At 73.0% G+C, this 57,671-nt stretch carries 22 protein-coding genes (1 of these 22 running past the window's edge); 16 read left to right on the top strand and 6 right to left on the bottom strand.

Annotated features, from left to right (window positions below; all coding sequences use genetic code 11):
* Positions 1–520, bottom strand: partial view of a cytochrome P450 gene (locus AB0G04_RS41180; RefSeq protein WP_360995183.1) — the beginning only. 698 nt of this gene lie to the left of the window's left edge; the window shows 520 of its 1,218 coding nt (coding positions 1–520); its start codon is at positions 518–520; its stop codon lies beyond the left edge, outside the window.
* A gap of 239 nt (positions 521–759) precedes the next feature.
* Between AB0G04_RS41180 and AB0G04_RS41175 the strand changes: the two genes are divergently transcribed.
* The 4 genes from AB0G04_RS41175 to AB0G04_RS41160 are packed head-to-tail and all read left to right on the top strand — an operon-like array spanning position 760 to position 34,234.
* Positions 760–17,058, top strand: coding sequence for a type I polyketide synthase (locus AB0G04_RS41175; protein ID WP_360995180.1), 16,299 nt, complete (start codon positions 760–762; stop codon positions 17,056–17,058).
* 21 nt (positions 17,059–17,079) lie between these two features.
* The gene (locus tag AB0G04_RS41170; protein WP_360995178.1) at positions 17,080–21,822 is read left to right on the top strand and encodes a type I polyketide synthase; all 4,743 of its coding nucleotides are present in this window, start codon (positions 17,080–17,082) and stop codon (positions 21,820–21,822) included.
* Positions 21,823–21,857: 35 nt separating this feature from the next.
* Positions 21,858–32,591 (top strand): SDR family NAD(P)-dependent oxidoreductase, encoded by a 10,734-nt coding sequence (locus tag AB0G04_RS41165; RefSeq protein WP_360995175.1) that lies wholly within the window; start codon positions 21,858–21,860, stop codon positions 32,589–32,591.
* A 29-nt stretch (positions 32,592–32,620) separates the two neighbouring features.
* On the top strand, positions 32,621–34,234 hold the full coding sequence (locus AB0G04_RS41160; RefSeq protein WP_360995172.1) for an acyl-CoA carboxylase subunit beta: 1,614 nt from the start codon (positions 32,621–32,623) through the stop codon (positions 34,232–34,234).
* Between the two features lie 76 nt (positions 34,235–34,310).
* Here AB0G04_RS41160 and AB0G04_RS41155 read toward each other — a convergent pair whose 3' ends face one another.
* Positions 34,311–35,066, bottom strand: a complete 756-nt coding sequence (locus AB0G04_RS41155; RefSeq protein WP_360995169.1) for an ABC transporter permease — start codon at positions 35,064–35,066, stop codon at positions 34,311–34,313.
* A 15-nt stretch (positions 35,067–35,081) separates the two neighbouring features.
* Positions 35,082–36,035: an ATP-binding cassette domain-containing protein gene (locus AB0G04_RS41150; protein ID WP_360995166.1), complete on the bottom strand. Its 954-nt coding sequence runs from the start codon at positions 36,033–36,035 to the stop codon at positions 35,082–35,084.
* A gap of 228 nt (positions 36,036–36,263) precedes the next feature.
* Here AB0G04_RS41150 and AB0G04_RS41145 point away from each other — a divergent pair, with 228 nt between their 5' ends.
* The 5 genes from AB0G04_RS41145 (at position 36,264) to AB0G04_RS41125 (ending at position 45,220) form a co-directional block, all read left to right on the top strand.
* Positions 36,264–37,043: an alpha/beta fold hydrolase gene (locus AB0G04_RS41145; RefSeq protein WP_360995163.1), complete on the top strand. Its 780-nt coding sequence runs from the start codon at positions 36,264–36,266 to the stop codon at positions 37,041–37,043.
* Between the two features lie 34 nt (positions 37,044–37,077).
* The gene (locus tag AB0G04_RS41140; RefSeq protein ID WP_360995160.1) at positions 37,078–38,847 is read left to right on the top strand and encodes a fatty acyl-AMP ligase; all 1,770 of its coding nucleotides are present in this window, start codon (positions 37,078–37,080) and stop codon (positions 38,845–38,847) included.
* Complete coding sequence (locus AB0G04_RS41135) at positions 38,844–39,815, top strand: beta-ketoacyl-ACP synthase III (protein WP_360995157.1); 972 nt, start codon at positions 38,844–38,846, stop codon at positions 39,813–39,815. The genes AB0G04_RS41140 and AB0G04_RS41135 overlap by 4 nt, the downstream gene beginning before the upstream one ends.
* A gap of 141 nt (positions 39,816–39,956) precedes the next feature.
* Positions 39,957–41,723 carry a biotin carboxylase N-terminal domain-containing protein gene (locus AB0G04_RS41130; RefSeq protein ID WP_360995193.1) on the top strand — a complete coding sequence of 589 codons (1,767 nt, stop codon included), beginning with the start codon at positions 39,957–39,959 and terminating at the stop codon, positions 41,721–41,723.
* A gap of 449 nt (positions 41,724–42,172) precedes the next feature.
* A complete protein-coding gene (locus AB0G04_RS41125) occupies positions 42,173–45,220 on the top strand; it encodes a BTAD domain-containing putative transcriptional regulator (RefSeq protein ID WP_360995154.1) in 3,048 nt (1,015 codons plus the stop codon).
* 98 nt (positions 45,221–45,318) lie between these two features.
* Here the strand turns inward: AB0G04_RS41125 and AB0G04_RS41120 are convergent, their stop codons facing one another.
* The gene (locus tag AB0G04_RS41120; protein WP_360995151.1) at positions 45,319–45,507 is read right to left on the bottom strand and encodes a hypothetical protein; all 189 of its coding nucleotides are present in this window, start codon (positions 45,505–45,507) and stop codon (positions 45,319–45,321) included.
* A gap of 222 nt (positions 45,508–45,729) precedes the next feature.
* On the opposite strand from AB0G04_RS41120, the gene AB0G04_RS41115 reads away from it, so the two are divergent.
* From AB0G04_RS41115 to AB0G04_RS41105, 3 genes are all read left to right on the top strand, one after another.
* Positions 45,730–46,092 (top strand): hydroxyisourate hydrolase, encoded by a 363-nt coding sequence (locus AB0G04_RS41115; RefSeq protein ID WP_360995148.1) that lies wholly within the window; start codon positions 45,730–45,732, stop codon positions 46,090–46,092.
* A 29-nt stretch (positions 46,093–46,121) separates the two neighbouring features.
* Positions 46,122–47,801, top strand: coding sequence for a 2-isopropylmalate synthase (locus tag AB0G04_RS41110; protein WP_360995145.1), 1,680 nt, complete (start codon positions 46,122–46,124; stop codon positions 47,799–47,801).
* 125 nt (positions 47,802–47,926) lie between these two features.
* Positions 47,927–50,701, top strand: coding sequence for an AAA family ATPase (locus AB0G04_RS41105; RefSeq protein WP_360995142.1), 2,775 nt, complete (start codon positions 47,927–47,929; stop codon positions 50,699–50,701).
* Between the two features lie 59 nt (positions 50,702–50,760).
* On the opposite strand, the gene AB0G04_RS41100 is transcribed toward AB0G04_RS41105, so the two are convergent.
* Both AB0G04_RS41100 and AB0G04_RS41095 read right to left on the bottom strand, forming a co-directional pair.
* Entirely contained in the window at positions 50,761–51,477 is a 717-nt protein-coding gene (locus tag AB0G04_RS41100; protein ID WP_360995139.1) for a 4'-phosphopantetheinyl transferase superfamily protein, read from the bottom strand.
* Positions 51,478–51,700: 223 nt separating this feature from the next.
* Entirely contained in the window at positions 51,701–51,943 is a 243-nt protein-coding gene (locus tag AB0G04_RS41095; RefSeq protein WP_360995136.1) for a DUF5988 family protein, read from the bottom strand.
* 262 nt (positions 51,944–52,205) lie between these two features.
* Between AB0G04_RS41095 and AB0G04_RS41090 the strand changes: the two genes are divergently transcribed.
* From AB0G04_RS41090 to meaB, 4 genes are read left to right on the top strand one after another with little or no spacing between them, the layout of a single operon-like run.
* Positions 52,206–52,607: a hypothetical protein gene (locus tag AB0G04_RS41090; protein WP_360995134.1), complete on the top strand. Its 402-nt coding sequence runs from the start codon at positions 52,206–52,208 to the stop codon at positions 52,605–52,607.
* Positions 52,607–54,391: a methylmalonyl-CoA mutase family protein gene (locus AB0G04_RS41085; protein WP_360995131.1), complete on the top strand. Its 1,785-nt coding sequence runs from the start codon at positions 52,607–52,609 to the stop codon at positions 54,389–54,391. Before AB0G04_RS41090 ends, AB0G04_RS41085 begins: the two co-directional genes overlap by 1 nt.
* Positions 54,388–56,541 (top strand): methylmalonyl-CoA mutase, encoded by a 2,154-nt coding sequence (scpA, locus tag AB0G04_RS41080; RefSeq protein ID WP_360995128.1) that lies wholly within the window; start codon positions 54,388–54,390, stop codon positions 56,539–56,541. Before AB0G04_RS41085 ends, scpA begins: the two co-directional genes overlap by 4 nt.
* Positions 56,538–57,566, top strand: a complete 1,029-nt coding sequence (gene meaB, locus AB0G04_RS41075) for a methylmalonyl Co-A mutase-associated GTPase MeaB (RefSeq protein ID WP_360995125.1) — start codon at positions 56,538–56,540, stop codon at positions 57,564–57,566. Before scpA ends, meaB begins: the two co-directional genes overlap by 4 nt.
* Positions 57,567–57,671 lie beyond the last annotated feature (105 nt).

The raw sequence follows: 57,671 nt of genomic DNA, 5'->3' as shown, positions 1-57,671 counted from the left end.
CCACGTCCGCGATGGTGTTCGTCCACTTCCGGCACCGGTCGGCGTCCTCCGGCGGGATGCCGACCAGCTCGCACACGACGACGACCGGGAGGGGCAGCGCGAGACCCGAGATCAGGTCTGCCTCACCTTCACCCATCGCGTCGATCATCTCGTTGACGAGCGTACGGATCCTGGGCCGCAGCCGTGCCATGGCGGCCGGCGTGAGGGCCCGGGACACCATCCGGCGCAGCCGCCGGTGGTCGGCACCCGCGCGGGTGAGCATCCAGCGGCGCGCGCTGCGCACGACGGGGCTGTCGGGGCCGCCGCGTACGCGTGCCCAGTGCGGATTGTCGGTGTAGTCGGTACTGACCCCGGGTGCCCGGAGCAGCGTGTCGCAATCCTCGTAGCGGGTGATCACCCAGTAGCCCAGGGGCGACTGGTGCACCGGCTCGATGTCACGGACCCGCTTGTAGTACCCGTAGCGGTCCTCGTGGAGTTCGGGATCGCGCAGGTCGAAGAGCAGCCTCGTCCCAGACGTCATGGTGGTCGCCGATCTATCGGGTTTGCCTGCCACTCTCCGAGCGCCCCGGAGGGGGGTCAACCCCTACCCGGCGTCCTGGACTCGGACTGTCCCGGCCTGTCCGCGCTGGTTGAAGGGTCAGTGAAGGCCCTGCTAGGGGTGTCCGGGCGTGGAGAGCCGCCATTACCGTCATCGATGGCCGATCCGGCCTGGTCGCGGCCCCGCCAGGCGCACTCCGTCGCAAAATGAGGTCCTCACTGATGGCTGACAACGACACGCTTCGCGACTATCTGAAGCTGGTCACCACCGACCTTCAGCGCGCGCGTCAGCGCCTGCGCGAAATCGAGGACGGCGGCCGGGAACCCATCGCCATCATCGGGATGAGTTGCCGTTACCCCGGTGGCGCCGGCTCTCCCGACGAACTCTGGAACCTGGTCGCCGAGGGACGGGACGGCATCGGGCCGTTCCCCGCCGACCGCGGCTGGGACCTGTCCCGGCTCTTCGACGCCGACCCCGACCGCCCCGCCAGCAGCTACGTGCGCGAGGGCGGCTTCATCGACGGCGCCGCGGACTTCGATCCCGCCTTCTTCGGGATCTCCCCGCGTGAGGCCCTCGCCATGGACCCGCAGCAGCGCCTGCTGCTCCAGTCGACGTGGGAGGCGATCGAGCGGGCCGGCATCGACCCGTCGGCGCTGCGCGGCAGCCGGACCGGGGTGTTCGCCGGCACCAACGATCAGAACTACCTCGCCCTGTTCGGCAACGGCGGCTCGGACAGCGAGGGCTATCTGCTCACCGGTGGCGCCACCGCGGTCGTGTCCGGCCGTATCTCCTACGTGCTGGGCCTGGAGGGTCCCGCGCTGACCGTCGACACCGCGTGCTCGTCGTCGCTCGTCGCGTTGCACCTGGCATGTCAGTCGCTGCGGCAGAACGAGTGCTCGATGGCGATCGCCGGTGGTGTCACGGTGATGGCCACCCCCGGCGTCTTCACCGAGTTCAGCCGCCAGCGTGGCCTGGCCGGCGACGGGCGCTGCAAGTCGTTCGCCGAGGCGGCGGACGGCACCGGCTGGTCGGAGGGTGTCGGCGTGCTGCTCGTCGAGCGGCTGTCCGACGCCCGCCGCAACGGCCATCCGGTCCTCGCGGTGATCCGTGGCAGCGCGGTCAACCAGGACGGTGCCTCCAACGGGCTCACCGCCCCGAACGGCCCCGCACAGCAGCGGGTGATCCTCGAGGCGCTGACCAACGCGGGTCTCACCCCGGCCGACGTCGACGCGGTCGAGGGACATGGCACCGGCACGACCCTGGGCGACCCGATCGAGGCGCAGGCCCTGCTCGCCACCTACGGCCAGGACCGCCCCGGGGAGCCCCTCTACCTGGGATCGATCAAGTCGAACATCGGGCATCCGCAGGCCGCCGCCGGCGTCGCCGGTGTGATCAAGACGGTGATGGCGCTGCACCACGGCGTGCTGCCCGGCACCCTGCACTTCGACGAGCCGACCTCACACGTCGACTGGGACGCCGGCCGGGTCAGCGTGCTCGGCGCCAACCGGGACTGGCCGGAGACCGGCCGCCCGCGCCGGGCCGGTGTCTCGTCGTTCGGCGTGAGCGGCACCAACGCGCACATCATCCTGGAGCAGGCCCCGGCCGGCACCGGCGACGGATCACCCGGGGAACAGCCGCCGGCCGGCCGGGCCGTCACGGTGCCGGTCTCGGCGCGTACCCCGGAGGCCCTGCGCCGGCAGGCCGCCCGCCTGCGCGCCGCCGTGGCCGCCGACCCCGCGATCCGGCCCGCCGACGTCGCCCGCACCCTGGCTACCGCCCGGTCCGCCATGGCGCACCGGGCACTGGTCCGGGCCGGCAGCCGTGACGAGCTGCTCGCCGGACTGTCGGCGGTGGAGTCCGGCATCGACCACGAGACGGTGGTCCGCGGCACCGCCCGGGACGGCAAGGTGGCGTTCCTGTTCACCGGGCAGGGCTCGCAGCGTGCCGGCATGGGCCGTGAGCTGCACGCGGCGTACCCGGTCTTCGCCTCGGCCTTCGACGAGGTGTGCGAGCACCTCGACCGGCACCTGGACCGTCCGCTGCGCGACGTCGCCTGGAACGACGCCGAGCTGCTGGACCAGACCGTCTGGACCCAGAGCGCGTTGTTCGCCTTCGAGGTCGCGCTCGCCCGGCAGCTGGAACACTGGGGCGTCGTCCCGGACCGGGTACTCGGCCACTCGGTCGGTGAGATCGCCGCCGCGCACGTGGCCGGGGTGCTCACCCTCGGCGACGCGTGCACGCTGGTCGCCGCCCGCGGCCGGCTCATGCAGGCGCTCCCGGCCGGCGGCGCGATGCTCGCCGTCCGCGCGAGCGAGGCCGACGTCCGCGCCGACCTCACCGGCCTGGCCGGACGGGTCGACGTCGCCGCCGTGAACGGGCCGGCCGCCGTCGTCGTCTCCGGTGACGCCGATGCTGTCGACGCCCTGGACGCCCGGTGGCGCGAGCGCGGCTGGAAGACCAGACGACTGCGGGTGTCGCACGCCTTCCACTCGCCGCGCATGGACGCCATGCTCGACGAGTTCGGTGCCGTCGCCGCGACCCTCACCTACGCCGCCCCGCGCATCCCGGTCGTGTCCGACCTGACCGGTGAACCGGCCGAGCGGATGGACGCCGCCTACTGGGTCCGGCACGTGCGCCACGCCGTCCGCTTCGCCGACGGCCTGGCCTGGCTGCACAGCCGGGAGACCGGTACCTACCTGGAGGTCGGCCCGGACGGGGCACTCACCGCGCTGGTGGCCGAGAACCTGGACGGCGTCGCCGCCGTGGCGGCTCAGCGCAAGGACCGAGCCGAGGACGCGGCCCTGTGGTCGGCGGTCGCCGCGGTCCATGCCAACGGCGTACCGGTCGACTGGAACGCCGCCAACGATCCGGACGGCCGGATCGTGGCGCTGCCCACCTACCCGTTCGAGCGGCAGCGGTACTGGCCGAAGCCGGCGCCCGGGTGGGGCGACGTCGCGGCCGCCGGTCTCGGCATCACCGACCATCCGCTGCTCGGCGCCGGTGTCACGCTCGCCGGCGGCGACGAGGTGCTGTTCACCGGACGACTGTCGGCGGCCAGCCACCCGGCACTCACCGAGCACGTGGTCCTCGACCGGATCGTGGTGCCCGGCACCGCGCTGGTCGAGGCGGCCGTACGCGCCGGCGACCAGGTCGGCTGCGGGATCGTGGCCGAACTCGTGCTGGAGACGCCGCTCGTCGTACCGGCCGATGCCGCCGTGCAGGTCCAGGTGCTGGTGGGTGCGGCCGACCGGGACGGCAGGCGGGACATCACCTTCCACTCGCGGGTGGCGGACGCCGCCACCGGTGGCTGGCCGGAGGAACCGTGGACACGCCACGCGACCGGTGTGCTCGCCCCCACCGCGCCGCTGCCGCCCGCGCCGCCGGCCCCGCAGTGGCCGCCGTCCGGTGCCGAGCCGATCGACGTGCCGGCACTCTACGACAGCCTCGAATCCACCGGCCTGCGTTACGGCCCGGTCTTCCGGGGCATCGACCGCGCCTGGCGGCACGACGGCGAGATCCTGGCCGAGCTGCGCCTGCCGGAGAGCGAGGAGGCCGACGCCCGCCGGTACGGCCTGCACCCGGCCCTGTTCGACGCGGGGCTGCAGGCGCTGGCCGGCCGCCCGGCGGTCGAGGGCGCGTTCGCCGGACTGCCGTTCTCCTTCATCGGCGTCACCCTCCGCGCGGCCGGAGCAGCGTCGCTGCGGGTCCGGCTCACCCCGGACGGTGCGGACGCCGTACGCCTGGACGCCTACGACGACGCCGGCGCGCCGGTGATCACGGTCGATCGGGTGCTCCTGCGACCGATCTCGGCAGCGCGGCTGACCGACCGCGCCACCGGTGCGGCGGCACTGCTGCACCTGTCCTGGTCGGCCTTCGACGGGACCGCCGGCACCGTACCCGCATGGGCACAGGTCGGCGGCGGCGAACCGATCGGTGCGGGCATCCCCGTGGTCGGCGACCCGGCAGACCTGCCCGCCGAGCGGCTCGACGTGGTGCTCGCACCGGTACTCGGCCACGCGCCGACCGCCGAGGGCGTCCGTGCCGCCACCGCCGCCGTTCTCGACCTGCTGCGCCGGTGGCGGGAGTCGTCGCATGCGGACTCCGCACGTCTGGTCGTCGTCACCCGCGGGGCGGTCGCCGCCGAACCCGGCGAGACGGTCACCGACCTGGCCGGTGCGGCCGTCTGGGGCCTGATCCGCTCGGCACAGGCCGAGGACCCGGGCAGCCTCGTGCTGGCCGACCTGTCCCCGGGGCCGCTGGCCGTACCGGACCCGTCGTCCGCCCTCGCCGCGGGCCTGGCCTCCGGTGAACCGCAGCTGGCGATCCGCGCGTCCGGCCCGTACCGGGCCCGGCTGCGCCGCACCGACCCGGCCCACGACCTCGTCCCGCCCGCCGGCACCGCGCCGTGGCGGCTGACGCTCCCCGACAACGGGACCCTGGACCAGCTCGCGCTGGTGCCTGCCGCCGAGGCGGCCGCACCGCTCGCGCCCGGCCAGGTCCGGCTCTCCGTCCGGGCCGCCGGGCTGAACTTCCGCGACGTGCTCGCCGCACTCGGGATGTACCCCGGCCGGGTCGAGCTCGGCGCCGAGGTCGCCGGCGTCGTCATCGAGGTGGCTCCGGACGTCGTCTCGCTGCGCCCCGGTGACCGTGTCTTCGGCCTGTGCCCCGGCTCGTTCGGCCCGGTGGCGGTCGCCGACCACCGGGTTCTCGCGCCGATGCCCGGCGGTTGGACGTTCGCCGAGGCGGCGTCGGTGCCGATCGTCTACGGCACCGCCATGTTCGGACTGCGCGACCTCGGCGGGCTCACCGCCGGGGCATCCGTGCTCATCCACGCCGCGACCGGTGGCGTCGGCCTCGCCGCCGTGCAGATCGCCCGCCACCTGGGCGCCGAGGTTTTCGCCACGGCGAGCCCGGCCAAGTGGGGGGTGCTGCGCGAGCTGGGCCTGCCGGACGACCACATCGCCTCCTCCCGCGACCTCGGCTTCGAGGAGACGTTCCGGGCGGCGACCGCGGGCGCCGGCGTGGACGTCGTCCTGAACAGCCTGGCCGGGGAGTTCACCGACGCCTCGCTGCGGCTGCTGCCGCGCGGTGGCGCGTTCGTCGAGATGGGCAAGAGCGACATCCGGGACGCGGCCGCGATCGCGGCCGCCCATCCCGGAGTCGGCTACCACGCCTTCGACCTCATCGACGCCGGGCCGGAGCGCATCCGGGACATTCTCGGCCGGCTGCTGGAGCTGTTCGGGGAAGGCACCCTGCGGCTGCCTCCGGTGCATGCCTGGGACGTACGCCGTGCGCCGGAGGCCTTCCGCCACGTCAGTCAGGCCCGGCACATCGGCAAGGTCGTGCTCACCGTGCCCCGGCCGCTGGACCCCGACGGCACGGTCCTCGTCACCGGTGGCACCGGACGCCTCGGTGCGCTGGTGGCCCGGCACCTCATCGCCGAGCACGGCGTCCGGCACCTGCTGCTCGCCGCCCGCCGTGGCGCCGAGGGACCCGGTGCGGAGCTCGCCGCCGAACTGACCGCGGCGGTCGCCGGCCGCGGCGGGACCGTCGAGGTGGTGGCCTGCGACGTCAGTGGCCGCTCCGCCCTGGCCGCGTTGCTCGGGACGATCCCGGCCGACCGGCCCCTGACCGGTGTCTTCCACACCGCCGGAGTGCTCGACGACGGTGTCGTCACGGCTCTGACCCCGGACCGGCTCGACACCGTGCTGCGTCCCAAGGCCGACGCCGCGCTGCACCTCGACGAGCTGACCCGAGGGCTCGACCTGGCCGCCTTCGTCGTGTTCTCGGCGCTCGCCGGCACGGTCGGCAGCGCCGGGCAGGGCGGCTACGCGGCCGCCAACACGCTGCTCGACGCGCTGGCGACCCGCCGCCGTGCCGCCGGGTTGCCGGCACAGTCGCTGGCCTGGGGACCCTGGTCCGGCGGCGGCATGGTGGGCCGGATGTCCGACGGTGACCGCGCCCGCCTGGCCGCCTCCGGATTCCCGCCGCTGGCCGAGAACGACGGACTCGCGCTGCTGGACGCCGCTGCCGGGCTGGGCGCTGCCGCGCTGGTCCCGGTCGGCCTCGATCCGGCTTCGCTGTCCGCCCGCGCCGCCGACCTGCCCGCCGTGCTGTCCGACCTGGTGCGGGTTCCGCAGCGCCGGGCGGCGGCCGAGACCGGCCGTACCGCCGGCACGTTCGCCGGGCGGCTGGCCGGTCTGGACCGCGCCGAACGGCACCGGACCCTGCTGGAGCAGGTCCGCGCGGACGCCGCCACGGTGCTCGGCCTGCCCGGCCCGCACGTGGTGGACCCCGACCGGCCGTTCAAGGAGATCGGATTCGACTCGCTCACCGCGATCGAGCTGCGTAACCGGCTGCGCGCCGCGGTGGGGATCCGGCTTCCGGCGACCCTCGTCTTCGATCACCCGAGCCCCGCGGCGGTCACCGCCTTCCTGCTCGCCGAGCTGGGCGGCCCGGAGGAGGCGCCCGCTGCCGTGGCCCGCCCGGAGAGCCGGGCACCCGCCGACGACCCGATCGCGATCGTCGGGATGGGCTGCCGCTTCCCCGGCGGCGCCGGCACCCCGGAGGAGCTGTGGCGCATCGTCGCCGACGCGGTCGACGCGGTGGGCGCGTTCCCCGGCGACCGGGGCTGGAACGTCGAGGACCTCTTCGAGCCGGGTACGTCCTACGCGTTCGAGGGCGGGTTCGTCGACGCGGTGGCCGACTTCGACGCCGGCTTCTTCTCGATCAGCCCGCGTGAGGCGATCACCATGGACCCCCAGCAGCGGCTGCTGCTGGAGACGTCGTGGGAGGCGTTCGAACGGGCCGGCATCGACCCGGAGACCCTGAAGGGCAGCCGTACGGGCGTCTACATCGGCGCCGCCACGACCGGCTACGGCATCGGCGCCCTGGAACTGCCCGAAGGCTCCGAGCCGCACCTGCTGACCGGAACCGCGACCAGCGTCGTCTCCGGCCGGCTCGCGTACTCGTTCGGGCTCGAGGGCCCGGCGGTCACGGTGGACACGGCCTGCTCGTCCTCGCTGGTGGCACTGCATCTCGCGGCCGAGGCGCTGCGGCACGGCGAGTGCGACCTGGCGATCGCCGGCGGCGCCACGGTGATGACCACCCCCGGAATGTTCGTCGACAGCAGCCGTGGCGGCGCACTCGCCCCCGACGGCCGGTGCAAGGCGTTCGCCGACGGGGCCGACGGCACCGGCTGGGGCGAGGGCGCCGGGGTCGTGCTGATCGAGCGGCTCAGCGACGCACGCCGGCACGGCCATCCGGTGCTCGCCCTGGTCGCGGGTTCGGCGGTGAATCACGACGGGGCCAGCAACGGGCTGACCGCACCCAACGGGCCGTCGCAGCAGCGGGTGATCACCGCGGCGCTGCACCACGCCGGGCTCACCACCACCGACGTCGACGTGGTCGAGGCGCACGGCACCGGCACCGCCCTCGGTGACCCGATCGAGGCGCAGGCGCTGCTCGCGACGTACGGCCGGGACCGCCCCGGCGACGCCCCGCTGTGGCTGGGTTCCGTCAAGTCGAACATCGGGCACACCCAGTCCGCGGCCGGCGTAGCCGGGATCATCAAGATGGTGATGGCGCTGCGCCACCAGGTGCTGCCCGCCACCCTGCACGTCGACCGGCCGTCCGATCATGTCGACTGGACCGACGGGACCGTACGACTGCTCACCGAGCCGGTCTCGTGGCCCGCCGGCGAGCGGATCCGCCGGGCGGGTGTGTCCTCGTTCGGCATGAGCGGCACCAACGCCCACGTCATCCTCGAGCAGGCCCCGGCATTCGAGACCGGCACCACCGCCACCTCCGCCGGGACCGGTCCGTGGCTGTTGTCGGCCCGCAGCGCCAAGGCTCTGCGGGCGCAGGCCCGGCGTCTGCGCGACCATCTCGACGCGGACCCCGGATGGCAGCCGGAGGAGGTGGCCTACGCCCTGAGCACCGCCCGGGGCCGCCTGCCGCACCGTGCGCTGCTGCTCGCCGGCACCCGCGACGACTACCCCGGCCTGCTCGACGCGCTCGCCGGGGACACCGGCGCGCCCGGACTGGTCCGGGGCGTCGCCGGAGCCGCCGGCAAGGTCGCCTTCGTCTTCCCCGGCCAGGGCCCGCAGTGGCTCGGCATGGCCGAGGAGCTGCTCGCCACCGCACCGGTGTTCCGGGAGTCCGTGTCGGCCTGCGACGCCGCCCTGCTGCCGTACCTGGGGTGGTCGGTGGAACGGGTGTTGCGCGGCGAGGACCCCGACCGGTCGTTCGACGACGTCGCGGTGATCCAGCCCGCCCTCTTCGCGACCATGGTCTCGCTCGCCGAGCTCTGGCGTCACCAGGGTCTGGAACCGTCCGCCGTGGTGGGTCACTCACAGGGCGAGATCGCCGCCGCCTATCTGGCCGGCGGCCTCACCCTGGACGACGCCGCCCGGGTGATCGCGGTCCGCAGCCGTCTGCTGGCCGAGCGGGCGTCCCAGATCTCCGGCGCGATGGTCGCCGTCTCGCTGCCGCTCGCCGATGTCGAGACCCGTCTGGCCGACTATCCCGGCCTCGACGTGGTCGCCGTCAACGGCCCGCGTGCCGTGTCGGTGGCCGGCGATCCGGAGACCGCCGACCGCTACTTCACCGACCTCTCGGCCGAGGGCGTACGGGTCCGCAAGATCCGGATCCCCGGTGCGGCCCACTCGTGGCACATGGACGTGCTGCGCGACGCGGTCCTGGCCGAGCTGGACGGGGTCAGCCCGCGAGCCGGTTCCGGCCCGGTGTTCTACTCGACGGTCACCGGTGGCCCGCTGGACACCACCGAACTCGACGCGGGGTACTGGTACCGCAACATCCGCCAGACCGTGCGTTTCGCTCCGGCCGTCCAGCAGCTCATCCGCGACGGCCACACCGTCTTCGTCGAGGCGAGCACCCATCCGGTGCTGGTCTCGCCGGTGCAGGACGCCGCCGAGGAGGAGGGCATCGAGGCGGTCGCCGTCGGCTCGCTGCGACGAGGCGAGGGCGGACTCGACCGCTTCCGGTCCTCGGTGGCCGAGGCGTACGCCCGTGGCGCCCGGTTCGACTGGACGGCCCTGCCGTACCGGGCCGACGGTGCCGCACCGCCGGTGCCGCTGCCCACCTACGCCTTCCAGCGCCAGCGGTTCTGGCTCGAGCCGTCGCCCGCGACCGCCGTGCCCGAGGCCGGCCACAGTGCCGCCGAGGCCGGGTTCTGGGACGCGGTGGACCGCTCCGACCTCGCACCGCTGATCGAGGCCTTCGGAGCCGACGACGCGGGCCGGCTCGCCCCGGTGCTGCCCGTACTGGCCTCATGGCGTTCGCGGGAGCAGCGCCGCAGGACCGTCGACTCGTGGCGTTACCGCATCGAGTGGCGCCCGGCCCCGGCCTCCGCCCCGGCCTCGCTGTCCGGTACCTGGCTGCTGGTGACCCCGGAGGACGACACCACCGGTCTCGCCGACCAATACACCCGCCTGCTCACCGGCCACGGCGCCGACGTGGTGGCGGTCGCCGGTGCGGCTGGTCTGAACGCCGCCGCCACGGCGGATCCGCCCGCCGGCATCCTGTCCCTGCTGGCGCTGGACGAGACCGCGCACCCGGACTTCCCCGACGTCGCCCGCGGTACCGTCGGCAACCTCACCCTGATCCAGGAACTCGCCCGCACCGAGGCCGGCGCCCCGCTGTGGCTGGCCACCAGCGGCGCGGTGAGCGTCTCCCCGGCCGATCGGATCACCGGCGCCGTCCAGGCACAGACCTGGGGCCTCGGCCTGGTGGCGGGGCTGGAACTGCCCGGCCGCCTGGGTGGTCTGATCGACCTGCCGCCGGTCGTCGACGCCCGCGCCGAGGGCCGGATCGCGGCGGTGCTGGCCGGGATCGGCGACGAGGACCAGGTGGCCGTACGCGCCTCCGGCGTGCTGGCCCGGCGGATGGTCCGGAGCGCACCCAGCCCGGTCCGCCGGCCGGCACCGAGCCTGAGCGGCACCGTGCTGATCACCGGTGGCACCGGCACGATCGGCGCCTGCCTCGCCCGCAAGCTGGTCGCCGACGGTGCCCGCAGGTTGATCCTGACCAGCCGGCGGGGCCCGGACGCACCGGGCGCGCCGCAGCTGCTGACCGAACTGACCGAGGCGGGTGCCGACGTGCGGATCGTCGCCTGCGACGTCGCTAACCGCGCCGCGCTGAGCGCGCTGCTCGCCACCGTCGACGACACGGCGCCACTGACCGCGGTGTTCCACGCGGCCGGTGTCGCGCAGTCCACCCCGGTGACCGGCATCGACCCGGCCGAGCTGGCCGAGACCGTGCGCGGCAAGGCGACCGGTGCCCGCAACCTCGACGAACTCGCCGGTGACGACCTCGAGGCGTTCGTGGTCTTCTCCTCCGGCGCCAGCGTGTGGGGTGGCACCGGTCAGGCCGCCTACGCCGCCGGCAACGCCTACCTGGACGCCCTCTGCCGTCAGCGGTACGAGCGTGGGCAGGCCGCCCTGGCGGTCGCCTGGGGCGGCTGGGAGGGCAGCGGCATGGCCACCGCCGAGGCGGTCGCCCAACTGAGCCGGCGCGGTCTGCGCCCGATGCCACCGCAACTGGCACTGAACGCCCTCGATCAGGCGATGGGGGAGCCGGACCCGCATCTGACCGTCGCGGACATCGACTGGGAACGGTTCGCACCCAGCTACACGGCGGCCCGCCCCCGGCCGCTGCTCGACGAGATCCCCGAGGCGCGTGCCGGACTCGACGCGGACCGCACGCCCGCGGTCGCCGACGGTGAGGCCAACGAGCTCGTCACCCGGCTGGCCTCCCTGCCGCCCGGTGAGCACAAGCGTCACCTGCAGGAACTCGTCCGCAATCTGGCCGCCGAGGCGCTCGGGCACACCGGGGTGGAGGAGATCGAACCCACCCGCGCGTTCCGTGAACTGGGCTTCGACTCGGTCAGCGCGGTCGACGTCCGCAACCGGCTGCGCACCGCGACCGGGCTGCAGCTGCCGACCACGCTCATCTTCGACTACCCGACCCCGGCGCTGCTCGCCGAGTACCTGCGCTCCGAACTGCTCGGTGAGGCGCCGGCCGAGACGGTCGCGGTGGCCGCGCACGGCGCCGACGAGCCGATCGCGATCGTCGGCATGAGCTGCCGGTACGCCGGTGGCGTGCGCACCCCGGAGGAGCTCTGGGAACTGGTGCTCAACGGCAAGGACGCGGTCGACGGGTTCCCCGACGACCGTGGCTGGGACCTGGACGCGCTCTACGACCCGGACCCGGACGCCATGGGCGCCTCCTACGTACGTGAGGGCGCCTTCATCTACGACGCCGGTGACTTCGACGCCGGATTCTTCAGCATCAGCCCGCGTGAGGCCCTCGCCATGGACCCCCAGCAGCGGATGCTCCTGGAGACTTCCTGGGAGGCGATCGAGCGGGGCGGGATCAATCCGCAGAACCTGGCCGGGAGCCGCTGCGGCGTCTTCGTCGGCACCTCCTTCCAGGGCTACGGCATGGGCGCCCACCTCGGCCTGAGTGCCACCGAGGGCTTCTTCCTGGCCGGCACCGGCACCGCCGCGGTGTCCGGGCGGGTCGCCTACGCGCTCGGGCTGGAGGGCCCGGCCGTCACCGTGGACACCGCGTGCTCGTCCTCGCTCGTGGCACTGCACCTCGGCGCGCAGGCGCTGCGTCAGGGCGACTGCGATCTGGCGCTGACCGGTGGCGTGGCGATCCTGCCCACCCCGACCTCGTTCACCGAGTTCAGCCGGCAGCGGGGACTCGCCCCGGACGGCCGGTGCAAGGCGTTCGCGGCGGCCGCGGACGGCACCGCCTGGGGCGAGGGTGCGGGCGTCGTGCTGCTGGAGCGGCTCTCCGACGCGGTGCGCAACGGGCATCCGGTGCTCGCGGTGCTGTCCGCCACGGCGACCAACCAGGACGGCGCCTCCAACGGGCTCACCGCCCCGAACGGTCCGTCCCAGCAGCGGGTGATCGCGCAGGCACTGGCGAACGCCGGTCTGGAGCCGGCCGACGTCGACATGGTCGAGGCGCACGGCACCGGCACGACGCTCGGTGACCCGATCGAGGCACAGGCGATCATCGCGACGTATGGCCGGAACCGACCCCACGACCGGCCGCTGTGGCTGGGATCGGTCAAGTCGAACATCGGGCACACCCAGTCCGCCGCCGGCGTCGCCGGGGTGATCAAGGCGGTGATGGCCGTCCGGCACGGCGTGCTGCCGCCGACCCTGCACGTCGACGAGCCCACGCCGCACGTCGACTGGGCGGCCGGATCGGTGCGGCTGCTGACCGAGGGCCGGCAGTGGCCGGACGGCGGCCCGCGCCGGGCCGGTGTCTCCTCGTTCGGCGGCACCGGCACGAACGCGCACGCCATCGTCGCGCAGGCGCCGGAGACCGGCGTCCCGGAGGCACAGCCGGCGGATGCGGCGGCGCCGCTCGCCTGGCTGGTCTCCGGCCGCACCGAGGACGCGCTGCACGAGCAGGCGCAACGGCTGCGCCGGCACCTCGACACGATCCCCGCCACCGGCGCGGGCCCGATCGGGTACTCGCTGGCGACGACACGGGCCGCGTTCGAGCACCGGGCGGTACTGCTCGGCGCCGACCGGGACACCCTGACCGGGCGGCTCGACGACCTGATCGCGGCCCGCCCTTCGGCCGACGTCGTGACCGGTGCGGTGACGACCGGCGGGACCGTGTTCGTCTATCCGGGTCAGGGCAGCCAGTGGATCGGCATGGCCGCCAGACTGCTCGACACGTCGCCGGTCTTCGCCGACGCCATCGACGAGTGCTCGCTGGCTCTGGCGCCCTACATCGACTGGACCCCGCAGGACGTGCTGCGCGACCTTCCGGGCAGCGCCTCGCTCGAGCGCGTCGACGTCGTACAACCGGTGCTGTTCGCGGTGATGGTGGCGCTCACCAGGCTGTGGGAGTCGTGGGGAGTGGTGCCCGACGCCGTCGTGGGCCACTCACAGGGCGAGATCGCGGCGGCGTACATCGCCGGCGGTATCAGCCTGGAGGACGCCGCCCGGATCGTCGCGGTCCGCAGCCGGCTGGTCGCCGCGATCGCCGGCACCGGCGGCATGCTCTCGGCCGGGCTGCCCGCCGGCCTGGCCGGCGAGCGCCTGACCGGGTACCCCGAGCTGTCGATCGCCGCGATCAACGGGCCGGACAGCACGGTCGTGGCCGGACCGGCCGACAGCCTGGACGCGTTCGTCGCCGCCTGCGAGGCCGACGGGATCCGCGTCAAGCGCATCGCTGTCGACTACGCCTCGCACAGCCCCCAGATGGAACTGCTGCGCGACGACCTGCTGACCGCGCTCGCCCCGGTCCGCCCCGGCCCCGGCCGCATCCCGATGTGGTCGACCGTCGACGACGCCTGGGCCGACACCTCCGCGATGGACGCCGGCTACTGGTGGCGCAACCTGCGCCGGCCGGTGCTCTTCGAATCCGGTGTGCGCGCCCTGGCCGCCGACGACTACCGGTTCTTCGTCGAGATCAGCGCCCACCCGGTGCTGGCCGTGGCGGTCCGTGGAACCCTGGACGACGCCGAGCCCGGCGTCCGTGCCGCGGTCGTCGGGACCCTGCGCCGCGACGAGGGCGATCTGGCGCGGGTGCTGCGCTCGGCTGCCGAACTGCACGCCCAGGGCGGAACCGTCGACTGGCCGGCCGTGCTGGCCGCACACGCCGCACCGGCGGTACCGCTGCCGACCTACGCCTTCCAGCGCAACCGCTACTGGCTCACCCCGGACCGCACCGCGGCGCCCGGCGACCTGAGCGGTGCCGGCCTGACCGACGCCGGCCATCCGCTGCTCGGCGCGGCCGTCGCGCTGGCCGACGGTGACGGGCTGGTCCTCACCGGGCGGCTCAGCGCCGCCGACCAGCGCTGGCTGCCGGACCACGCCGTGCTCGGCACGGTGCTGCTGCCCGGTACGGCCTTCGTCGAACTGGCACTGCACGCCGGCATGCAGGTCGGCACCCCGGCGCTCGACGAGCTGACCCTGGAGGCGCCGCTGGTGCTGCAGGACCGGCAGGCGATCCGGCTCCAGGTGGTCGTCCGCGCCCCGGACGGCAACGGGCGCCGTACTGTCGCCGTCTACGCCCAGCCCGACCGGGACGCCGCCGACAGTGGCAAGTGGACCAGGTACGCCAGCGCGACCCTCGCGCCCGCCGCGCCGGAACCCGACTTCGACCTGCGGCAGTGGCCGCCCGCCGAGGCGGAGGCGGTCGACATCGACGGCTTCTACGAGGAGCTCACCGAACGCGGCTACGGTTACGGGCCCGCGTTCCAGGGTCTGCAGGCGATGTGGCATCGCGACGGCGAGGTCTTCGCCGAGGTCGCGTTGCCCGCCGCCGACGACGACGATCCGGCGGCCTACGGGATGCATCCCGCGCTGCTGGACGCGGCGCTGCACGGGATCGGCCAGCTGCGGGCCCTGCACCCGGCCGGCGACGGTGCGCCGCGCGGTGCCGAGCTGCCGTTCTCCTGGAGCGGTGTGCACCTGTACGCCACCGGCGCCGACACGCTGCGGGTCCGGCTGACCCTCTCCGGCGCCGGGGACATCGGGGTACGCGTCGCCGACGCCGACGGTGCACCGGTCGTCGCGGTCGACGCACTGGTGGCCCGCCCGCTGCCGGCCTCCTTCGGCGTCGCCGGCCCGGCCCGCCCGGTCACGTTGTACCGGGTGGAGTGGGCGGACATCACCGTCACCGGGCAGGAGCCCGGGCACTGGCTGATCGTCGGGGACGCCCCGCTGGCCGAGCAGGTGATCGCGGCCGGTGGCCGGGTCAGCACCTGCGCCGCCTTCGAGGACGTCACGGAACACTTCGGCGACGGCGACGACCCGTCCGTGGTGGTGATCGCGCTGCCGGTGACACCGGCTGGCGGGGACACCGTCGACGAGGCGGCCGCCTGCGTCAACGAGGCCCTCGTGCTCGCCCAGGGCTGGATCGGCGACGACCGCCTGGAACCGGCACGGCTCGTCGTGGTGACCCGCGGCGCCGTCGCGGGCGCCGACGGCACCGCACCCGCGCTGGCACCGGCCTCCGCCTGGGGACTGTTGCGTTCCGCGCAGTCGGAGCACCCGAACCGGTTCGTCCTGCTCGACATCGGCGACGACGCCGACCTCGGCATGGTGCCCGCGGCGGCCTGCTCGGGCGAACCGCAGCTCGCCGCCGGCGCCGGCCGGATCCGGGCGGCACGCCTGGTGCGTGCCACGCCCGTCGAGAGCGACGCCGCCCCGGCGTTCGGCCCGGACGGCACCGTTCTGGTCACCGGCGGCACCGGCACGCTCGGCAGCGCGCTGGTGCGGCACCTGGCCGGCACGTACGGCGTCCGGAACTTCCTGGTGACCAGCCGCAGCGGTGCGGAGGCGCCGGGAGCCGCGGACCTCGTCGCCGACGTCGCCGGGCTCGGCGCCGAGGTGACGGTGGTGGCCTGTGACGCCGCGGACCGGGACCGCCTGGCCGCGGTGCTCGCCGGCATACCGGAGGACCGGCCGCTCACCGGTGTCGTGCATGCCGTCGGCGTGCTCGACGACGGAGTGATCTCGGCGCTCGACCGTGGCCGGATCGACCACGTGATGAGCGGCAAGGCGCGTGGAGCCGTCAACCTGCACGAGCTGACCCGTCATCTCGACCTGTCCGCGTTCGTGCTGTTCTCCTCTGCCGCCGGCACGTTCGGTGGTGCCGGGCAGGGCAACTACGCGGCGGCCAACGCGTTCCTGGACGCGCTGGCGCAGCAGCGCCACGCCGACGGGCTGGCGGCCAAGTCGTTGCCGTGGGGCCCGTGGGCGCAGCCGACCGGGATGACCGGCGCGCTGACCGAACTCGACGTGCGGCGGGTCGAGCGGACCGGCCTGCGCCCGATGGAGACCTCCTACGGGATGACGCTGTTCGACGCGGCGCTGCACGGACCCGCGCCGGTGCTGGTGCCGCTGCTGTTCGCGAAGGGGGCCCTGAGCGCCTCGAACGGCCCGCTGCTGCACCTGCTCCGCTCGCTGATGCGCACCCCGGTGCGGTCGGCCACCGGTCGCTCGGCCGAGGCCGACGGCCCGCCGCTGCGCGAGCGGCTGCTCGGCCTGCCGGACGAGGAGCGGCACGGGCTGGTGCTCGACTTCGTGCGTACGCATGTCGCGGTCGTGCTCGGCTACCCGTCCAGCGGGGAGGTCCGCAGCGAACGGGGCTTCCTCGACCTCGGTATGGACTCGTTGACCGGGATCGAGCTGCGGAACCGGATCGCCGGCGTCACCGGTCTGCGACTGCCGGCCACTCTCGTCTTCGACCACCCGACCCCGGTGGCGCTGGCTCAGCACCTGCGGATGGCGCTGGTGCCGCCGGCCAAGCCGGCGGCCGAGGTCGCCCTGGAGGAACTGGACCGGCTGGAAGCCGTGCTGGACGCCGTCGACGCGGGCGACGACGGCCGGGAACGAGTCAAGCGGAAGTTGCGTTCGCTGGTCGCCCGCTGGAACGGCGGCACCGGGGACGCGGACGGCGAACAGGACCTCGAGTCGGCGACGGCGGAGGAGCTCTTCGAGTTCCTCGACCGCGCGGTGTGAGCGACGGGAACGGGAGACGCCATGACTGACGAGAACAAACTCCTTGACTATTTGAAACGTGCGACGGTCGACCTGCGGGACACGCGGGAACAGCTGAAAGCCGCCGAGGAGCGGGCCCGCGAGCCGATCGCGATCGTGGCGATGGGTTGCCGGTACCCGGGCGAGGTGTCCAGCGCACAGGACCTGTGGCAGCTGGTGACGGTCGAGGGCGACGCGATCGGCGCGCTGCCGTCCGACCGTGGCTGGGATCTCGAGGCGCTCAACGCTCCCGGTGGCGGGCCGCGGGAGGGCGGGTTCCTCCGCGGGGCCGGCGACTTCGACGCCCAGCTGTTCGGCGTCTCACCGCGTGAGGCACTGGTCATGGACCCGCAGCAGCGCCTGATGCTGCAGATCTCCTGGGAGGCGCTGGAACACGCGGGTATCGATCACACGCTGCTGCGCGGATCCCGTACCGGGGTCTTCGTCGGGGCGATGTATCACGACTACGGCGGCCTGGCCGTCGCGGCGGGCGGCAACGCCGAGAGTTTCATGGCGACCGGTAACGCCGGCAGCGCCATCTCCGGCCGGGTGTCCTACACCTTCGGGTTCGAGGGACCGGCCGTCACGGTGGACACCGCCTGCTCGTCCTCGCTTGTCGCGGTTCATCTCGCCGCACAGGCGCTGCGCCAGGGTGAGTGCACGCTCGCGCTGGCGGGGGGCGTCACGGTGATGGCCACCCCGGCCGTGCTCGCCGGGTTCACCGTCGAGAGCGGTCTGGCCGCCGACGCGCGCTGCAAGTCGTTCGCCGCCGCGGCCGACGGCACCTCATGGTCCGAGGGCGCCGGTGTCCTGGTGCTGGAGCGGCTGAGCGACGCCCAGCGCAACGGGCACCGGATCCTCGCGGTGCTGCGCGGCAGCGCGGTGAACCAGGACGGCGCCTCCAGCGGGCTCACCGCCCCGAACGGGCCGTCTCAGCAGCGCGTCATCGCGCAGGCGCTGGCCGGTGCCGATCTCCAGCCCGCTGACGTGGACGCGGTCGAGGCACACGGCACCGGAACGACCCTCGGCGACCCGATCGAGGCGCAGGCGCTGCTGGCCACGTACGGCCAGAACCGCCGCCCGGACCGTCCCCTGTGGCTGGGATCGGTCAAGTCGAATCTCGGCCACACCCAGGCCGCGGCGGGTGTCGCCGGAATCATCAAGATGGTGATGGCGCTGCGTCACGGGCTGCTGCCGCGCACCCTGCACGTGGACGCCCCGTCACCGCACGTCGACTGGAGCGCCGGGGACGTACGCCTGCTGACCGAGCCGGTGCCCTGGTCGCGTAACGGCCACGCCCGCCGGGCCGGGATCTCCTCGTTCGGCGTCAGCGGCACCAACGCCCACGTCATCGTGGAGGAGGCGCCGGCCGCGCCACCTCGGACACCGTCGCGGACGCCGGTGGCGGTCCCGCTGCTGCTGTCCGCCGGATCGGCGACCGCCGTCGGTGAGCAGGCCCATCGTCTGCGGGCACGACTGGCGGCGGACCCCGGACTGGGGTTGCTCGACGTCGGATATTCACTGGCGACCGGGCGGACCATGCTGGACGAGCGGGCCGTCGTGCTGGCCACCGAACCCGCCCAGGCGGCCGCCGCGCTGGCCGCCGCCGCCCGCGGTACCGCCGACCCGGCCGTGATCAGCGGCTCCGTCCGCGGCGGCGGTCTGGCCGTGCTGTTCACCGGCCAGGGGGCACAGCGCCCCGGGATGGGCGCGGAGTTGCGTGCCGAGTTCCCGGTCTTCGCGGCCGCGTTCGACGAGATCGCCGGCCGTTTCGACACGGTGCTGGAACGCCCGTTGCGGACCGTGATCGACGAGGACGGCGACACCCTGCAGCAGACGGCGTACACCCAGGCCGGGCTGTTCGCCGTCGAGGTGGCGCTGTACCGGCTCGTGGAGAGCTGGGGCGTGACACCGGACGCGCTGCTCGGCCACTCCATCGGGGAGCTGGCCGCCGCGCACGTGGCCGGTGTGCTGTCGCTCGACGACGCCTGTGTTCTGGTGGCCGCGCGGGGACGGCTGATGCAGCGGCTTCCCGCCGGTGGTGCCATGCTCGCCGTCGACGCCACCGAGGACGAGGCCGCCGCTGAACTGCGGCATTTCGCCGGCCGTCTCGATCTGGCCGCGATCAACGGGCCGACCCAGGTGGTGGTGTCCGGCGACGAGGACGCCGTCCTCGAGATCGCCGCGCGCTGGACGGCCCAGGGCCGGCGCAACAACCCGCTGCGCGTCTCGCACGCGTTCCACTCGGGCCGGATGGATCCGATGCTCGAGGAGTTCCGCGCGGTGGCGGCGAGCCTGACCTATGCCACGCCGCGGATCCCGATCGTGTCGAACGTGACCGGCGAGGTCGTCGAGCGGATGGACGCCGAGCACTGGGTCCGGCACGCCCGCCGGGCCGTCCGGTACGCCGACGGCGTGGCCTGCCTGGAAGCGATGGGTGTCTCCCGTTTCCTCGAACTCGGCCCGCACCCGGTGCTCACCGCGCTGACCGGCAACTCGCTTGCCGGCCGTGCCGACCGGCCGCCGGTGATCGTGCCGGCGCTGCGGCAGGGCCAGTCCGAGATCGCGACGCTGCTCACCGCCGTCGCCGAACTGCACGTGGCCGGTCAGCACATCGACTGGGCCGCGATGTACCGGGTGTGGGGCGGCAACACCGTGGACCTGCCCACCTATCCGTTCGCGCGGGACCGGTACTGGCCGGTCGCCGCACCGCCGGCATCGGTGGAGACGGCCGGCGGCAACGCGTTCTGGGCGGCGGTCGACGACGACGTCAGCCGCTTCACCGAGATGCTCGGTGTCACTCCGGACACCAGCGTGACCGATCTGCTTCCCGCGCTGGCCGCCTGGCGCGGGCGTGCGGCTGAGGAAGCGGCCACCGACTCCTGGCGGTACCGCATCGAATGGCGGCCGGTGCACCCGGCGCCCGCACGCCTCTCCGGTACCTGGCTGATCGTGACGCCGGGCGGCGACGACGAGACCGTGGCCGACGTCGCCAAGGCGCTGAAGGCTGACGGGGTGGAGCCACGGGTCGTCATGGTGGGCGGCGATCGGCTGACGGCGGCGGAGGGCCTTCATCCGTACGGTTCCGAGGAGGTGGCCGGCATCGCCTGCCTGCCGGCGTCCGTCGGCGCCGGCTTCCTGCTCGCCGTCGTGCAGGCCCTGCACGACCTGGACTGGAACATCCCGCTGTGGTGCCTGACGCGGGACGCGGTGACCGGCGACGATCCGGCCGGCGACCTCGTGTGGGGTCTGGGCCGGGTCGCGGCCCTGGAGTTCCCGCAGCTGTGGGGTGGTCTGGTCGACCTTCCGCCGGTACTCGACGTGCTCGCCGGCCGCCACCTGGTGGCGGCGCTCGCCGACGGCCGGCAGGATCAGGTCACGGTCCGCTCGTCCGGGGTGAACGCGCGCCGCCTGGTCCGGGCACCCGCCCGCCCGCACACCGGCAACGGATGGCGCCCGGCCGGAACGGTGCTGCTCACCGGCGGTACCGGCGCGCTCGGTGCGCACGTCGCTCGCGCGCTGGCCGAGCAGGGAACCCCGCACCTGCTGCTCACCGGCCGCCGGGGCGTGGACGCCCCGGGGGTGCCGGAGCTGGTCCGTGAGCTGGAGGGCCGGGGCGCGCGGGTGACCGTGGCGGCCTGTGACGTCACCGACCGGGACGCCGTGGCGGCCCTGCTCGCGACGATCCCGGAGGACCGGCCGTTGTCGGCGGTCGTGCACGCGGCCGGCAGCGGTACCGTGCGCCCGATCGTGGACCTCACCCCGGACGATCTGGCCGAGGCGATGCGCGCGAAGGTGGCCGGCGCCGAGATCCTCGACGACCTGCTCGACGGCACGCCCCTGGACGCTTTCGTGGTGTTCGGGTCGATCGCCGGCGTGTGGGGTGCGGGCGGGCAGGGCGCGTACTCCGCCGCCAACGCCTACCTCGACGGGCTGGTCCGCAGGCGTCGCGCCCGGGGACTGCCCGGCACCTCGGTGAGCTGGGGCCCGTGGGCCGGGGCCGGCATGGCCGCCGGTGCGGGCGCCGACGAGTACCTGCAGCGGCGGGGCCTGCCGCCGATGGACCCGGGTCTCGCGGTGGCGGCGCTGATCGGCGCGGTCGGTTCCGACGAGGGGTGTGTCGTCGTCGCCGACGTCGAATGGTCCCGGTTCGCGCCGGCGTTCACCGCCCTGCGGCGGCAGCCGCTGCTGGCCGAGCTGCCCGAGGCGGCCGCCGGCGGGGGAGAGGCCGAACCGCGGCGCGACGGCCGGGACAGCGAACGGGACCGGCTCACCGCGCTGCCGGTCGCCGACCGGCCGGCGGCGGTCCTCGAACTGGTGCAGCGGCATGCCGCAGCCGTCCTGGGCTATTCGCAGCCGGCCACGCTACGCGTCGACCGGGCGCTGCGGGACCTGGGCATGGATTCGGTGACCGCGGTGGAGCTGCGTGACCGGCTCGGCCGTGCGGTGGAGGAACGGCTCGCCGCCACCGTGGCGTTCGACCATCCCAGCGTCCGTTCCCTCGCGAGCCACCTGGAGACGCTGCTCTTCGGCGGTCTCGCGGAGGAGGACGACGACACCCGCATCCGGCAGGTGCTGCAGCTCATCCCGCTGTCGCGGCTGCGCGGTGCCGGGCTGCTGGACACGCTGCTGAGCCTGGCCGAGGAGGCGCCCGGAATCGACCGGCCCGCCGTGACGCCCGACGAGATCGACGACCTGGACGGTGAGGACCTGCTGCGGCTGGCCCTCGGCGGACAGAACCACTGACGACCGACCGCCGCGCCGACCCGCAGGAGTTCATCATGGCCTCGACCGAAGACTATGTGGCCGCGCTGCGGTCGTCGTTGAAGGAAACGGAGCGGTTGCGTACGGCCAACCGCGTACTGACCGAGGCCGCCACCGAGCCGATCGCGATCGTCGGCATGGCCTGCCGGTTTCCCGGCGCCGATTCCCCGGAGGCGCTGTGGCGGCTGATCGACGACGGCGGCGACGCGATAACCGGCTTCCCGGACGACCGTGGCTGGCCGGTCGATCCGGACGGGCCGGAGTACGCGGCCCGCGGCGGCTTCCTGACCGGCGGCGCGGACTTCGACCCGGAGTTCTTCGGCATCTCGCCTCGTGAGGCGCTCGCCATGGACCCGCAGCAGCGGCTGCTGCTGGAGACGTCGTGGGAGGCCGTCGAACGCGCCGGCATCGACGCCGACGTACTGCGCGGCAGCCGGACCGGGGTGTTCGTCGGCGCGGCCACCTCCGGCTACAACTACCTGCTGCACGACGAACCGGCCGCCGAGGGCCACGCTCTCACCGGCAGCGCCACGAGCGTGCTGTCCGGCCGGATCGCCTACACCCTCGGGCTGGAGGGCCCAGCCGTCACCGTCGACACCGCCTGCTCGTCGGCGCTGGTCGCCGTGCACCTGGCCGCGCAGTCACTGCGCCGCGGCGACTGTGTCACGGCACTCGCCGCGGGTGTCACCGTGCTCGTCTCACCGGAGGTGTTCAGCGAGTTCGCCAAGCAGGACGGCCTGGCCTCGGACGGACGGTGCAAGCCGTTCGCGGCCGCGGCCGACGGCACCGGCTGGGCCGAGGGCGTCGGTGTGCTGGTGCTGGAGAGGCTGTCCGAGGCGCAGCGGCTGGGCCGGCGCATCCTCGCGGTGGTCCGTGGAAGTGCCGTCAACCAGGACGGTGCCAGCAACGGCCTGACCGCGCCCAGCGGTCCCGCCCAGCGCCGGGTGATCCGTCAGGCGCTGGCCGGCGCCGACCTGACGCCCGGCGACGTCGACGCGGTCGAGGCCCACGGCACCGGCACGCGGCTCGGTGACCCGATCGAGGCCGAGGCGCTGCTCGCCACCTACGGTCACGGCCGGCCCGCGGACGACCCGCTGTGGATCGGATCGGTCAAGTCGAACATCGGGCACACCCAGGCCGCCGCCGGCGTCGCGGGCGTCATCAAGATGGTGCTGGCGCTGCGCAACGCCCGGCTGCCCCGCACGCTGCACGTGGACGAGCCGACCCCCTATGTCGACTGGGAGGCCGGCGGCGTCGCGGTGCTGCGGGAGCCGGTGGCCTGGCCGGTCCGCGAACGGCCGCGCCGCGCCGGGGTCTCGTCGTTCGGGGTGAGCGGCACCAACGCGCACGTGATCCTGGAGCAGGCGCCGGAGCCACCGGCGGCGGAGCCGGTCGAGGCGGTCGCCGGGCCGGTCCCGTGGATCGTGTCGGGGCGCACCGCCGCGGGACTGCGCGCCCAGGCCGAGCGGCTGCGGTCGCACCTCGCTGACCCGGGCCTCGCGGCATGCGACGCACACGTGATCGGCCGGGCGCTGGCCGGCACACGGACGGCCATGGAGCACCGTGCGGTGCTCCTCACCGAACCGGGCCGGCTCGATGACCTGAGCGCCCTGGCCGCGGTGGGCGACGGACGCACCGGGCCCGGCCTGGTACGCGGCACGGTCAGCGCCGGCAAGCTCGCGTTCCTGTTCACCGGGCAGGGCGGCCAGCGGGCCGGCATGGGACGGGAGCTGCATGCCACGTACCCGGTGTTCGCCAAGGCCTTCGACGACGTGTGTGCCCGTTTCGACCGGCACCTGGACCGTTCACTGCGCGACATCGTCTGGAACGACGCCGAGCTGCTCGACCGGACCGCGTACACCCAGGCCGGACTGTTCGCGTTCGAGGTCGCCCTCTTCCGGCTGGTCGAGTCGTGGGGGATCGTGCCGGACGTCCTGCTCGGCCATTCGATCGGTGAGCTGACCGCGGCGTACGTCGCCGGCGTGCTCAGCCTCGACGACGCGGTCACCCTGGTGGAGGGCCGTGGCCGGCTCATGCAGGGACTCCCGGCCGGCGGCGCGATGCTGTCGGTACGTCTCGGCGAGGCCGCCACCACCGCGATGCTCCGCGAGGCGGGGCTGGCGGGTAGCGGACTGGACGTCGCGGCCGTCAACGGCCCGGAGTCGGTCGTGATCTCCGGCGACGAGGACGCGGTCGCCGCGATCGCCGCGATCTGTGCCGGGGACGGGGTGAAGACACAGCGGCTACGGGTGTCGCACGCGTTCCACTCCGCCCGGATGGACCCGATGCTGGAGGGGTTCCGGGCGCTCGCCGCCGGGCTGACCTACCACCCGCCGCGGATCCCGATCGTGTCGAACCTGACCGGCGCGATCATCGACGGCTACGACGCGGACACCTGGGTGCGGCACGTACGCGACACGGTCCGCTTCCACGACGGCGTCCAGCGGCTCGCCGAGCTCGGTGTCCGCCGCTCCCTGGAGCTCGGCCCGGACGGCGTCCTGACCGGTATGACCCAGCTCGAGCCGGCCGGCGCCGCGGAGCCGGCCGACCTCGCGGCAGCCGTCCAGGTCGCCGCGCTGCGCCGCAACCGTCCTGAGCCCCACACCCTGCTGGAAGCGGTCGGTTCCCTGTTCACGGTCGGTGTCCCGGTCGACTGGTGGGCCGTCCTCGGGCGTGACGCCGGCCTGCCGGTGGAACTGCCGACCTACGCGTTCCAGCGGGACCGTTTCTGGCCGCGGCACCGTCCGGCCGCATCGGCCGGTGCCGGCGGGTGGCGCTACCGGACGGTGTGGACGCCGGTCACGCCGACTCCCGCCGCTGGTGGCGGCCCCCGTCTGGTCCTGGTCCCCGGGGGAGTGGCCGCCGACGAGATCGTCACCGCGCTGGGCGACGACGTCACCGTCCTGCCCCTGTCGCCGGCCGACCTGGACCGGCCGGCGCTTGCCGCCCGCCTGACCGAGGCGGACCGTGGCTTCCGCACCGTCGTCTCGCTCGCCGGACTGACCGGCGAGTCGACGCACGACGGTGTGCTGGCGCTCGGAGCCGCGTACACGGTCACGGTGTTGCAGGCCCTCGGCGACGCCGGGATCAGCGCCCCGCTCTGGACACTCACCCGCGGCGCGGTCGCCGCCGAGGCCGGGGAGGCTCCGGACCAGCCGCTCGCCGCCCAGATCTGGGGCCTCGGCCGGGTCGCCGCGCTCGAGCACCCGGACCGGTGGGGCGGTCTGATCGACCTGCCCGCCGACACCGGCGGGACGGCGCTGCACCACCTGGCCGCGGTACTGGCCGGCGGCGAGGACCAGGTGGCCGTCCGCTCCGCCGGAGTGCTCGCACGACGCCTGGTGCGTGCCGCCGCACCGGCGGCCGGCGCCGCGGGCACCGGCGCCCGCCCGGGAACGGTGCTCGTCACCGGCGGCACCGGCGCGCTCGGTGCCCACATCGCCCGCCTGCTCGCCGACCGCGGCACCGGGCACGTGCTGCTCACCGGCCGGCGCGGCGGGGACGCCCCCGGCGTGGCGGGCCTCGTCGACGAGCTCGCCACCCGGGGAACCACGGTGACCGTCGCCGCGTGCGACGTCGCCGACCGTACGGCCGTCGCCGGCCTGCTCGCCGGCATTCCCGCCGAGCAGCCCCTGGTCGGCGTGGTGCACGCGGCCGGGGCCGGTGAGCCGGGCGCACTGCAGCACACCACCCTCGACACGTTCGCCGCCACGCTGCGGGCCAAGGTCGCCGGGGCTCGGCATCTGGACGAGCTCACCGCCGGGAACGAGCTCGACTTCTTCGTCGTCTTCAGCTCGGTCGCCGGGGTGTGGGGCAGCGGACAGCAGGGCGCCTACGCGGCCGCGAACGCCTTCCTCGACGCCCTGGTCGACCAGCGGCGGGCCGCCGGACGGCCCGGCCTCGCGCTCGCCTGGGGCCCGTGGGCCGGAGCCGGCATGGCCGGCGACGAGAGCACCCGCGAATATCTGCGCCGCCGCGGGCTGCGGGCGATGGACCCGGCCCTGGCTGTCGCCGGTATGGCCGCCGCACTGGACGGCGACGACGGCTGCCTGGCCGTCGCGGACGTCGACTGGCCCACCTTCGCGCCCGCGTTCACCGCGTCCCGTCCGCAGCCGCTGCTGGCCCTGCTGCCCGAGGCGCAGAGCCCGGCCCCGGCGGCGCGGCCGGGCGACGGCACACCGTCGTTCGCGGTCACTCTGCGCAACCTGCCCGCCGCGGACCGGGAGCGTGCCCTGTTCACCCTGGTACGCGAGCAGGTGGCGTCGGTACTCGGGCATCGGGACGTCAGCGGCGTCGACGTGCGGGTGCCGTTCAAGAAGCTGGGCTTCGACTCGCTGACCGCGGTCGAGCTGCGCAACCGGCTCAGCGCCGAAACCGGTCTGACCCTGCCCGCGACCCTCGTCTTCGACCACCCCACGCCGGCGGCGCTCGCAGGCCGGCTGCGGGAACTGCTGACCGGCTCTACCGCGGCGGTCACCACGGTCCGGCAGCCGCTTGCCGAGCCGGACGAACCGATCGCGATCGTGGCGATGGCCTGCCGCTATCCGGGCGACGCCGACAGCCCGGAGACGCTGTGGCGGCTCGTCGACGGCGACGGCGACGGCCTGACGCCGTTCCCCGCCGACCGCGGCTGGGATCCCGCGGCTGACGAACCGGACGCGCTCGGCGGTTTCGTCCGTGACGTGTCCGGCTTCGACGCCGACCTGTTCGCCGTCTCGCCCCGTGAGGCGCTCGCCATGGACCCGCAGCAGCGGATGCTGCTGGAGGTGGTCTGGGAGACGTTCGAGCGGGCCGGGATCGACCCCCGCTCCGCCCACGGCACCTCCACCGGTGTGTTCGTCGGCACCAGTGGTCAGGACTATCTCGGCCTGCTGGCCGCGGCCGCCGAGGAGAACGACGGTCACCAGGGCACCGGCAACGCCGCCGCGGTGCTGTCCGGGCGGGTGGCGTACACGTTCGGCCTCGAAGGCCCGGCCCTGACCGTGGACACCGCATGCTCCTCGTCGCTGGTGGCCCTGCACCTGGCCGTCCAAGCGCTGCGCAACGGCGAGTGCACGACGGCGCTGGCCGGTGGCGTGACGCTGATGGCGACACCGACGGCCTTCGTCGAGTTCCGTCGCCAGCTCGGGCTGGCCGCCGACGGACGCTGCAAGCCGTTCGCGGCCGCCGCCGACGGCACCGGCTGGGGTGAGGGCGCCGGCATGCTGCTGCTCGAACGCCTCTCCGACGCACGTCGCAACGGCCGCCGCGTCCTGGCCGTGGTCCGGGGGAGCGCCGTCAATCAGGACGGCGCCAGCAACGGGCTGACCGCGCCGAACGGTCCGGCGCAGCAGCGCGTGATCCGGCAGGCGCTGGCGGCCGCCGGGCTCGAGGCCGCCGACGTCGACGTCGTCGAGGCGCACGGAACCGGTACCCGGCTGGGCGACCCGATCGAGGCGCAGGCGCTGCTCGCCACCTACGGTGACCGGCCGGCGGACCGGCCGCTGTGGCTCGGTTCGGTGAAGTCGAACATCGGCCACACCCAGGCCGCCGCCGGGGTCGCCGGCATCATCAAGATGGTGCAGGCGTTGCGGCACGAGCGGCTGCCCCGCACGCTGCACGTGGACGCGCCGACCCCGCACGTCGACTGGACGGCCGGGGCGGTCCGGCTGCTGACCGAACCGCGGTCCTGGACCCGGGCCGGGCACCCGCGCCGGGCCGGTGTCTCGTCGTTCGGCATGAGCGGCACCAACGCCCACGTCATCGTCGAGGAGGCGCCCGACGCCGGGGCACCGGCCGCATCCGCTGCCGCTCCGGCCGGCCGGCCGCTGTCGTGGCTGATCTCCGGGCGCACCGGGGCGGCACTACGCGCCCAGGCCGACGCTCTGCGCGACCCGGTACTCCAGGCCGATCCGGCGGCGACGGCCCGGGCCCTGATCACCGCACGCGCCGCGCTGGAACATCGGGCGGTGGTCACCGCCGGCGACGCGGACGGCTTCGCCGCGGGGCTCACCGCCGCCGTCGACGGCGTCACCAACACGCATCTGATCACGGGCGTACGCACCGCCGCCACCGCCGAGGGCGGTGTCATCCTCGTCTTCCCCGGCCAGGGCGGCCAGTGGGCCGGAATGGCAGCCGACCTGCTCGACACCTGCCCGGTGTTCGCCGACCGTTTCGCCCAGTGCGAGGAGGCACTCGCCGAGTATCTGGACTGGTCGATCGGCGACGCGCTGCGCAGCCGCGACGACTCCTGGGTGGACCGCTCCGATCTGCTGCAACCGGCACTGTGGGCGGTCATGGTGTCGCTCGCCGCCGTGTGGGAGTGGCTCGGCGTCGACATCGCCGGCGTGGTCGGGCACTCGCAGGGCGAGCTGGCCGCGGCCGTGGCCGCCGGCGCCCTGAGCCTGCGCGACGGGGCCCGGGTGTCCGTCGAACGGGCCCGGATCCTGCTGCGGCTCTCCGGCCTGGGCGGCATGCTCGCGGTGGGGATCGGCGCGGACCGGGTGGACACGCTGATCGACGGCGTCGACGGTGCCGTGCTGGGCGCGGTCAACGGACCGCACCTGGTGGTGGTGTCGGCGCCGGCCGCCGGTCTGGCCCTCATCGAGAAGCGCTGCGCCGCACAGGGCCTGTGGTCCCGGCGCGTCGCCATCGACTACGCGTCGCATTCGCCGCAGGTGGACGCGGTCCGCGACGATCTGTACACGGCGTTCGGGACGATCACCCCGGTGGCCTCCCGCATCCCGTTCTACTCGACGGTCACCGGCGGTCTGCTCGACACGACCGGGCTCGACGCCGGCTACTGGTTCGGCAACCTGCGCGGCCAGGTCCGCTTCGACGAGGTGATACGGGACCTCATCGCGGCCGGGCACACGACGTTCGTCGAGGTCAGCCCGCATCCGGTGTTGACCGCGGCCCTCCAGGACCGGGTGGACGCCGCCGCCGGCCTGGTCACCGCGACGCTGCGCCGGGATCACGACGACTGGACCCAGCTGCACCGGGCCGCCGCCGAACTGTGGGTGCGCGGGTCGGCCGTGGACTGGGCCGTGCTCACCCCGGCCGGCCCGGCCGCGGACCTGCCGACGTACCGGTTCCAGCACGAACGGTTCTGGCCGAAGGTACGGCCGGTGGCCGGCGACGTGACCGCGGCCGGACTCACCGCCGGCGATCACCCGCTGGTCGGTGCGGCCCTGCCACTGGCCGACGGGGACGGTGTCGTGCTGACCGGCCGGATCTCGGCTCTCACTCATCCGTGGCTGGGCGACCACCGGGTCCACAACCGGATCGTCTTCCCCGGCACCGCCTTCGTGGAACTCGCCGGGCAGGCCGCCCGGCTGGCCGGTGGCGGTACGCTGCGCGAGCTCACCATCGGCGCGCCGCTGATGCTTCCGGCGGCCGGGGACGTACTGCTCCAGGTGCGGGTCGGTGGCCCGGACCCGGACGGCGACCGTGTCGTCCGGATCGCCGCCCGTGCCGGCGACGGTGAACCGTGGGTCGCCCATGCCGACGGCCTGATCGCCGCCGACACCCGCGAACCCGGATTCGACCTGGCCGTCTGGCCGCCGGCCGGCGCGGTTCCGGTCGCCGTCGACGGCCTCTACGACCTCACCGCGCGGGCGGGCCTCGACTACGGCCCGGCCTTCCGCGGCCTGCGGGCGGCCTGGCGGCACGGCGACGACGTGCTGGCCGAGGTCGAGTTGCCCGACACCGGTGACGCGGATGCGTACGCCCTGCACCCGGCCCTGTTCGACGCCGCCCTGCACGCCGCGGCCCTGGCCGGTGGCGCCGGTGGTGACGTGGCGGGCGCCGCCCGGCTGCCGTTCGCCTGGACCGGGGTGACCGTGCACGCCACCGGTGCCCGGATGCTGCGGGTCCGGCTGCGCCCGGCCGGGACCGACGGGCTCCTCGTTCAGGTGGCCGACGCCGCCGGGGTGGCCGTCGCCGGCGTCGATCGGCTGGTGTTCCGCCCGGTCGCCGGGGACGACCTGGCGGCGACCGCCCGCCTCGACGACTCGCTGTTCCGGATCGAATGGGACGAATGCCGTACCGAGGGCGTGCCCGGGGACCGTGTCCACCTCGCCGTCGGCGACGTGGCTGTCACCGGGCTGCCGATGCTCGCCGCGATCTGCCCCGGCGACATGCCGGACGACCCGGCGGAACGGGCCGCCGGACTCGCCCGCGACACCCTCGACGTGGTGCGGCGCTGGCTTACCGGCGACGACCGCGCCGGAACCCGGCTCGTGGTGCTCACCCGGCACGCCACCCCGGCTGCCGAGGCGGTGACCGACCTGGCCGCCGCGACCGTTCTCGGCATGCTCCGGTCGGTGCAGAACGAGCACCCCGGCCGGATCGTCCTGATCGACGTGGACGGCCTTCCGGAGTCGTGGCAGACCGTGGCCGGCCCTCTGCCCGATGACGAGCCCCAGCTCGCGGTCCGTGCCGGCGTGCTGCTCGTTCCGCGGCTCAGCCGTGCGCTGCCGGCCGCGCTGGTCGCGCCGGAAGGACCGTGGCGGCTCGAAGCGGGTGACACCGGGACGATCGACGGCCTGGTGCTGCGCCCCACTCCGGAGGCCGCGGGGCCGCTGGAGCCCGGCCAGATCCGGATCGCGGTACGGGCCGCCGGCGTCAACTTCCGTGACGTCGCCATCTCGCTCGGTATGACGGACCAGAAGGGCATGGGCACCGAGGCCGCCGGCGTGGTCGTCGAGACCGGCCCGGACGTGCACGACCTGGCGCCCGGCGACCGGGTGTTCGGCGCGATCGGCGGCGCGTTCGGCCCGGTGGTGGTCGCCGAGCGCGCACTGGTGGCGCGGATCCCCGACGGCTGGAGTTTCGCCGAGGCGGCGTCCGTGACGACGGTCTACCTGACCGCCTGGTACGGCCTGCGCGACCGGGGCGGCCTGCGAGCGGGGGAGACCCTGCTCGTCCACGCGGCCGCCGGCGGTGTCGGTATGGCCGCCGTCGAGCTGGCCCGCCTGTGGGATGTCGAGGTGTTCGCCACCGCCAGCCCCGCCAAGTGGGACGTTCTCCGCGATCTGGGGGTCGCCGACGATCACATCGCCTCCTCCCGCACCCTGGACTTCGAGGAGTCTTTCCGTGCCGTCACCGGCGGTCGCGGCGTGGACATGGTGCTGCATTCGCTGACCGGCGACTTCACCGACGCGTCGCTGCGGCTGCTTGCCCGCGGCGGCCGGCTGATGGACATGGGCAAGACCGACAAACGCGATCCGCTCGAGGTGGCCGACCGGCATCCCGGGACCCGGTACGACGCGTTCGACCTGTTCGAGGCCGGTGCCGGGCGTATCGGCGAGCTGCTGCGCGAGGTGCTGAGCCTGTTCGACCAGGGCCGGCTGCGGATGCTGCCGATCACCGCGTGGGACGTACGCGACGCGGTGTCCGCCTTCCGCCACATCAGCCGGGCCCGGCACGTGGGCAAGAACGTCCTCACCGTGCCCGCGCCGCTCGACCCGGAGGGTACGGTGCTGGTCACCGGCGGTACCGGGCAGCTCGGCGCCCTGGTCGCCGAGCGGCTGGTGACCCGGCACGGGGCACGCGATCTGCTGCTCCTCAGCCGCCGCGGCCCGGAGGCACCGGGCGCCGGGGCGCTCACCGAACGGCTGCGCGAGGCGGGCGCCACCGTGGAGGTGGTCGCCTGCGACGTGGCCGACCGGGCGGAGCTGGCCGCGGTGCTCGCCGGTCGCCGGCTCACCGGTGTCGTGCACTGTGCCGGGACGCTCGACGACGGCATGTTCACCGCGATGACCGGCGAACGGATCGACGCGGTGTTCCGGCCCAAGGTCACCGCCGCGGTGAACTTGCACGAGCTGACCGCCGACCAGGACCTGGCCATGTTCGTCATGTATTCGTCGGTGGCGGCGACGTTCGGTTCGCCCGGCCAGTCCAACTACGCGGCGGCCAACAGCTTCCTCGACGCGCTGGCCTCGTGCCGGCGCGGGCGCGGACTGCCCGCGGTGTCGCTCGGATGGGGCCTGTGGGCGGAGGCCAGCGGTATGACGGCCCACCTGGACGGCACGAACCTGGACCGGGCCACCCGGGCCGGCCGGGCGCTGTCGTCGGAGACCGGCCTCGCCCTGTTCGACGCGGCGGTCACGCTGCCCGGTGCCCATCTGGTGCTGTCCGCCCTGGGCCGCGCCGGATTCGGTGACGCGGTGCCCCCGCTGCTGCGCCGGCTGGTACGCCCGGCGGTGCGCCGGGCGGCCACGACCGCGGTGACCACCGTGCCGCTCGCCGACCGGCTGACCCCGCTGACCGCGGCCGAACAGGACGCGTTCCTGCTGGACCTGGTCGTCTCGCATGCCGCCGCGGTGCTGGGTCACCCCACCACGGAGGCGGTCGGCGCGGAACGGGCCTTCAAGGATCTGGGATTCGACTCGCTGACCGCGGTCGAACTGCGCAACCGGCTGACCGCGGAGACCGGTGTCCGCCTGCCGGCCACCCTGATCTTCGACCATCCGACGCCGCTGGCGCTCGCCGCCAGGGTCCGCAACGTACTGCTGCCGGACCGGGGGAGCCCGGAGGCGGTGCTGCGGCGCAGCCTCGACGACGTCGAGGCGGCCCTGGGCGGGGCCGGCGAGCTCGACTCGAACGAGCGTTCCCGGGTGCGGATGCGCCTGGAGGTGCTGCTGGACCGCCTGCGTGAGGCCGCGGACGACGCCGCGGGCCCGGCTTCCGGCGGCAGTGACGACGACCTGGAGTCCGCCACCGCGGACGACATCTTCGCGTTGATCGACAGCGAACTCGGTACGTCCTGAGGCGAACGAGACGACAGGGAAGGAATCTCATGATCCGTGAAGAGGAGGCGGTGGGCGCCCCGCCGGCCGTGCCCACGGTGCCGACGACCGCCGAACGTCTCGCCGACCTGGACGCGAGGCACCGGCGGGTGGTGGAGGTCGCCGAGAACCGGGCGCAGCTCAAGCAGCACGCCAAGGGCAAGCTCACCGCCCGGGAACGGCTCGGCCTGCTCTTCGACCCGGGTACGTTCGTCGAGCTCGACGAGTTCGTCCGGCACCGCTGCACCGACTTCGGGATGGCCGGCGACCGGCCGGACGGCGACGGGGTGATCACCGGTTACGGCACCGTCGACGGCCGTCAGGTGTGTGCGTTCTCCCAGGACTTCACGATCCTGGGCGGCAGCATGGGCGAGGCGTGCGGCGGCAAGGTCATGAAGCTCATGGATCTCGCCATGAAGGTCGGCTGCCCGGTCGTCGGCATCAACGACTCCGGTGGCGCCCGGATCCAGGAGGGCGTGCTCTCGCTGGCGCACTACGCCGAGATCGGGCGCCGCAACGTGCTCGCGTCCGGGGTCATCCCGCAGATCTCCCTCGTGATGGGACCGTGTGCCGGCGGTGCGGTGTACTCGCCGGCGCTCACCGACATCACGGTGATGGTCCGCGACACCTCGTACATGTTCGTGACGGGCCCCGAGGTCGTCGCCGCGGTGATGGGTGAACGGACCACGCTCGACGAACTGGGCGGCGCCGGCACCAACAGCGAGGTCTCCGGGAACGTGCACCATGTGGCCGACGACGAGCCGGCCGCCCTGGCCTGGGTTCGTGACCTGCTGGGGTACCTGCCCGGCAGCAACCGCGAGCAGCCGCCCGTCTACGCCAACACGCAGCCCGCCGGCGTCACCGAACGCGACCGGCTGCTCGACGGGATCATCCCGGACGAGAGCAACCGGACGTACGACATGGTCGCCCTGATCGAGGGCATCGTCGACGAGGGTTCGCTGCTGCAGGTGCAGGAGTCCTTCGCCCCGAACATCATCTGCGCGCTCGCGTCGGTGGAGGGCCGTTCGGTCGGCGTGGTGGCCAACCATCCCAGCCATCTGTCCGGTGCCATCGACCTGGACGCGTCGGACAAGGCGGCTCGTTTCGTGCGCCTGTGCGACGCCTTCCGGATCCCCGTGCTCACCGTGGTCGACGTGCCGGGCTATCTCCCCGGCCTGCAGCAGGAGCGGATGGGCATCATCCGGCACGGCGCGAAGCTGCTCTACGCCTATTCCGAGGCGACGGTGCCGATGGTGACCGTCGTGGTGGGCAAGGCCTACGGCGGCGGGTACGCGGTGATGGGTTCCAAACACCTCGGTGCCGACATCAATCTGGCCTGGCCGACCGCCAAGATCGCGGTCATGGGCGCCGGCGGTGCGGTGGTGATGCTGCACCGCAAGGCGCTGGCCGCGGCGGAGGGGGCGGACCGGAACCGGCTGCTGGCCAAGTTCACCGACGAGTACCACCAGCTGTTCGACACGCCGTACATCGCCGCTGAACGCGGCTACATCGACCGGGTGATCCGGCCGTCGGACACCCGGCTCGAGGTCGCGCACGCCCTGCGGGCGCTGCGGCAGAAGCAGGCCGAGCTCCCGCCGAAGCGGCACGGCAACATCCCGTTGTGACCGCCGGGGGCCGGCGGCCCACAGCGAAACGCTCGGCCGGGATCTCCCGGCCGAGCGTTTCGCTGTGTGTGCGGGGTCAGCGAATGGCCCGCGCGAACTGCCGTGACGCCCAGAACACCGACACCACGGTCAGCGTGCCGACGATCAGGAAGCTCTGCCAGACGACCGGATCTCCGGCGTTGCCCTCGAAGAGCGCCCGCATGCCGTCGACGGTCCAGCTGAACGGGTTGGCCTGAGCGACGTTCTGCAGCCAGACCGGTGCGAGGGCCAGCGGCAGCAGGATCCCGGAGAGCATGAGCAGCGGGTGCCCCAGAGTGTTGATCAGAGGACTCAGGATGCCCTCGGTCTTGAGGGCGAGCGCGGCCCCGTTGGACAGCGCCGACATGAAGAGCGCGATCAGACCCACCAGCAGGTACGCGAGAAGCAGCTCACCGAGCCGGACGGTCATCCCGAACAGCATCGCCACCACGGTGACGATCACGGCCTGGAACAGCAGGACCACGACGTCCTTCAGGCAGCGGCCGAGCAGCAGCGCCACGGTGCTCATCGGCGTCACCCGGGCGCGTTCGACCATGCCGGCCCGCAGCTCCACGAGCATGGCGAAGCCGGCGAACATGCCACCGAACAGGGCCAGCAGCACCAGAAGTCCGGGCACGAAGGTGTCGTACGCCGCCCCGGTCGTCGGCGCGTCGAGGGCGCGCCGCAGCAGCGGGGCGAACAGGAACAGGTAGACCAGCGGGTCCAGGATGCTCAGGAAGATCCAGATCGGGCTGCGGACGATCTGGTGCACCTGACGGTGGAACACCAGCCAGGTGCCGCGGACGACGTTCATGGCAAGAGGCCCCTTTCAGGCGGCGGTGAGGGAGCGGCCGGCTTTGGCCAGGAACACGTCGTCGAGCGAGGGGCGGTGCACCTCGATCGTGTCGGGCACGATGCCGGCGTCGTCGAGGTCGTGCAGGATGGTCGGGAGTACGCGGTTGCCGGACTCGACGAACAGGCGCAGCCCGTCATCGGTGGTCTCGAGTTTGGTGACGTACGCCGCTCCGGTCATGATCTTCTCGGCGGCGGGCGTGGAACCGTTGAGTCCCAGGGTGACCACGTCCCCGGCGACCTCGTTCTTCAGCTCGTCCGGCGTGCCCTCGGCGACGACCCGCCCCTGCTCGACGATCGCCACCCGATCGCACAGCGCGTCGGCCTCCTCCAGGTAGTGGGTGGTGATGAGGACGGTCATGCCCTCGGCGCGCAGCCGCTTCACCTCGTTCTGGATGTCGATCCGGCCGGCCGGGTCCAGGCCGGCGGTCGGCTCGTCCAGGAACAGCACCTTCGGCTCGTTGATCAGCCCCATGGCGATGTCGACGCGGCGGCGCTGGCCACCGGAGTAGGTCTTGCACCTCCGGTCGGCGTAGTCGGTGAGGTGGAAGGTCTCCAGGGCCCGCGTCGCCCGCTCCCGGGCCTCGGCCTTGCTGATGCCGAACATGCGGGCCTGCAGGATGAGCTCCTCGCGGGCGGTGGAGTTGTCCTGGGTGCAGCCGCCCTGGGACACGTAGCCGATACGCTGCCGTACCACGGCCGCCTCGGTCGCCAGATCGGCGTCGGCGACGACGGCGCTGCCGCCGTCGGGCCGGATGAGGGTGGTGAGCATCCGGATGGTGGTCGTCTTGCCCGCGCCGTTCGCGCCGAGCAGCCCGAGGACCTCACCCTTCTGAACGTTGAAGGTGGCGCCACGGACGGCGTCGACGTCGAAAGTCTTCCGTCCGAGGCGGACTCGGTACGACTTGCGCAGGTCGCTGACCTCGATCATGTTCTCTCCCCTGCGGTGGCAGGGCACGGATGGGCCCCACCCGCCCATGCTCGGGGTACGCGCTGCTGGGCGGTAACCCGTAGGCCGCCCCCTACCTACCCGAGTTCAGCGTCGATGCGTTCCGGATGTCTTGCGTCCGCTGTCGGCCGGTGACGATCCTGACTCACATCGAAGGGTTCCACTGCGAATCCACGGAACGTCAGCCCGAGCGCTGACGCCGACGTAAAGGTGACGGGGATGACCGACGACGACGCGGGCCTGTGGCTCCGGGAGTATCACCCGGCCACGCCCGGCAGTGTTCAGCTCGTATGCCTGCCGCACGCCGGCGGCTCGGCGAGCTACTACTTCCCGGTGTCGCGGGCTCTCGCGCCCGACGTCGAGGTGCTGGCCGTCCAGTACCCCGGTCGTCAGGACCGCCGGCACGAGCCGCTGGTGCGTGACCTGCCCGAGCTGGCGCGGCGGGTCCACGCGGTGCTGCGCCGCCGGATCGACCGCCCGCTGGCGCTGTTCGGCCACAGCATGGGCGCCAGCCTGGCCTTCGAGGTGGCGCGGCTGCTGGAGCACGAGGACGGGGTGGCACCGGTCCGGCTGTTCGCCTCCGGCCGGCGGGCGCCGTCCCGGGTCCGCGACGAGCGGGTGCATCTGCTCGACGACCGCGGCCTGATCGCCGACGTGCGGCGCCTGAGCGGCACCGAGGGCGGCCTGCTCGGTGACGACGAGGTGCTGCGGATGATCCTGCCGGCCATCCGGGCCGACTACACGGCCGCGGAGACGTACCGGTACGCGCCCGGTCCGCTGCTGTCGTCGCCGATCACCGCCTTCACCGGCGACCGTGATCCGAAGGCGACGGTCGACGAGGTGCGGTCCTGGCAGGACCACACGACCGGGGCGTTCGACCTGCACACGTACTCCGGCGGCCACTTCTTCCTCAACCGGCACCAGGCCGCGGTACTCGACATCATCCAGGCGCAGCTCGTGACCGTGCCGGCCGGTACAAGGACTGCATGACCCGGCGCGGCCGGGCCAGCGGAAGAGGATCACCATGACAGACACGATCACGATGCCCACGTCGCTCGACCTCGACCTGACCACGATGCTGGCCCGGCGCGCGGTTCTGACCCCCGATACGGTCGCGTACGCGATGATCCAGCCGACCGGCCGGCTGCACGACGACGAGCTGACCTACGCCGGCCTCGACACCGCCGCCCGGGCCCGCGCCGCCACCCTGCTCGACCTCGGTCTCGGCGGCCGTTCCGTGGTGATGCTCTACCCGACCGGCCTCGAGTTCCCCCGGGCACTGCTGGGTTGCCAGCTGGCCGGAGTGCGGGGCGCCCCGGTCAAGGTGCCCCATCGCCGCAGCGGGCTGCTGCGGGTCCGTGCCGTCGCCGACGACGCGGGTGCGACCACGATTCTGACCACCACGGACGTACGCCGCCGGCTCGAGGAGCAGTTCGGTGACGCGGAGGAGCTGGCCGGCCTGTCCTGGGTGTGCACCGACGTCATCCCGGACGGGGTGGCGCTGGCGTACTACCCCCAGCCGGTCCGTGCCGACGACATCGCCATGCTGCAGTACACCTCGGGATCCACGGGCTCCCCGAAGGGTGTCGTGGTCACCCACCGCAACTTCTGCCTGAACGCCGACGACCTGGCACAGCGCTGGCCGGTCGGCGACGGGGGCCGGATCGTCTCCTGGCTCCCGCTGTTCCACGACATGGGATTGCTGTTCGGCATCGTGATGCCGCTGTGGACCGGCGCGCCGGCCTACCTGATGTCGCCGGACGACTTCGCCCGGCGGCCGCTGCGCTGGTTCGAGGCGATCTCGCGGCTGCGTGGCACGCACACCGCCGCACCGAACCTGGCGTACGAGTTGTGCTCGCGCGCCGTGGCCGATGCGCCGGCCGACCTGGACCTGTCGAGCCTGCGGGCGGCGATCAGCGGGTCGGAACCGGTGCGCTGGGAGACGGTGGAGCGGCTCGCCGCGGCCTTCGCCCCGTTCGGCCTGGCCCGGCGGGCGATCAGCCCCGGGTACGGCTTGGCCGAGAACACCCTCAAGGTCTCCGGCAGCCGCGAGAGCGACCTGCCGCGCACCCTGTGGCTGTCGGGGCCGGCGCTGGCCGACCGGAAGGTCGTGCCCGTGGACCCGGCCGATCAGGACGCGACCGCCGTGGTCAGCTGCGGTCCGGCCGACGGCCTGACCGAGGTGACGATCGTGGACCCGGTGACCCGGACGCGCGGTTCCGACGAGACCGTCGGAGAGATCTGGCTCTCCGGCCCGTGCGCGGCACAGGGCTACTGGGGCCGCCCGGCGGAGACCGCGGAGACGTTCGGGGCGACCCTGGCCGACGGGGACCCGGGACGGCGCTACCTGCGGACCGGCGACCTCGGTTTCGTGCAGGGCGGCGAGTTGTTCGTCGCCGGCCGGCTCAAGGACGTCATCATCCGGTTCGGCCGCAACTACTATCCCCAGGACATCGAGCAGACCACCGAGCTGTGCGCTCCCGGACTGCAGCCGTCGTGCTCGGCCGCGTTCGCCGTGGAGGGCGACGCGACCGAGGCCCTCGTGATCGTGGTCGAGGTCAACGGCCGGGTGCTGCGCGACACCCCGGTGCGACAGCTCACCGACACCGTCCGCGAGACGGTGAAGGCGCGGCACGGGATCCCGGTGGCCGACGTCGTGCTGATCCGCCGCGGCACACTGCCGCGCACCACGAGCGGCAAGGTGCAACGCCGTGCCTGCCGGGCCGGATACCTCGACGGCACGCTGAGCCGGATCGCCACCGCGGCGGCGGAGCCCGGAGAGGGCGACGCATGACCGGTAGCCAGATCCGGGGCGTCGGGGTCTACCGCCCGGCCCGGATCGTCCACAACGACGAGATCTGCGGCCCGATCGACTCGACCGACGAGTGGATCCGGCAGCGCTGCGGCATCGTGACCCGGCGTTTCGCGGCGCCCGAGGAGACCGTCGTCAGCATGGCCGCCGCGGCGGGCACCGCCGCGCTGCGCCAGGCCGGGCTGACCGCCGACGGCGTCGACGTCGTCATCGTGGCGACCATGTCCTACCTGTACCAGTCACCGGCGGCGGGTCCCCAGGTGGCGGATCTGATCGGGGCGCACCGTGCCGCCGCGTTCGACCTCGGTGCCGCCTGTGCCGGGTTCTGCTCGGCGCTCGCCGTGGCGGACTCGCTGGTGCGCAGCGGGTCGGCGGGCCGTGCGCTGGTGATCGGGTCGGAGCGGATGACCGACATCATCGACCCGAAGGACCGGTCGACGGCGTTCCTGTTCGCCGACGGCGCGGGTGCGGTCGTGGTCGAGGCGTCCGGCACCCGCGGTATCCATCCGGTGGCCTGGGGTGCTGACGGCGCGCGCAGCGGCGTGATCGGCCACGACGGCCCGTGGACGGCGGTGCGGGATCATCCGGGGTCCTGGCCGGTGATGCGGATGGCGGGTCAGGAGGTCTTCCGCTGGGCGATCTCCGAGGTGACCCCGGTGGCCCGGGAAGCGGTACGGGCCGCCGGCCTGACCGTCGGCGACCTGGCCGCGTTCGTACCGCACCAGGCCAACGTCCGGATCATCGACCGGCTCGCCGCGGGCCTGGGACTGCCCGCGAACGTGGTCGTCTCCCGCGATGTCGAGCGGGCCGGCAACACCTCGGCGGCATCGATTCCGCTCGCCCTGGAGTCACTGATGAGCGAGGGCAGGGTGCCGGCCGGTGGCCTGGCGCTGCTGTCGGGGTTCGGCGCCGGTCTGTCCCAGGCCTCGATGGTCGTCCGGCTGCCCTGAGGACGACCGCCGGCCGTCGCGAGCGGACGGCCGGCGGCGGAGTACCGGCTGAGAGCGTCACGTGGTCCCCCGGACGCGGCGCTCTCAGCCGTCTTCCGGTGGGCCGCTCACCCGATGGACGCAGCGAAGGAGTTCGAGGTCGTGCACAAGGTACTCATCGCCAACCGCGGCGAGATAGCGGTCCGGGTGGCCCGGGCCTGCCGGGACGCCGGGTTGCGCAGCGTCGCCGTCTACGCGGACAGCGACCGCGACGCCCCGCACGTGCGGCTGGCCGATGAGGCGTACGCGCTCGGCGGCGACAGTGCCACCGACTCCTATTTGCGGATCGACCGGCTGCTCGGCGTGGCGGAGCGGTCCGGCGCGGACGCGGTGCACCCCGGTTACGGCTTCCTGTCGGAGAACGCGGAGTTCGCCGAGGCCGTCCTCGATGCCGGGCTGATCTGGATCGGACCGTCCCCGCAGGCCATCCGGGTGCTGGGGGACAAGGTGGCGGCGCGGCACATCGCCCAGCGCGCCGGCGCGCCGCTTGTCGAAGGCACCTCCGAACCGGTCGCCGACGCTGACGAGATCGTCGCGTTCGCGCGGCGCGCCGGCCTGCCGGTCGCGATCAAGGCCGCGTTCGGCGGTGGCGGGCGGGGCCTGAAGGTGGCCCGGACGCTTGCGGAGATTCCGGAGCTGTTCGATTCGGCGACCCGGGAGGCGACGGCCGCGTTCGGGCGCGGCGAGTGCTTCGCCGAGCGCTATCTCGACCGGCCGCGGCATGTGGAGGCGCAGGTCCTGGCCGATAAGTACGGCAACGTGGTGGTGGTCGGCACGCGCGACTGCTCCCTGCAGCGCCGGCATCAGAAACTGGTGGAGGAGGCTCCCGCCCCCTTCCTGACCGAGGCCCAGCGCGCCCGGATCCACGAGTCGGCCAAGGCCATCTGCCGCGAGGCCGGTTATCACGGCGCCGGCACGGTGGAGTACCTGGTCTCCGCGGACGGCCTGGTCTCCTTCCTCGAGGTGAACACCCGGCTGCAGGTGGAGCACCCGGTCACCGAGGAGACGGCCGGCATCGACCTGGTCCGCGAGCAGTTCCGGATCGCCGCCGGCGAGCGGCTGCGGTTCGCCGCGGATCCCGTGGCACGCGGGCACGCGATCGAGTTCCGGATCAACGGGGAGGACCCGGGTCGTGGCTTCCTGCCCGCTCCCGGCGTGGTCTCGTCGTTGACCTGGCCCGGTGGTCCGGGCGTACGGGTGGACGCCGGCATCGAGCGGGGCAGTGTCATCGGCGGGAACTTCGACTCGCTGCTGGCCAAGGTCATCGTCACCGGGGAGACCCGGACCGAGGCGCTCGAACGCGCCCGGCGGGTGCTCGACGAGTTGCTGCTCGAGGGCATGGCGACCGCATTGCCGTTCCACCGGGCGGTCGTGCGTGATCCCGCGTTCGCCGGGGAGCCGTTCCGGGTGCACACCCGGTGGATCGAGACGGAGTGGGACAACCCGGTGCCGCCCTTCGCCGGCGCGGCGGCGGTGGGGCCTCCCGCCGAGCGGCAGGTCCTGGTCGTCGAGTTCGACGGCCGGCGCCTCGAGGTCACCCTGCCGGCGGGGACCGTCGGCCCGGCCGCGTCACCGGTCGCGGAGCCGGAGCCGCCGCTGCCCGTCCGGCAGCGCCGCCGGCCCGGTGGTGACCGGGCGCAGCCGGTCGTACCGGGCGGGAATGTGCTCACCAGTCCGATGCAGGGCACGATCGTGAAAGTGGCGGTCGCGGACGGCGACGCGGTCGCGGAGGGTGATCTCATCGCGGTCGTCGAAGCGATGAAAATGGAACAGCCGTTGCACGCGCACAAGCCCGGCGTCGTCACCGGCCTGTCCGTGAAAATCGGTCAGTCGCTGTCATCCGGCGCGGTGATCTGTTCCCTCGTCTGAGTGATTCGCCCTCCATTGGTGGGGCGATTAATGGGAAATGAACTTACCCTTTCCGGCAGGCATTACCTGTCGGTAGCGTGTCCCGGTGCGGTTGCTGCATGTGGCGGCCGGCCACGCCGCGTGATCGCTGTCCACGCATCCGCGCGTTCTCCGCGTAGGGTAGTAAGACAGGGTGAAATGGCACGCCCAGAGGCTCGTACGCATGAGTCGTGCCCTTCATGCAATCGGTGGTTCGTCCAGTCTTCGATGGACGGTCGGTCCCAATTCCGCGACCGGAGGTAGCCACCACTTCGGTGACTTCGTACCCTCGGTTGGACGCATGGGGGACAGAGTTTTGTGGAGACGATGGCATTTGCCGGGGGTCGCCGCCCGGAGTTCTGAGCCACCGATCGACATTGTGGGGATGGCCTGCCGGCCCCCACATACCGGGCGATAAGGTGACGGCGCCTATGGAATTCCGTGTGCTGGGACCGCTGGAAGTACTCGTCGACGGTCAGCGGATAGACATCGGCGGTAACCGTCAACAGATCGTGCTGGCCAGCCTGGTCGTCGACGCCGGCACCGTGGTGTCGATCGATCGCCTGATGAAGGCGGTGTACGGCGAGAACCTCCCGACCAGCGCCCGCGTCCAGGTCCAGATCTGTGTCTCGGCTCTGCGCAGGCTGCTCGGCTCGCACGGGCATCCCGACCTGATCCTCACCCGTAATCAGGGATACGTGCTCGTGCCCGACGGGATCACCCTCGACATCCGGCGTTACGAGCACCTCATCCGGGAGGCTCGTGCCGCCGGGGACCTCGGCCGCAAGGAGGAGTCGACGGCTCGATACCGCGAGGCGCTCAACCTGTGGCGCGGTCCGGCTCTCGACGGTCTGGACAGTGAGCCGCTCCGGATGGTCGCCGACCGGCTGGCCGAACGCCGGCTCACGGTCAACGAGGACTGCATCGAGTACGAACTGGACCTGGGCCGGCATCGCGAGGTGATCGCCGAGCTGGGCGGTCTCGTGGCGGGGCATCCGCTGCGGGAACGGCTGCGCGGGCAGCTCATGCTGGCGTTCTACCGGTCCGGGCGGCAGGCCGAGGCGCTCGACGCCTATCGCGCGGCCCGCAGTGCGCTGATCAACGAGCTCGGTCTGGAGCCCAGCGAGTGGCTTCAGCGCCTGGAGCGGTCGATCCTCACCTCCGACGTCTCCCTGAGCGTGCCCGAGGCGATCATCGTCACGCCGGTGCCGCTCCCGGTACCGGTGCGGCCGCGGGTGACGGCCGAACCGCCCGTGCCGGATCCCGAACCGGCGGCCGAACCGGCGTCGCCGCTGCGCACCGATCCAGCGTCGCCGTGCATGCTGCCCACCGACATCGCCGACTTCACCGGGCGCAGCAAGCAGATCGACGCCATCCAGATGCAGCTGGCGATGGCCTCGGACGATCCTGACCAGCTGGCCGTGCCGATCGTCGTCATGACCGGTAAGCCGGGTATCGGCAAGACGGCGCTCGGCGTGCACCTCTCCCACCGCCTGGCCCCGCGCTATCCCGACGGGCAGCTCTTCGCCGACCTGCACGGCCGGGCCTCCAGCCGGGTGAGTCCGATGCAGATCCTGGAGCGGTTCCTGCGCACGCTCGGGGTGCCGGGCACCTCCATCCCGGAAGGGCTCGAGGAGCGCGCGGAGATGTACCGCGGGTTGCTGTCGAATCGCCGGATCCTGGTCGTGCTCGACAACGTCGGCTCGGAGACGCAGGTGTTGCCGTTGCTGCCCGGGAACCCGGCGACGGCCGTACTCGTCACGACCCGGAGCCGGCTCGGTGCGCTGGCGGGCGCCGTCCACGTCGACATCGACGTGCTCGACCCGTTGCAGTGCGTCGAGTTGCTGTCCCGGATCGCCGGTGCCGAGCGGTTCGAGGCGGAGGCGGAGGCGACCCGCACGCTGATCGAGCTCTGCGGCCGGTTGCCGCTCGCCCTCCGGATCGCCGGGGCCCGGCTGTCGGCCCGCCCGCACTGGACGGTCGACCAGCTCGTCGAACGGCTGGAGAACGAGTCCCGCCGGCTCGATGAGCTCAACCACGGCGCCATGGGCATCCGGGTCAGCATCTCGATCACCTACGACAACATCAGTGACCCGGCCCGGCGGCTGTTCCGGCTGCTCGCCGTCCTCGACTGCCCGGTCTTCCCGGTGTGGGTGTGCGCGGCTCTGCTCGACGAGTCGCTCACCGATGCCCACGACCTGCTGGATCAACTCGTCGAGGCCCAGCTCGTGGAGATGGCCGGCGCCGGGCAGGGCCCGCACCGGCAGTATCGGTTCCACGACCTGATCAGGGTGTTCGCCCGGGAGCGGCTGGCGGCGGAGGAGCCGCTCGGTGAACGCAACGCCGCGCTTCAGCGCGTCTTCGGCGGCCTGCTGTTCCTGGCTGAGGAGGCACATCGCAAGCTCTACGGCCAGAGCAACCGGCAGCTGCACAGCACGGCCACCCGCTGGGTCATCCCGGCGCGGGCCACCGACCGGCTGCTCGCCGAACCGCTCGGCTGGTTCGAGCGGGAACGGCAGCTGATCAGCGCGAGCGTGCGCCAGGCCGCCAAGGTGGGCGCCGTCGAGTTCTGCTGGGATCTGGCCGTCACCGCCGTCACCCTGTTCGACTCCAGGGTCTATCTCAACGACTGGCGGGAGACCCACGAGGTGGCGCTGGCCGCGGTCCGGCAGGCCGGTGACCGGCTGGGGCAAGCCGTCGTCCTCTATTCGCTCGGCTCGTTGAACATCGTGGAGAACCGGTTCACCGACGCCCGTCGCCGGCTGGAGGCCGCAGCCGAACTGTTCGAGATCGTCGCCGAGGACCACGGACAGGCCCTGGCCAGTCGCAACATCGCCTACCTGGAGCGGATGGACGGCAACCTGGCCGAGGCCGCGCGCCGGTACGAGAAGACCCTCGCGCTGCTGCGCCGCATCGGTGACCTCGCCGCGTCGGCGTACGTGCTGCACAGCATGGCGCAGGTCGAACTGGAGCTGGGCGACGCGGTGAGCGCCAAGGAGATGCTCGTCGAGGCCCTGGAACTGAGCCGGCAGGTCGGCAGCCGGCGGATCGAGGCGCAGGCGCTGCACCGGCTCGGTGACGCGCATCTGCAGGCCGATGAGCCGGATCGGGCGGTGCAGGTCTTCGACGAGGCGTTGACCGTGGTCCACGACCTGGGCGATCCGATCGGCGAGGCGTACGCGAAGCTGGGGCTCGGCATGGCGTACACCCGGGGTGGTGACTGGGCGAAGGCCCAGGCGGCGCTCTCCAGTGCGCAGGAGATCGCCAATGCCAACGGGGACCTGCTGGTCGACGCGCGGGCCGAGTTCAGCAAGGGGGAGCTGGCACTGGCGGGCGGGAAGCCCGAGAAGGCGATCGCCCACCTGCAGAGTGCGCTGGACAAGTTCCGGGGGATCAACGCCCCGGTTCTCGAGGAACGTGTGCTGACCATGCTCAGTGGCGCGTACGGGGCGATGTCGCGCAGCGTCAGCCGCCTGTAGCGCGGCCCCGGGCCCGGGAAACGAAACGGCCTCCTGATCGATCCACCGGATCGATGAGGAGGCTTTCGTGTGAGCACGGAGCCCGCGGGCGCCGCGGATCAGCCCCAGGGGAAGTTGTTGAGCGTGCCGCCCGACTCGCTGGGCGCGGTCGACGGGGTGGAGGCCGCCGGCGGGTTCCCGGTGGACTCGTCGTCGGCTTGCGCCACGGCCGCACCGCCGACGGCGATGGCGACACCGGCGGCGGCGGCGAGGACGAAACGAGTGGTCCAGCGGGCAAGAATACGCATGGGGATATCTGCCTCTCAGCGTCGGATTGTGTGACGGGGTGCTAGCCGCGTCGACACCGATGACGTTATGGCTGCCGCCTATCGAGCCGTTATCAACCCCCTTTGGTAACGGCTTTCCGTTCGTTATCGTCCGGCGATAACGGAATGAATGCCCGGCGATAACGCAATGGCGGACCATGTCGAAAATAGGAGCGTCACCCGAACCGGACAGCAAGGCTGAGTATGAGAATCTCCGCGCAGGCCGTCGACGTCGTCTATGGACGGCCCGCGGCAGGAGTGCATGTCCGTATAGACCGAAAAGCACCGGGTGTCACCGGGGATTCTGGCGAGTGGGCGACCATCGCCCGAGCCGAGACGGACAACGCCGGCGTGGTCGACCTCGAGGACTGGTCGGCCGACCGGCTCGACGCGGGGCCGTACCGGATCGTCTTCGACAGCGACTCCTATTTCGCCACGCTCGGTCTGAGTGCGGCCTACAAGGAGGTCTCGGCCGTCGTGCGACTGACCGAGGGCTCCGGCGGCTGTCGCATCGAAGTGCGTCTGGCGCCGTATTCCTACTCGATGTTTTTCGGCCTGCGGGGCTGACGTCCCGATCTGGAGATCTGGGGGAAACGATGGCGAAACAATTCCGGCAGGTGGTGGAGCGCTATCGGCGTGCGCCGGCGCCGGTGAATCCGCAACGCACCTGGCCCTCGCGGACCGTCACCGCGGCCCCTCGGTGGCTCTCCACCGACCTGCGCGACGGCAACCAGTCCCTGGTCAACCCGATGAGCCCGGAACGCAAGCTGACGATGTTCCGGCTGCTGACCGACATGGGCTACCGGGAGATCGAGGTCGGGTTCCCGGTCGCCAGCCAGGACGACCACGACTTCCTGCGCCTGCTGATCGAGCGGGACCTCATCCCCGACGACGTCCGGATCTCGGTGCTGGTGCAGGCGCGCGACGAGTTGATCCGGCGGACGGTGGAGAGCCTCGCGGGCGCGCCGCGGGCCACCATCCACCTCTACAACGCCACCTCGCCGCTGTTCCGCCGGGTGGTCTTCGGCATGGACCGCGCCGAGTGCAAGGAACTCGCCGTGCAGGGCACCCGCCTGATGCTCAAGTACGCCGACCGTACCCTGGCCGGTTGTGACCTCGGGTTCCAGTATTCGCCCGAGCTGTTCAACGACACCGAGCTCGACTTCTCCCTGGAGGTGTGCGAGGCGGTGATGGACGTGTGGCAGCCGGAGGACGGCCGCCCCATCATCCTCAACTTCCCGACCACGGTGGAACGTACGATGCCGAACGTCTTCGCCGACCAGATCGAGTGGCTCGACCGCCGGTTGAGCCGTCGCCGGCACGTCTGTCTCTCGGTCCACCCGCACAACGACCGGGGTACCGGCGTGGCCACCGCCGAGATGGCTCTGCTGGCCGGGGCCGAGCGGATCGAGGGATGCCTGCTCGGGAACGGGGAACGGGCCGGCAACGTCGACCTGGTGACACTCGGGCTCAACATGGTCAGTCAGGGCGTCGACCCGGGCATCGACTTCTCCGACCTCAACGAGGTCCGGCGGGTCGTCGAGCTGTGCACCGAGATCGCCGTCCATCCGCGCCACCCGTACGCCGGAGACCTCGTCTACACCGCCTTCTCGGGTTCGCACCAGGACGCCATCAAGAAGGGTTTCGACGAGCAGAAGCGCACCGGGGACCCGCGCTGGGAGATCCCCTATCTGCCGATCGACCCGCGCGACGTCGGCCGTACCTATGAGTCGATCGTGCGTATCAACAGCCAGTCCGGCAAGGGCGGGGTCGCGTACGTCATCAGTTCGCGCCTCGGCCTCAACATGCCGCGCGACCTGCAGGTGCAGTTCGCCGCACTGGTTCAGGAACACGCCGACGGCGAGGGTGGCCAGATCACCGGGGATCGGGTCGTCGAGCTGTTCACCCGCGAGTACGTCTCCCGGCCCCTGCTGTCGGTGCCGCTGCGTGAGGCCGTGCCCGTCGTCCTGCACATCGACGGTGCCGCCTTCGAGGTCGGCGGCGCCCGTACCGAGTCGCTCGATCGGGTGACGCAGAGTCTGGCGGCCTGGCGGGTCGACCTGCGGGCCGTGCACCGCACCGGTACCGGCCTGGCCGCGCACGGCGGGACCGCGGTCTATGCCGAGCTGCACTCCACCGGCCAGGTCCTGTGGGGTGTCGGGATGGACGGGGACGTCGAGACGGCCGTCCTGGCGGCGGTGCGTTCAGCGGCGTACCGGATCAGCCGGTCGTCCGACCGTCCGCGTGACGTGGTGACCCTGGCGCGGGCCGGCTGACCCCTTCCGCCGGCGATAGGCAACGGATAAGGGAACGACAAGGCCGCCCCGTAGCGTCGTGACCAGAAGGTGGACGCCGCTAGGGGTGCCGCTCACGGGGGCATCCGTGGAAAGGGGGGAAGATCATGGGACTGGTTGAACGAGACGACGCGATGACGACGCTGGACGGCCTGCTGGCCGCCGCCGTTGCCGGTAAAGGCCGGGTCGCGATGGTCACGGGTTCCGTGGCCACGGGCAAGACCGAGCTGCTCAACAAATTCGCGGAGCGGGTCGTCGACCTGAACGGCCTGGCCATCACCGCGGTCGGATCACGATCGGAGTACGACCTGCCGCTCGGCGTGTTCGGCCAGCTGCTCATGGACGCACCGCTGGTCCCGGAGGAGAGCCGGCGTGCCATGGACCTGCTGCACGAGGGAGCACAGAGCATCCCGCCGGGCGCCGACGGCACCCTCCGGATGGACCCGCAGATCGTGCACGGACTCTGCACCGTCCTCCTCGACCTGTCGCAGCGTTATCCGCTCGTCATCGTCATCGACGACATCGACCGGGCCGATCCGGCCTCCATCCTGTGCCTGTCGTACCTGGCCCGGCGGGTCCGGTTCGCTCCGATGCTCGTGGTCTTCAGCCACTCCACGCATGCGTGGCCGGCAGAGTCCACCTTCGAGCTGGAAGGGCTGAGCCGGCCGCCGCTCGGTGCGCAGCTGACGGTCGCCGCGCTGTCACCGGAGGGCGTGGGCACGATGGCCGCCGCCGCACTGCCGGCCGAGCAGGCGCAGCAGGTCGCCACCCGCTGGCACGAGCTGACCGGCGGCAATCCGCTGCTGGTCACCGGATTGATCGACGACCACCGGCAGACCGTCGCGGAGGGCGGTACGCCGGATCAGGAGCCGGTCGACGGCGGTCACTTCGCCCGCGCGGTGGTGTCGTGCCTGCACCGGGCCGACCCCCGGCTGCGGAGGGTGGCCCGCGCCGCGGCCATCCTGCCCGGGCAGTCCTTCCTCGATCAGCTGACCGGCCTGGAAACGGCGCAGGTCAGTCAGGCGCTCCGGGCCCTGGCCGCCGCCGGGGTCCTGCGTAACGGCGAGTTCCGGCACCCGGTGGCCCGCGCGGCGGTGCTCGCCGAGATCGGCGAGGAGGAACGCCGCGACTTGCACGGGCAGGCGGCGATGCTCGCGCACCACGGCGGTGCTTCCAGCCGGGTGGTCGGGGACCAGTTGCTCGGCGCCGGCCGTGCCGACGAACCGTGGGGCGTCTCGGTCCTCGAGGACGCGGCCCGGCAGGCGCTGCGTGACGGCCGGGTCGACGCGGCGATGCGATACCTGCGGCTCGCCTGGCAGGCCTGCGCCGACGAACCGCGCCGCGCGAAGATCATGACGACGATGCTCCGGGCCGCCTGGCGGATCAATCCGGGCAGCTCGACGAGCTATCTGCCCGAGCTGACCGCCGCCCTGCACCGCGGGCACCTGCGCAGTGGTGACGCCCTGGCGCTGACCAAGGCGTTGCTGTGGAACGGGCAGTTCGCCGACGCACGGGCGGCGTTCGAGCACCTCAGCGCCGCGGCTGACGACCTCGACCAGGAGAGCCGCAGCGAGCTGGCCGTCGCCCGGCCGCTGCTGCGCGTCACGTACCCCCAGTTCCTCGAGATGCTGCGCCAGCCGCCGCCGCATCTGCCGGCGGTCGCCACGGTCGCCTCCGGCCATCGGCTGGAGGCGGCGTCCGCGCTGGCCACCGCACTCACCAGCGGTCCCTCCGAGAAGATCGCCGTCGCGGTGGGGCGGATCCTGCACAACTCCCGGCTGGACGAGATGAGTCTGGACACCGTGGAGAGCGCTCTGCTCGCCCTCACCTACGGCGGCTGGTGCGACCAGGCGGCGTCCTGGTGTGCCCTGTTCGTCGAGGAGGCCGTCACCCGGCGCGCGCCGAGCAGGCTGGCCCGCCTGTCGGCGATCGCCGCCGAGATCGCGTTGCGGCTCGGTGACCTTCCGGCCGCCGTACGCCATTCCCGGTTCGCCCTCGACCTGATGCCGCCGGCCAGCTGGGGTGTCGCCGTCGGTGCCGCGGTCTCCCCGCTGATGATCGCCGCGACCGCGATGGGCCGGTACGACCTGGTTCGCGAGCAGCTCGACCAGCCGGTGCCGGAGGAGATGTTCAGCACCCGGTACGGCCTGCACTACCTGCAGGCTCGTGGTCGTTACAGCATGGCGATCGGTCAGATACCGCTGGCCCTGCGTGACTTCGAGCTCTGCGGCGAGCTGTCCGCCCGATGGCAGCTCGACGTGCCCGGCCTGATCCCGTGGCGGGTGGACGCCGCCGAGGCGCTGCTGCGGATGGGCCGTGCCGAGGAGGCGCACCGCCTGGTCGAGGACCAGCTCGGCCGATGCGGCAAGACCAACGCCCGGGTCAGCGGGATGGCGATGCGGCTGTTCGCGGCGACCAGCCAGTTGCGCCATCGCCCGATGTTCCTGCGGCAGGCGGTCGATCTGCAGACGGGCGACGAGTACGAGCAGGCCCGTGCGCTGGTCGACCTCACCGAGGCGTACCAGGCACTGGGGGAGCCGCGACGGGCCGGGATGATCGCGCGACGGGCCCGGGTGCTGGCAGAGAAGGTCCAGGCCGAGCCGTTGATGCAGGCGCTGATCCCGGAGCTCGGTGGTGAGGAGTCCGAGATGCCGGTCCAGTCGCTGAACCCGGCCGCGGGTGCCGCGACCCTCAGCGAGGCCGAGCGGCGCGTCGCCGTGCTGGCCGCGGACGGCTACACCAACCGGGAGATCTCGAAGAAGCTGTTCATCACGGTCAGCACCGTGGAACAGCATCTGACCCGGATCTACCGCAAGCTGAACGTGACCCGGCGTACCGATCTTCCGACGCACCACCTGTGGGATCACGCCGTCAGCAGCTGACCCCGCACCCGAAAGACGCCCGGCCGATCCGGCCGGGCGTTCCTCGTGTGCGGTTCTCGTCAGGCCGGCCGGGTCTTGATCAGGGGGCGCGACGATGCGGCGGGCGTGGCGGGCCGGGCCGGTGCCGGGACGGCGATGGAGGTGACGACGAGACCCCTGTCGACGAGCCAGTGGCCGGTGAACCCGGTCAGGCTCTTGCCGTTCAGGCGGGGTCCGGTCACCTTGAGCGCGGCCGTGAAGGTGCCCTTGCCGGGATTGAAGGTCACGCTGGCGTCGTCGAAGTCCAGCCACCGTTCGGTGAGCGGGTACCACGCCTTGTAGACGGACTCCTTGGCGCTGAACAGCATCCGATCCCAGTGCACACCGGGATGTTCCCGGCGCAGGGCAGCGATGCGGTCGCGTTCGGCAGGCAGGGAGACCGCTTCGAAGACACCGTCCGGCATGGCGTCATGGGGTTCGGCGTCGATACCGACCGTGCTGACGACCGCGGCCGGTGCGACGACGGCGGCCCGGTAACCGGCGCAGTGCGTGATACTGCCGACCAGCCCGGCCGGCCACTGGGGCTCGCCGCGCGGTCCGGGCAGGATCGGCGCCGGGCGGTGCCCGAGCCGCTGCATCGCCTGGCGGGCGCACCAGCGCCCGGTGGTGAACTCTGCGCGTCGTTTGCCGACCGCCTCGCTGACGAGTAGTTCCTCCTCGGGGAACAGCGTCGCCCTGGGCGGGTCTTCGAACGCCTCGGCCGCGGCGACGGCGGCCGGCAGGATGCTCTCGATCATGACGGCTCCCCGGCCGGCGAGAAGGCACCACGCCGGTGAGCAGCCGCGTCGGCGGGCTCCGGCGACGCGGGACGAACCTTCTCGACAATGGACATGAGACGAGAGTATGGAGGCCCCCGGAAGTGCGGAACCGACCCGGCTCCTTTGCCGGGTCGGTCGCGTCGTGGCTAAGGGCGGTTAGGGGCGCGTGCCCCGGCGCCGGTGCCGGGACATCGCGCGGGTGTCATTCCGCGATCTTGGTACGGGTCGACCACGAGAACAGATTCGAGGTCTCGTCGTCGTGGACGGCGCGGACGAAGTGCTCGTAGCCCGCGAGATAGGGCACTTTGACCTTGCCGTACGCCGCCTCCTCGACGGGGACCACGATCCGGCGCGGGATGCTCTGCGGTCCGCCCACGAGCTGGACCTCGGTGGTGCCCGGGGCCAGCACGGGCCCCTCGGCGAGCGGAATGATCTGCTCAGTCACGGCTCTCTGCCTTTCTGCCTGGGACATCGATCCGGATCTCAGACTCGCGCCGGTACGGGCTCAGGCACATACCCCTACTACTCCAGTGCGTCGATGTGGCAGAGACCACAGCCGGACGAGCCGGGCGCGATCCGGGCCGCCGTCGAGCACCGCGAACACCCCTGTACCGCGGGCCGGGCGAGACAGGGGTGTCGGCGGCCCGACGGCCGCCCGCAGACTCCGAAGTGAGTGCGTGATCGCCGCCACCATGCAGGAGCGTGTGATGTTCGTAGATGCCCGACCGGTCACCGCGTCCGACGCCGTGACCCGCCCGTCCGTCCTCCGCGCGGCCTCGCCCGGCGACGTCGTGCTCGGCTCCGGCAACGTGACCAGCGGTCCCGTTCCCGACCTGCTGATCCGGCGTCCCGACGGCACCCTGCTCATCCTCGAACCGGACGGCCGGGGCGGCGCACGCGGTTACCGATGTGCCGACGGTTTCGACGACGTCATGCTGATCGGCGTCGCTGACATCACCGGCGACGGTTACGCCGGCCTGGTCGGGTTGACCGACTCGGGCGAGGTGGTGGTCTTCCCGCACACCGGGGTCTTCTGGCCGCAGGATCCGTCGGCCGCGTTCGGTGGGCCCGTGGTTCTCGCCGAGTGCATCCGTGGCAGCGGTATCTGATGCCCACGCCGACCTCCGACCTCACCGGCGAGTGGCGCCGGCTCGCGCTGGCGGTGCTGCGCAAATCCGGGCGCGCCGGTGCCGGCGACGATCCCGCCGTGGTGGACCGGCTGCTCGCCACCGTCACCGAGGACGACATCGTGATCCCGCCGCTGTTCACACCGGACACGGTGGTGGAGCCGGCCGGCGAGCCCGGCGCCGCACCGTTCACCCGGGGCGGCCGCCCGCCCGGTGACCGGACCGGCTGGGACATCCGCCAGCGCCACGACCTGGGCGACCCGGCGAGCCCGGCCGCGGCCGCCCGCGACGTGGACGGCGGAGTGACGTCCCTCTGGCTTCCCGGCACCGACCCGCAACGTCTGGCCGAGTTGCTCGAGAACACCGGCCCGGCCCGTACCGGCGTCGTCCTGCAGGGCGGCGCGGCCGGCCCCGCCCTCGCGGCGGTCTGGCTCGACACCGCAGCCCGCCGGGGCGTCGCGGACACAGCTCTGCACGGCAACCTCGGCGCCGACCCGCTCGGTGACCGCGCCCGGGGTACGGCCGCCCCGCCGTGGGCAGCCGTGGCGGACCTGGCCCGGCGATGTGCCGGCAGCCTGCCGGGTGTCCGGGCCGTGGTGGCCGACGCGATGCCGTACCACTGGGCCGGCGCCACCGACGCGCAGGAGCTGGGCTACTCGCTGGCCACCGCGGTCGCCTACCTCCGGGCGCTCACCGATGCCGGGATGCCGGCCGCCGAGGCGGCGAGCCAGATCGAGTTCCGGTACGCGGCCACCACCGACGAGTTCCTCACCATCGCCAAGCTGCGCAGCGCCCGCCGGTTGTGGACCCGGGTGCAGGAGGCGTGCGGGATCACCCCGTCCGCGCAGCGTCAGCACGCCGTCACCTCCGGGCGTACCACCACCACCCGGCACCCGTGGGCGAACCTGCCCCGGGCCACGCTTGCCTGCTTCGGCGCGGTCGTCGGAGGAGCGGACGCCATCACCGTACGGCCGTTCGACACGGGCTCCGAAACCGGCGCGCGGGCCGCCCGCCTGGCCCGCAACACCCACCTGCTGCTGCGCGAGGAGGCTCATCTGGCCCGGGTCGCCGACCCGGCCGGCGGCGCGTGGTCCGTCGAGTGGCTCACCACCGCGCTGGCCCACCGGGCCTGGGAATGGTTCACCGGTGTGGAGGCGGCAGGTGGCATGTCCGAGGCGCTGACCAGCGGCCGGCTCGAACGCGACCTCGCCACCAGCTGGGACCGCCGCGCCGAGGACGTGCGCCGGGGCCGCCGCCCGGTGGTGGGGGTCAGCCGGTACGCCGCCGTCGGCGACGAGGCGTCCGGGACGGACCCGGAACTGTCCGGCCGGGCCGGGCTGCCGTGCCGTCGTGACGGGCAGCAGTTCGAGGAACTGCGGGACCGGACCGACGCGTTCACCCGGATTACCGGCCGTCGCCCGGCCGTGCTGCTCGTCGCGCTCGGCGGCGCCGCCTCCGCCTCCCGGGCGATGTTCGCGACCGACCTGTTCGCCGCGGCCGGCGTCACGGTCGAGCGCGTCGACGACCCGGACCGGGCCGGCGCCCGGCTGCGCGAGACCGGCCTCACCGTCGCGTGTCTGGCCGGTGACCCGGACTCCTACGAACTGCACGCGGAGAAGACCGCCGCCCTGCTCGCCGAAGCCGGGGCCCGGGCCGTCCACGCGGTCGGCGGGTGCCCGCCGTGCGCCGGGGTGTCCGCCTTCACCGACGGCGACGACGCTGTCGAGGTGCTGCGCTCATTGCTGACCGACCTGGAGATCGCATGACCATCCCGGACTTCACCCGGGTGCCGCTGGGCGCGCCGCTCGTCGCCGAGGCCGGCATCGAGGCCGGTGACCCGTGGCGTACGCCCGAGGAGATCGACGTCCGCGACAGCTATCGTCCGGCCGACGTGGCGGAGCTGGACCTGGCCACCCTGCCGGGCATGCCGCCGTTCCTCCGCGGCCCCTATCCGACGATGTACGTGACCCAGCCGTGGACGGTCCGGCAGTACGCGGGCTTCTCCACCGTCGAGGAGTCGAACGCGTTCTACCGCCGTAACCTCGCCGCCGGGCAGACCGGCCTGTCGGTGGCGTTCGACCTGGCCACCCACCGCGGCTACGACTCCGACCATCCGCGGGCCACCGGGGACGTCGGCATGGCGGGTGTCGCGGTGGACTCCGCCGACGACATGAGCCGGCTGTTCGACGGCATCCCGCTGGACCGCATCAGCGTCTCGATGACCATGAACGGGGCGGTGCTGCCGGTACTGGCCATGTACGTCGTGGCGGCCGAACGGCAGGGCGTCCCGGCGCGGCGGCTCACCGGCACGATCCAGAACGACATCCTCAAGGAGTTCATGGTCCGCAACACGTACATCCATCCGCCGGAACCCTCGATGCGGATCGTGTCGGACGTGTTCGGCTACACCGCCGAACACATGCCCCGCTTCAACTCCATCTCGATCTCCGGCTACCACCTGCAGGAGGCCGGCGCACCCGCGGACCTGGAGCTCGCCTACACCTTGGCGGACGCCGCCGAGTACCTGCGAGCCGGACAGGCGGCGGGCCTGGCGATCGACGCGTTCGCACCCCGGCTGTCGTTCTTCTGGGGCATCGGCATGAACTACTTCATGGAGGTCGCGAAGCTGCGGGCCGCCCGGCTGCTGTGGGACCGCCTCACCCGCTCGTTCGGCGCCGCCTCGGTCAAGTCGCGGAGCCTGCGGGCACACTGCCAGACCTCCGGCTGGTCACTGACCGCCCAGGACATGTTCAACAACGTGACGCGTACGTGTGTCGAGGCGCTCGCGGCGGTGCACGGCCACACGCAGTCGCTGCACACCAACGCCTTCGACGAGGCACTGGCGCTGCCCAGCGAGTTCTCCGCCCGCATCGCCCGGGACACCCAGCTGCTGCTGCGGCACGAGTCGGCGGCCACCCGCGTCGTCGACCCGTGGGGTGGCAGCTCCTACGTGGAGCGGCTCACCCACGACCTCGCCGAACGTGCCTGGGCGCACATCGAGGAGATCGAGGCGGGCGGCGGGATGGCCGCGGCGATCGCGGCCGGGACGCCCAAGCTGCGCATCGAGGAGGCCGCGGCGCGTACCCAGGCACTCATCGACTCGGGCCGGCAGCCGGTGATCGGGCTCAACCGGTACCGGCCGGAACAGCAGGAGCCCGTCGACGTGCTCCGGATCGACAACTCCGCGGTCCGGCGGCGTCAGGTGGACGAGCTGGCCCGGGTACGGGCCGAGCGGGACGAGGCCGCCTGCGGCAGCGCGCTGGCCGCGCTCACCGCGGCTGCCGGGCAGCCCGCGAACACGGTGAATCTCCTCGAGTACGCGGTCGAGGCGGCCCGCCGGCAGGCGACTCTCGGTGAGATCACGACGGCTCTGGAGGCGGTGTTCGGACGCCACCGGGCAAGCGTGCGAACCGTGTCCGGCGTCTATCGGGCGGCTGCCGGGGACGGTGTGCCGAGCGAGAGTGTCCGGGCCGCGACGCGATCGTTCGCCGCCGAGGAGGGCCGGGCCCCGCGGATCCTGGTCGCCAAGATGGGCCAGGACGGCCACGACCGGGGACAGAAGGTCGTCGCGACGGCCTTCGCCGACCTCGGCTTCGACGTGGACGTCGGCGGACTGTTCCGGACCCCGGTGGAGGTGGCCCGCCACGCCGTCGACAGTGACGCGCATGTGGTCGGGGTCAGCTCCCTGGCCGGCGGACATCTCACCCTGGTGCCGGCGCTGCGCGCGGAACTCGAGCGGGCGGGCGCCGGTGACGTGATGATCGTGGTCGGCGGCGTGATAGCGGCGGACGACCACGCCGCACTCCACGACGCCGGGGTGGACCTGATCTTCGGACCCGGCACCGTGGTCGCCGAGGCGGCCGGCGAGGTGGTACGCCGGCTGGCCGCGCGCCTGGGACATCCGGAGCCCCGATGAGGCCACCGCCGGATGTCGAGTCCTACGCCCGGGGCGTGCGCCGCGGGGACCGGGCCGCTGTGGCGCGGGCGATCACCCTGGTGGAGTCGGGGCGTGCGGCCGACCGGGAACCCGCTCGCCGGCTGATCGAGTCGCTGGCCGGCGACAGCGTACGAGCCTGCCGGATCGGCGTGACCGGCGTCCCCGGTGCCGGCAAGTCCACCCTGATCGAGACACTCGGTGCGCACCTGATCGACAACGGCCACCGGGTGGGAGTGCTGGCCGTCGACCCGTCGTCGGTACGAACCGGCGGAAGCATTCTCGCCGACCGGGTGCGGATGCACCGCCTCGGCGACGACCCGGCGGCGTACGTGCGGCCGTCGCCGTCCCGGGGCGCTCTGGGCGGCGTGACCGCCACGACCGACGACGTGATCACCGTGCTCGAGGCGGCCGGTTTCGATGTGGTGCTGGTCGAGACGGTCGGCGTCGGCCAGTCCGAGACCGAGGTGGCCGAACTGGTGGATGTCGTGCTCCTGCTCACGCTGGCCGGTGCCGGCGACGCGATGCAGGGCATCAAGATGGGCGTCCTGGAGATCGCCGACGTCGTGGTGGTCAACAAGGCGGACGGCGCCAACGAGGCCGCCGCCCGCGCGGCCGCCGCCGAACTGACCGGTGCGCTGCGCCTGTTTCCCGGCGGCAGCCGGGCCCGGGTGCTGACCTGCAGTGCCAGGACCGGCGACGGGATCGCGGAACTCTGGGACCGGCTGCACGAGCGTGCGCTGGTGCACTCGTCAGCCGCCGACCGGCATGCGATGACACGTGCGTGGCGGCTCGCCCGCGGCCTGCTGCTCGACGAGTTCACCCAGGACCCGGCCGTCCGGGCGGCCGCCGAGGCGCTCGCCGCCGAGCTGAGCGGCGGGACGACGTCGGCCGGCGTGGCGGCCCGCCGGCTACGGGCCGCCTACCGCCCCTGTCCCGGGGCCAGCGGTGAAAGCCGGCCGGGTTTTGATGTCGAGAACGGCCACACGGCTCCGTCCCCGGTGTGAAGAGCGACCAGAATGGGTCGTACCAGCACCGAGGAGAACCTGTCATGGCGAAGTATCTGCTGCTCAAGCACTACCGGGGCAACCCGGCCGCGGTCAACGACGTGC

It is taken from the genome of Actinoplanes sp. NPDC023801 (assembly GCF_040639655.1).
In the GTDB taxonomy this organism is placed as follows: Bacteria; Actinomycetota; Actinomycetes; order Mycobacteriales; family Micromonosporaceae; genus Actinoplanes.
The sequence above is the reverse complement of the archived record's forward strand: the minus strand, read 5'-3'. Positions and strand labels throughout refer to the sequence as shown.

Coding starts and splice junctions, on each gene's coding strand:
- AB0G04_RS41175 (WP_360995180.1), top strand. CDS start 760: ATGGCTGACAACGACACGCTTCGCGACTATCTGAAGCTGGTCACCACC.
- AB0G04_RS41170 (WP_360995178.1), top strand. CDS start 17,080: ATGACTGACGAGAACAAACTCCTTGACTATTTGAAACGTGCGACGGTC.
- AB0G04_RS41165 (WP_360995175.1), top strand. CDS start 21,858: ATGGCCTCGACCGAAGACTATGTGGCCGCGCTGCGGTCGTCGTTGAAG.
- AB0G04_RS41160 (WP_360995172.1), top strand. CDS start 32,621: ATGATCCGTGAAGAGGAGGCGGTGGGCGCCCCGCCGGCCGTGCCCACG.
- AB0G04_RS41155 (WP_360995169.1), bottom strand. CDS start 35,066: ATGAACGTCGTCCGCGGCACCTGGCTGGTGTTCCACCGTCAGGTGCAC.
- AB0G04_RS41150 (WP_360995166.1), bottom strand. CDS start 36,035: ATGATCGAGGTCAGCGACCTGCGCAAGTCGTACCGAGTCCGCCTCGGA.
- AB0G04_RS41140 (WP_360995160.1), top strand. CDS start 37,078: ATGACAGACACGATCACGATGCCCACGTCGCTCGACCTCGACCTGACC.
- AB0G04_RS41135 (WP_360995157.1), top strand. CDS start 38,844: ATGACCGGTAGCCAGATCCGGGGCGTCGGGGTCTACCGCCCGGCCCGG.
- AB0G04_RS41125 (WP_360995154.1), top strand. CDS start 42,173: ATGGAATTCCGTGTGCTGGGACCGCTGGAAGTACTCGTCGACGGTCAG.
- AB0G04_RS41120 (WP_360995151.1), bottom strand. CDS start 45,507: ATGCGTATTCTTGCCCGCTGGACCACTCGTTTCGTCCTCGCCGCCGCC.
- AB0G04_RS41115 (WP_360995148.1), top strand. CDS start 45,730: ATGAGAATCTCCGCGCAGGCCGTCGACGTCGTCTATGGACGGCCCGCG.
- AB0G04_RS41110 (WP_360995145.1), top strand. CDS start 46,122: ATGGCGAAACAATTCCGGCAGGTGGTGGAGCGCTATCGGCGTGCGCCG.
- AB0G04_RS41105 (WP_360995142.1), top strand. CDS start 47,927: ATGGGACTGGTTGAACGAGACGACGCGATGACGACGCTGGACGGCCTG.
- AB0G04_RS41100 (WP_360995139.1), bottom strand. CDS start 51,477: ATGATCGAGAGCATCCTGCCGGCCGCCGTCGCCGCGGCCGAGGCGTTC.
- AB0G04_RS41090 (WP_360995134.1), top strand. CDS start 52,206: ATGTTCGTAGATGCCCGACCGGTCACCGCGTCCGACGCCGTGACCCGC.
- AB0G04_RS41085 (WP_360995131.1), top strand. CDS start 52,607: ATGCCCACGCCGACCTCCGACCTCACCGGCGAGTGGCGCCGGCTCGCG.
- scpA (WP_360995128.1), top strand. CDS start 54,388: ATGACCATCCCGGACTTCACCCGGGTGCCGCTGGGCGCGCCGCTCGTC.
- meaB (WP_360995125.1), top strand. CDS start 56,538: ATGAGGCCACCGCCGGATGTCGAGTCCTACGCCCGGGGCGTGCGCCGC.